Annotated in this window: 50 protein-coding genes and 1 other RNA gene (1 of these 51 running past the window's edge); 23 read left to right on the top strand and 28 right to left on the bottom strand. The window is 63.3% G+C overall.

From position 1 onward, the window contains the following. Positions 1–190, top strand: a 190-nt coding sequence (locus NCS58_RS10695) for a hypothetical protein (protein ID WP_250538401.1), incomplete at its 5' end; no start/stop codon positions are given. Here the strand turns inward: NCS58_RS10695 and cysM are convergent. From cysM to gyrA, 16 genes are all read right to left on the bottom strand, one after another. After that, on the bottom strand, positions 160–1,062 hold the full coding sequence (gene cysM, locus NCS58_RS10700; protein WP_061121175.1) for a cysteine synthase CysM: 903 nt from the start codon (positions 1,060–1,062) through the stop codon (positions 160–162). The genes NCS58_RS10695 and cysM overlap by 31 nt on opposite strands. A 288-nt stretch (positions 1,063–1,350) precedes the next feature. Then, on the bottom strand, positions 1,351–1,740 hold the full coding sequence (locus NCS58_RS10705) for a helix-hairpin-helix domain-containing protein (protein WP_250476926.1): 390 nt from the start codon (positions 1,738–1,740) through the stop codon (positions 1,351–1,353). Between the two features lie 75 nt (positions 1,741–1,815). After that, positions 1,816–2,808 (bottom strand): ADP-glyceromanno-heptose 6-epimerase, encoded by a 993-nt coding sequence (rfaD, locus tag NCS58_RS10710; protein ID WP_061121173.1) that lies wholly within the window; start codon positions 2,806–2,808, stop codon positions 1,816–1,818. 19 nt (positions 2,809–2,827) lie between these two features. Further along, complete coding sequence (rfaE1, locus tag NCS58_RS10715) at positions 2,828–3,799, bottom strand: D-glycero-beta-D-manno-heptose-7-phosphate kinase (protein ID WP_250490134.1); 972 nt, start codon at positions 3,797–3,799, stop codon at positions 2,828–2,830. Continuing rightward, the gene (locus tag NCS58_RS10720; protein ID WP_061121171.1) at positions 3,768–5,168 is read right to left on the bottom strand and encodes a UDP-glucose/GDP-mannose dehydrogenase family protein; all 1,401 of its coding nucleotides are present in this window, start codon (positions 5,166–5,168) and stop codon (positions 3,768–3,770) included. Before NCS58_RS10720 ends, rfaE1 begins: the two co-directional genes overlap by 32 nt. A gap of 82 nt (positions 5,169–5,250) precedes the next feature. Beyond that, positions 5,251–6,426 carry a lipopolysaccharide assembly protein LapB gene (gene lapB, locus NCS58_RS10725; RefSeq protein ID WP_061121170.1) on the bottom strand — a complete coding sequence of 392 codons (1,176 nt, stop codon included), beginning with the start codon at positions 6,424–6,426 and terminating at the stop codon, positions 5,251–5,253. A 42-nt stretch (positions 6,427–6,468) separates the two neighbouring features. Beyond that, positions 6,469–6,762 (bottom strand): lipopolysaccharide assembly LapA domain-containing protein, encoded by a 294-nt coding sequence (locus NCS58_RS10730; RefSeq protein ID WP_250476929.1) that lies wholly within the window; start codon positions 6,760–6,762, stop codon positions 6,469–6,471. Positions 6,763–7,055: 293 nt separating this feature from the next. Beyond that, positions 7,056–7,385, bottom strand: a complete 330-nt coding sequence (locus tag NCS58_RS10735; RefSeq protein ID WP_008342376.1) for an integration host factor subunit beta — start codon at positions 7,383–7,385, stop codon at positions 7,056–7,058. A gap of 23 nt (positions 7,386–7,408) precedes the next feature. Beyond that, positions 7,409–9,139 (bottom strand): 30S ribosomal protein S1, encoded by a 1,731-nt coding sequence (gene rpsA, locus NCS58_RS10740; RefSeq protein ID WP_250476930.1) that lies wholly within the window; start codon positions 9,137–9,139, stop codon positions 7,409–7,411. Positions 9,140–9,253: 114 nt separating this feature from the next. Continuing rightward, positions 9,254–9,934, bottom strand: a complete 681-nt coding sequence (cmk, locus tag NCS58_RS10745) for a (d)CMP kinase (protein ID WP_250490136.1) — start codon at positions 9,932–9,934, stop codon at positions 9,254–9,256. A gap of 75 nt (positions 9,935–10,009) precedes the next feature. Then, positions 10,010–11,314 (bottom strand): 3-phosphoshikimate 1-carboxyvinyltransferase, encoded by a 1,305-nt coding sequence (gene aroA / locus NCS58_RS10750; RefSeq protein ID WP_250538402.1) that lies wholly within the window; start codon positions 11,312–11,314, stop codon positions 10,010–10,012. A gap of 21 nt (positions 11,315–11,335) precedes the next feature. Next, positions 11,336–12,262 (bottom strand): prephenate dehydrogenase, encoded by a 927-nt coding sequence (locus NCS58_RS10755; protein ID WP_250490138.1) that lies wholly within the window; start codon positions 12,260–12,262, stop codon positions 11,336–11,338. A gap of 77 nt (positions 12,263–12,339) precedes the next feature. Next, positions 12,340–13,422, bottom strand: a complete 1,083-nt coding sequence (gene pheA, locus NCS58_RS10760) for a prephenate dehydratase (RefSeq protein WP_250538403.1) — start codon at positions 13,420–13,422, stop codon at positions 12,340–12,342. A gap of 41 nt (positions 13,423–13,463) precedes the next feature. Further along, complete coding sequence (gene serC / locus NCS58_RS10765; RefSeq protein ID WP_250538404.1) at positions 13,464–14,546, bottom strand: 3-phosphoserine/phosphohydroxythreonine transaminase; 1,083 nt, start codon at positions 14,544–14,546, stop codon at positions 13,464–13,466. A gap of 195 nt (positions 14,547–14,741) precedes the next feature. Further along, a complete protein-coding gene (locus tag NCS58_RS10770) occupies positions 14,742–15,356 on the bottom strand; it encodes a DUF2059 domain-containing protein (RefSeq protein ID WP_035503315.1) in 615 nt (204 codons plus the stop codon). 161 nt (positions 15,357–15,517) lie between these two features. Beyond that, a complete protein-coding gene (gene gyrA, locus NCS58_RS10775) occupies positions 15,518–18,163 on the bottom strand; it encodes a DNA gyrase subunit A (RefSeq protein ID WP_086961540.1) in 2,646 nt (881 codons plus the stop codon). Between the two features lie 692 nt (positions 18,164–18,855). Here gyrA and ompA point away from each other — a divergent pair. The 4 genes from ompA to ssrA all read left to right on the top strand — a co-directional run bounded on the left by ompA (position 18,856) and on the right by ssrA (position 21,613). Beyond that, a complete protein-coding gene (gene ompA / locus NCS58_RS10780; protein WP_061121162.1) occupies positions 18,856–19,518 on the top strand; it encodes an outer membrane protein OmpA in 663 nt (220 codons plus the stop codon). 193 nt (positions 19,519–19,711) lie between these two features. After that, positions 19,712–20,410, top strand: a complete 699-nt coding sequence (gene ubiG, locus NCS58_RS10785; RefSeq protein WP_061121161.1) for a bifunctional 2-polyprenyl-6-hydroxyphenol methylase/3-demethylubiquinol 3-O-methyltransferase UbiG — start codon at positions 19,712–19,714, stop codon at positions 20,408–20,410. Positions 20,411–20,414: 4 nt separating this feature from the next. Next, positions 20,415–21,179 (top strand): phosphoglycolate phosphatase, encoded by a 765-nt coding sequence (gene gph, locus NCS58_RS10790; RefSeq protein ID WP_061121160.1) that lies wholly within the window; start codon positions 20,415–20,417, stop codon positions 21,177–21,179. A gap of 76 nt (positions 21,180–21,255) precedes the next feature. Then, positions 21,256–21,613: a transfer-messenger RNA gene (ssrA, locus tag NCS58_RS10795) on the top strand. Between the two features lie 305 nt (positions 21,614–21,918). Here ssrA and NCS58_RS10800 read toward each other — a convergent pair. Then, on the bottom strand, positions 21,919–22,188 hold the full coding sequence (locus NCS58_RS10800) for a hypothetical protein (RefSeq protein ID WP_250490139.1): 270 nt from the start codon (positions 22,186–22,188) through the stop codon (positions 21,919–21,921). 144 nt (positions 22,189–22,332) lie between these two features. After that, positions 22,333–23,403 (bottom strand): substrate-binding domain-containing protein, encoded by a 1,071-nt coding sequence (locus tag NCS58_RS10805; RefSeq protein ID WP_061121158.1) that lies wholly within the window; start codon positions 23,401–23,403, stop codon positions 22,333–22,335. Between the two features lie 128 nt (positions 23,404–23,531). On the opposite strand from NCS58_RS10805, the gene NCS58_RS10810 reads away from it, so the two are divergent. Genes NCS58_RS10810 through NCS58_RS10825 form a run of 4 tightly spaced genes read left to right on the top strand, consistent with a single transcriptional unit; the run spans position 23,532 to position 28,762 of the window. Beyond that, positions 23,532–24,020: an NAD(P)H-dependent oxidoreductase subunit E gene (locus tag NCS58_RS10810; RefSeq protein ID WP_250538405.1), complete on the top strand. Its 489-nt coding sequence runs from the start codon at positions 23,532–23,534 to the stop codon at positions 24,018–24,020. Further along, the gene (locus NCS58_RS10815) at positions 24,017–25,573 is read left to right on the top strand and encodes an NADH-quinone oxidoreductase subunit NuoF (RefSeq protein WP_250538406.1); all 1,557 of its coding nucleotides are present in this window, start codon (positions 24,017–24,019) and stop codon (positions 25,571–25,573) included. Before NCS58_RS10810 ends, NCS58_RS10815 begins: the two co-directional genes overlap by 4 nt. 15 nt (positions 25,574–25,588) lie before the next feature. Continuing rightward, on the top strand, positions 25,589–28,513 hold the full coding sequence (gene fdhF, locus NCS58_RS10820; RefSeq protein ID WP_250476936.1) for a formate dehydrogenase subunit alpha: 2,925 nt from the start codon (positions 25,589–25,591) through the stop codon (positions 28,511–28,513). A 3-nt stretch (positions 28,514–28,516) separates the two neighbouring features. Continuing rightward, positions 28,517–28,762 (top strand): formate dehydrogenase subunit delta, encoded by a 246-nt coding sequence (locus NCS58_RS10825; protein ID WP_061121154.1) that lies wholly within the window; start codon positions 28,517–28,519, stop codon positions 28,760–28,762. Positions 28,763–28,817: 55 nt separating this feature from the next. Here NCS58_RS10825 and NCS58_RS10830 read toward each other — a convergent pair whose 3' ends face one another. From NCS58_RS10830 to NCS58_RS10840, 3 genes are all read right to left on the bottom strand, one after another. Continuing rightward, entirely contained in the window at positions 28,818–30,554 is a 1,737-nt protein-coding gene (locus NCS58_RS10830; protein WP_250538407.1) for an FAD-dependent monooxygenase, read from the bottom strand. 80 nt (positions 30,555–30,634) lie between these two features. Next, positions 30,635–31,618, bottom strand: a complete 984-nt coding sequence (locus NCS58_RS10835; protein ID WP_250538408.1) for a cation diffusion facilitator family transporter — start codon at positions 31,616–31,618, stop codon at positions 30,635–30,637. A gap of 26 nt (positions 31,619–31,644) precedes the next feature. Next, a complete protein-coding gene (locus NCS58_RS10840) occupies positions 31,645–32,004 on the bottom strand; it encodes a metalloregulator ArsR/SmtB family transcription factor (protein WP_061121151.1) in 360 nt (119 codons plus the stop codon). Between the two features lie 122 nt (positions 32,005–32,126). Here NCS58_RS10840 and NCS58_RS10845 point away from each other — a divergent pair, with 122 nt between their 5' ends. Next, on the top strand, positions 32,127–33,986 hold the full coding sequence (locus NCS58_RS10845) for a tetratricopeptide repeat protein (protein WP_250538409.1): 1,860 nt from the start codon (positions 32,127–32,129) through the stop codon (positions 33,984–33,986). A 45-nt stretch (positions 33,987–34,031) separates the two neighbouring features. Here NCS58_RS10845 and NCS58_RS10850 read toward each other — a convergent pair whose 3' ends face one another. Next, positions 34,032–35,327, bottom strand: coding sequence for an MFS transporter (locus NCS58_RS10850; RefSeq protein WP_250538410.1), 1,296 nt, complete (start codon positions 35,325–35,327; stop codon positions 34,032–34,034). A 241-nt stretch (positions 35,328–35,568) separates the two neighbouring features. On the opposite strand from NCS58_RS10850, the gene NCS58_RS10855 reads away from it, so the two are divergent. From NCS58_RS10855 to NCS58_RS10865, 3 genes are all read left to right on the top strand, one after another. Continuing rightward, positions 35,569–36,081: a GNAT family N-acetyltransferase gene (locus NCS58_RS10855; protein ID WP_061121148.1), complete on the top strand. Its 513-nt coding sequence runs from the start codon at positions 35,569–35,571 to the stop codon at positions 36,079–36,081. A 211-nt stretch (positions 36,082–36,292) separates the two neighbouring features. Further along, positions 36,293–37,291 carry a hypothetical protein gene (locus tag NCS58_RS10860; protein ID WP_250538411.1) on the top strand — a complete coding sequence of 333 codons (999 nt, stop codon included), beginning with the start codon at positions 36,293–36,295 and terminating at the stop codon, positions 37,289–37,291. Positions 37,292–37,343: 52 nt separating this feature from the next. After that, positions 37,344–38,078, top strand: a complete 735-nt coding sequence (locus NCS58_RS10865) for a DUF2968 domain-containing protein (RefSeq protein WP_061121146.1) — start codon at positions 37,344–37,346, stop codon at positions 38,076–38,078. A 102-nt stretch (positions 38,079–38,180) separates the two neighbouring features. Here NCS58_RS10865 and NCS58_RS10870 read toward each other — a convergent pair whose 3' ends face one another. The 5 genes from NCS58_RS10870 to NCS58_RS10890 form a co-directional block, all read right to left on the bottom strand. Then, entirely contained in the window at positions 38,181–39,587 is a 1,407-nt protein-coding gene (locus tag NCS58_RS10870; RefSeq protein WP_250538412.1) for a gamma-glutamyl-gamma-aminobutyrate hydrolase family protein, read from the bottom strand. 160 nt (positions 39,588–39,747) lie between these two features. Beyond that, a complete protein-coding gene (locus tag NCS58_RS10875; protein WP_061121144.1) occupies positions 39,748–41,505 on the bottom strand; it encodes a cation:proton antiporter in 1,758 nt (585 codons plus the stop codon). A gap of 206 nt (positions 41,506–41,711) precedes the next feature. Continuing rightward, entirely contained in the window at positions 41,712–42,050 is a 339-nt protein-coding gene (gene glnK, locus NCS58_RS10880) for a P-II family nitrogen regulator (protein ID WP_008342452.1), read from the bottom strand. A 151-nt stretch (positions 42,051–42,201) separates the two neighbouring features. Next, complete coding sequence (locus NCS58_RS10885) at positions 42,202–44,256, bottom strand: NAD(+) synthase (RefSeq protein WP_250538451.1); 2,055 nt, start codon at positions 44,254–44,256, stop codon at positions 42,202–42,204. Between the two features lie 52 nt (positions 44,257–44,308). Further along, on the bottom strand, positions 44,309–45,451 hold the full coding sequence (locus tag NCS58_RS10890; protein WP_250538413.1) for a GNAT family N-acetyltransferase: 1,143 nt from the start codon (positions 45,449–45,451) through the stop codon (positions 44,309–44,311). A gap of 171 nt (positions 45,452–45,622) precedes the next feature. On the opposite strand from NCS58_RS10890, the gene NCS58_RS10895 reads away from it, so the two are divergent. Then, positions 45,623–45,916: a GIY-YIG nuclease family protein gene (locus NCS58_RS10895; RefSeq protein WP_061121178.1), complete on the top strand. Its 294-nt coding sequence runs from the start codon at positions 45,623–45,625 to the stop codon at positions 45,914–45,916. A gap of 51 nt (positions 45,917–45,967) precedes the next feature. Here NCS58_RS10895 and ppa read toward each other — a convergent pair whose 3' ends face one another. Next, positions 45,968–46,495, bottom strand: coding sequence for an inorganic diphosphatase (ppa, locus tag NCS58_RS10900; RefSeq protein ID WP_061121142.1), 528 nt, complete (start codon positions 46,493–46,495; stop codon positions 45,968–45,970). Between the two features lie 218 nt (positions 46,496–46,713). On the opposite strand from ppa, the gene NCS58_RS10905 reads away from it, so the two are divergent. From NCS58_RS10905 to NCS58_RS10945, 9 genes are all read left to right on the top strand, one after another. After that, complete coding sequence (locus NCS58_RS10905) at positions 46,714–48,153, top strand: aldehyde dehydrogenase family protein (protein WP_061121141.1); 1,440 nt, start codon at positions 46,714–46,716, stop codon at positions 48,151–48,153. Between the two features lie 15 nt (positions 48,154–48,168). Continuing rightward, the gene (locus NCS58_RS10910; protein WP_250538414.1) at positions 48,169–48,945 is read left to right on the top strand and encodes an SDR family oxidoreductase; all 777 of its coding nucleotides are present in this window, start codon (positions 48,169–48,171) and stop codon (positions 48,943–48,945) included. A gap of 175 nt (positions 48,946–49,120) precedes the next feature. After that, positions 49,121–50,437, top strand: coding sequence for an MFS transporter (locus NCS58_RS10915; protein WP_250538415.1), 1,317 nt, complete (start codon positions 49,121–49,123; stop codon positions 50,435–50,437). Positions 50,438–51,583: 1,146 nt separating this feature from the next. Then, positions 51,584–52,891, top strand: coding sequence for an urea ABC transporter substrate-binding protein (urtA, locus tag NCS58_RS10920; protein WP_250476941.1), 1,308 nt, complete (start codon positions 51,584–51,586; stop codon positions 52,889–52,891). A gap of 81 nt (positions 52,892–52,972) precedes the next feature. Continuing rightward, on the top strand, positions 52,973–54,577 hold the full coding sequence (urtB, locus tag NCS58_RS10925) for an urea ABC transporter permease subunit UrtB (RefSeq protein WP_250538416.1): 1,605 nt from the start codon (positions 52,973–52,975) through the stop codon (positions 54,575–54,577). A 3-nt stretch (positions 54,578–54,580) separates the two neighbouring features. After that, the gene (urtC, locus tag NCS58_RS10930) at positions 54,581–55,774 is read left to right on the top strand and encodes an urea ABC transporter permease subunit UrtC (RefSeq protein WP_250476943.1); all 1,194 of its coding nucleotides are present in this window, start codon (positions 54,581–54,583) and stop codon (positions 55,772–55,774) included. Continuing rightward, positions 55,771–56,655: an urea ABC transporter ATP-binding protein UrtD gene (urtD, locus tag NCS58_RS10935; RefSeq protein WP_250476944.1), complete on the top strand. Its 885-nt coding sequence runs from the start codon at positions 55,771–55,773 to the stop codon at positions 56,653–56,655. Before urtC ends, urtD begins: the two co-directional genes overlap by 4 nt. Before the next feature lie 90 nt (positions 56,656–56,745). Then, positions 56,746–57,438 (top strand): urea ABC transporter ATP-binding subunit UrtE, encoded by a 693-nt coding sequence (gene urtE / locus NCS58_RS10940; protein ID WP_061121135.1) that lies wholly within the window; start codon positions 56,746–56,748, stop codon positions 57,436–57,438. 39 nt (positions 57,439–57,477) lie between these two features. After that, positions 57,478–57,671, top strand: partial view of an urease accessory protein UreD gene (locus NCS58_RS10945; protein ID WP_250538417.1) — the beginning only. It continues 667 nt past the right edge of the window; 194 of the gene's 861 nt are visible here — the first part of the coding sequence; its start codon is at positions 57,478–57,480; its stop codon lies beyond the right edge, outside the window.

Here is a 57,671-nt window from a genome sequence, read left to right on the forward strand (position 1 = left end):
GTGCTTCGATCAGATAAGTGAGGTGGTCGGCAAGCATCGCACCGGAAAGTTAACAGCCCGGCGCTCCGTTTACAACCCCTTCTCACCCCATAAACAAAAATGCCGTTCAGCGCTAACTGAACGGCATTACCGGCAAGCCGGGGTTTTCTATTTACGGCATCAAGCCGGAAAAACGCCCGTCGACAAATAACGATCGCCGCGATCGCAAACGATGAACACGATCGTCGCGTTCTCCACCTGGCGCGCGATGCGCAGCGCAACCTCGCACGCGCCACCGGACGAAATGCCCGCGAAGATGCCTTCGACCGATGCGAGGCGTCGCGCCATCGCTTCGGACGCTGCCTGACTTACGTTCTCCACGCGATCGACACGGCTGCGATCGAAGATCTTCGGCAAATACGCTTCCGGCCACTTGCGGATGCCCGGAATGCGCGAGCCTTCTTCCGGCTGCGCGCCGATGATCTCGATCTTCTGACTCTGCTCCTTCAGATACTTCGACACGCCCATGATCGTGCCGGTCGTTCCCATCGACGAAACGAAGTGCGTGAGACGGCCTTCGGTCTGACGCCACAGTTCAGGGCCGGTGCCTTCGTAATGCGCGAGCGGGTTGTCGGGATTCGCGAACTGATCGAGGATGATGCCCTTGCCGTCGCGCTGCATCTGATCGGCGAGATCGCGCGCGTATTCCATGCCGCCCGTCACCGGCGTGAGCACGATCTCCGCGCCGTACGCGGCCATGCTCTGACGGCGCTCGATCGACAAATCTTCGGGCATGAGCAGGACCATCTTGTAGCCGCGCATCGCGGCGGCCATCGCGAGCGCGATGCCGGTGTTGCCGCTCGTCGCTTCGATCAGCGTGTCGCCCGGCTTGATGCGGCCGCGCTCTTCGGCTTTCCTGATCATCGACAGAGCCGGGCGATCCTTCACCGAGCCCGCCGGATTGTTGCCTTCGAGCTTGCCCAGCACGACGTTGTTGCGGCTGCGGATTTCATCGTCCACGACGCGGACGAGCTGCACGAGCGGTGTGTTGCCGATCGTGTCTTCGATAGTCATGTAAGCCATATGCGAAAGCGGTCGATCCCCGCGCACGACTGCTCTGCCGCGGAGATTTTGATATAGGGATTCGTCGATTGTAGCCCACCGGTTCTGTCGATGCCGTCGCACCCCTGACGCGCGGATGGATTGCCGCGCGAAGTCGAAAGCCGGATGCCAGTACACCGGCCTCGCGTGCGCGCGGTCCGCACACGCAAAAAGCCCCGCGGGGAGGCCGTCCGCGGGGAGCCCAAAAAATCGGAAGGCTGAAGGAGATCGGAGGCGCCCCGTGCACCGGGCGCGCCGTTGTGTCTTCCGCTATTTCTTCACGACGACCGGCTTGGCCGACGTGGACGCCGAAACCGGCGTCGCGACCGCCGAGTTCGCCGCGCCCGGCGGTGCGGCGTTACCCGGTGTTGCGAGCGCGGCCGTCTTCGGCGCGGCGCCGACGGTCAGCCCCTCCGCTTCGAGACGTTGAACCGTCTTGCCGCCCATGCCCTTCACGCGCGTGCTGAGATCGTTGGCGTCCTTGAATGGGCCGTGCGCCTGACGTTCATCGAGAATGGCTTTCGCCTTCGCCGGACCGATGCCCTTGACGCCGCGCAGCGCGTCGGCGTTCGCGGTGTTGACATCGACGGCCGCCCACGCGCTTCCGATGGAAAAGATGAGGGCGAGCGCGGCGATCGACGAGAGTGCTTGCTTGAACATGACTGAGTCTCCGTGAAGGACCGGCCGGCACCAGCGCCGACCGTGAGACCCAGTGTAGAGAGACTCGAAACGCGTTTATAGCTGGCCGAATAGCCAACGCACGTAGCGATCGACGCCTTCCTGAACGGTCAGAAACGACGCGTCGTAACCCGCCGCGCGCAGCCGCGACTGGTCCGCCTGGGTGAAGCATTGATACTTGCCGCGCAGTGCGTCGGGGAACGGAACGTACTCGATGAGCCCGCGCTGCACCAGTTCCGCGAGCGACAGCGACGCTTCGCCGTTGAGTGCGCGCAACGCGTTCACGACCGTCGACGCGATATCGTTGAAAGGCTGCGCGCGTCCGGTGCCGAGATTGAAGATGCCCGACTTCTCCGGATGATCGAAGAAAAACAGGTTCACCTTCACGACGTCTTCGACCGAGATGAAGTCGCGCGTCTGCTCGCCGGCCGCATAGCCGTTGTATTCGCCGAAGAGCTTGACCTTGCCTTCCGAGCGGAACTGGTTGAAGTTGTGGAACGCGACCGAGGCCATGCGGCCCTTGTGCGTCTCGCGCGGGCCGTACACGTTGAAGTAGCGGAAGCCGACGATCTGACTCTGCGCCTTCGGCAACGTCTGACGCACGATCTGATCGAAGAGAAACTTCGAGTAACCGTAGACATTGAGCGGCTTCTCGACTTCGCGCTCCTCGACGAAGCGGCTCGACCCGCCATAAGTCGCCGCCGACGACGCATACAGGAACTGCGCGCCTTGCGCGAGGCACGCGTCCATGACGTCGCGGCTGTAGCGGAAGTTGTTGTCCATCATGTAGCGGCCGTCGGTTTCCATCGTGTCCGAACAGGCGCCTTCATGGAACACCGCGCGCACGCGGCCGAAATCGCCACGCCTGAAGCGCTCGACGAACTCGGTTTTGTCGAGGTAATCGTCGATCTCGCAATCGACCAGATTCTTGAACTTGTCGGCACGCGTGAGGTTGTCGACCGCGATCACGCGGTTCTCGCCGCGCTCGTTCAGCGCCTTGACGATATTGCTGCCGATGAATCCGGCAGCACCGGTAACGATGATGGTCATGGCGAAGTATGAGATAGGGTCAGGCGAAGAGTTCGTTGTAGTCGACGGTCGCCGTACCGAGCTTTCCTACGACGATGCCCGCCGCGCGGTTCGCATAGACGATCGAGTCGACGAGCGGCACGCCCGCGCCCAGCATGGTCGCGACCGTTGCGATGACGGTGTCGCCCGCACCCGAGACATCATACACTTCGCGTGCTTCGGCCGAGGTGTGCAGCACCTGGTTCTCGGTGAAGAGCGTCATGCCTTCCTCGGAGCGCGTGAGCAGAAGCGCGGAGAGGTCGAGTTCGGTGCGCAGCTTCGTCACGCGCTCCAGCAGGTCTTCTTCGGACTTCCATTGGCCGATCACTTCGCGCAGTTCCGCGCGGTTCGGCGTGATGAGCGTGGCGCCGCGATAGCGGTCCCAGTCATCGCCCTTCGGATCGACGAGCACCGGCTTACCCGCGCGCTTCGCGTCGGCGATCATCTGCGTGACGTGCGTGAGCCCGCCCTTCGCGTAATCCGACATGAGGATCACGTCGTGCTGCGGAAGAAGTTCCGCAAAGCGCGCGAGGCACGCGCGCAGCACTTCGTGATTCGGCGTGTTCTCGAAATCGACGCGCAACAGTTGCTGCTGCCGCGACAGCACGCGCAGCTTGATCGTCGTGAGCAGTTCGGGGTCGCGCTCGAGGTGCCCCGCGACCTTGCTTTCACCGAGCAGTTCGACGACGCGCTCCCCCGGCTCGTCATGACCGACCACGCAGAGCAAACCCGCCTGCGCGCCGAGCGCCGCCGCATTTCGGGCGACGTTCGCCGCGCCCCCGAGCCGGTCTTCCTTCCTCTGCACGTGCACGACGGGAACCGGCGCTTCGGGCGAGATGCGGTTGACGTCGCCGAACCAGTAACGGTCGAGCATCACGTCGCCGACCACCAGCACGCGCGCCGCTGAGATGCGCGCAAGCGGCACGACCGGAATGTCGGGGTTAGTTGCTGTCGCTGCGGTCGAGTTCGGCATGGGGACGTCCTATTGCAAAGTAGTCGATGCCCATTTCGGCCATCGCTTCCGGTTCATACAGATTGCGGCCGTCGAAGATCACCGGCGTCTTCAAGGCGCTCTTCAAGTGCCAGAAATCCGGGCTCTTGAATTCCTTCCATTCGGTCACGATGACGAGCGCGTCCGCGCCCGTCAGCGCATCCTGCTGTGTATTCACGAACTGCAGGCGCTTCAGGTCTTCGGGCCGATCCGCGAGATCGAGCGCGAACACGCGCCCTGCCTCCTCGCGGGCAACGGGATCATAGCCGCGCACGGTGGCCCCGCGTTGCAGCAGCGCCTCGATGATGCGCCGGCTCGACGCCTCGCGCATGTCGTCGGTATTGGGCTTGAATGCGAGGCCCCACACGGCGAACGTGCGCCCGCGCAGGTCTTCGCCCATGCGCTTCACGATCTTGTTGACGAGCACTTCCTTCTGGTCGTGATTCACCGCTTCGACCGCCTCGAGAATGCGCAGCGTGTGGCCGTTTTCGCGGGCCGTCTGCACGAGCGCCTGCACGTCCTTCGGGAAGCACGAGCCGCCATAACCGCAGCCCGCATACAGGAAGTGATAGCCGATGCGCGGGTCCGAGCCGATGCCGCGCCGCACCGATTCGATATCGGCGCCGACGGTGTCCGCGAGATTCGACAGATCGTTCATGAACGAGATGCGCGTCGCGAGCATCGCGTTGGCGGCGTATTTCGTGAACTCCGCCGAGCGCACGTCCATGTACAGCGTGCGCTCGTGATTGCGGTTGAACGGCGCGTAGAGGCGCTTCATTTTCTCGCGTGCGAGATTGCCCGCGTAGTCGTCGTCGATGCCGATCACGATGCGATCGGGACGCATGAAATCGTCGACCGCCGCGCCTTCCTTCAGGAACTCGGGATTCGACACGACCGAGAAGCGATGCTTGTCCGAGCCTTCGAGCCCGCGCGTCTTCAGCTCTTCGTCGACGACTTTCTTCACCTGCAGCGCCGTGCCGACCGGCACCGTCGATTTATCGACGATCACCTTGAAGCCGTTCGAATATTTGCCGATGTTGCGCGCCGCCGCGAGCACGTACTGCAGGTCGGCGGAGCCGTCTTCATCGGGCGGCGTGCCCACGGCAATGTACTGGATATCGCCGTGCTCGACGCTGGCTTTCACGTCGGTGGAAAACTGGATGCGGCCGGCCGCGCGCGTGCGCCTCAGCATTTCCTGAAGGCCCGGCTCGTGGATCGGCACGCCGCCATTGTTGAGAATGTCGATCTTGCGCGGATCGACGTCCACGCAAAACACGTCGTTGCCGATTTCGGCAAGACACGCGCCGGTCACAAGACCGACGTAACCCGTGCCGACGATGGTTACTTTCATACGCTTTCCGGTGGTTTTTGAAATGCCGGTGGCGGAAGCGGCGCACTCACGCGCCGCCTGCTGTCATGCGTGCAGCGCGCGTTCAGGCCGAGCTCGTGATCGGCTCGACGCGGCGCGGCGCGTACGTCTCCCAGCCGCTGCAGCCGGGGCATTGCCAATAGAATAGTCGCGCGCGGAAACCGCAAGTTTGACACGTATAACGCGGCAGGTTCTTGGTGCGCTGTTTCACGAGATTACGCATCAACTCGAGCTCGCCGCGCCGCGGCTCGTCGGCCGTCGCTTCCTGTGCTTCGAGCAGGCGCGTCATGCCCGCGAGATTCGGCGCGCTTTGCATCTGCTTGCGCGCGAGCGCGTGCGCGGCTTCGAGGCCACGCAGCTCCTGAACGTGCTTGTAGGCGACATCGAGCAAATCGTTCGACGGATAGCGGGTCGTGTAGTCGATCAGCAGGTCGACGCCCTCTTCCCTGCGCCCGAGCGCGCTGTAGGCCTTCATCAGCTTCTCGGCGACGAGCGGCAGATACGCTTCGTTCTGTTCCTCGACACGCTTCCAGTGCGCTATCGCGGCTTCGACGTTGCCTGCGGCCGCTTCGACATCGCCCGCCAGGATCGTCGCGCGCACGTTGTCCGGGTTGGATGCCAGCGCGAGCTTCAGTTCGGCGCGTGCGCCGTCGGGATTCTTGCGCTGCAAGGCTTCCTGCGCGAGTTCGCAATGAAAATGCGCGATCTCCATATGCAGCGACGGCGCACCCATCTTCTCGATCTGCTCGGCCGTCGTGATCGACTTGGGCCAGTCCTTTTCGATCTCGTAGATGGTCAAGAGCGCGCGCTGCGCGCCGAGGGAGTACTCGCCCGCGTTCAGCGACCGGAATGTTTCCTCCGCGCGATCGAGCAGGCCCGCCTTCAAAAAGTCCTGTCCGAGTTCATAAAGCGCGTGATCTCGTTCGGCCGCGGGCAGATCGGCGCGGCTCAGAAGGTTCTGGTGCACGCGGATTGCCCGGTCGGTTTCACCACGGCGACGGAACAGATTGCCGAGCGCGAAGTGCAGTTCGATCGTTTCGGGATCGAGCTTGGCGACCTCGATGAATGCGTCGATCGCCTTGTCGTGCTGTTCGTTCAGCAGAAAATTGAGGCCGCGAAAATACGAGCGCGGCAAATTCGCATTCTCGGACAACAGCGTTTTCAAATCATAGCGGGACGCCATCCACCCCAGCGCGAATGCGACGGGAATGACGAGCAGCCACCAGAAGTCTAGATCCATGCGATTAGTCGTTGAATGTGAGGTGTCTGCTTTCGCGTCGCATCAGATGAGCGGCGGCATCGGCGGCTCTTCCTTGACCACCGGCGTTTCACGCGCGACGCGCAGTTCGCGCTTCAAGCGGCCGTTTTCCATGCGCAGACGCACCATCGCCGGCACCGCCGACACGAGCCCTGCCAACAATCCCACGACGAAAAACGCGAGGCCGATCAGAATCAGCGGTGCAGTCCAGGCGTAGCCTGCGAGGAAGTTCAGCGTCACGGACTGGGTATTGGCGAGCGCCAGCACCAGCAACAGCACGAATACCAGAACGCGGATCAGCCAGACGATGAATTTCATGTACGGTCTCGCAAGAGCGGTTGCACCAGTCGACTCGGCCTTTCCGGCCGGGCCTGCGGTCGAACACCCAGGTCAAAGTGACCGGTATTGTAATTGATGCGTCCGGGCGCCGGCGGTTGCCCGCTCGCCGTGCGGAGTTTAAGCAAACAATGCACCCGTTGCGTCACATCTGCGATAAAAATACGCCGCGCATAAAAAAAGCACCCCGAAGGGTGCTTTCCTGGTCGATTGCCTCGTGGCCGGACGCCGCGAACCGAAAATCCAGACGGATCATCAGTCAAGATGCGCGCCGATCAGAGATCGTCCGCATCGTCGTCATTCGACGCCTTCAGAGGCTCGCCTGCGCGGCCGTCCACGCGTTCGCGCAATTCCTTGCCCGGCTTGAAGTGAGGCACGAATTTCTCCGGTACCAGCACCTTCTCGCCCGATTTTGGATTTCGCCCGACACGAGACGGACGACGATTGAGCCCGAAGCTGCCGAAGCCGCGAATCTCGATGCGGTGACCGTTGGCCAGAGCCTCCGACATCGCATCGAGCATCGTCTTCACCGCGAAATCCGCATCCTTGAGGACAAGTTGCGGAAATCGCGACGCCAACTGGGCGACCAATTCCGATTTGGTCATACTGCAGCTGTGCCGTTAAGGGCTTAGCTGTTCTGGCCGTCGAGCTTGGCCTTGAGCAGCGCGCCGAGGTTGGTCGTACCGGTCGCGGCGGCGTTCGAGTCGCCCTGCAGGCTGCGCATGGCTTCCTGCTGTTCGGCCGAATCCTTCGCCTTGATCGACAGGTTGATGCCACGCGACTTGCGATCGATGTTGATGATCATCGCGTTGACCTTGTCGCCTTCCTTCAGCACGTTGCGCGCATCTTCCACGCGGTCTTGCGCGATTTCAGAAGCACGCAGGTAGCCTTCGACTTCGCCGGACAGCGTAATGACCGCACCCTTCGGATCGACCGACTTCACGATGCCGTCGACGATTGCGCCCTTGTCGTTGATCGCGACAAAGTTGCTGAACGGGTCGCCTTCGAGCTGCTTGATGCCGAGCGAAATGCGTTCCTTCTCGACGTCGATGCCCAGAACCACGGCCTCGACTTCGTCGCCCTTCTTGTACTTGCGGACGGCTTCTTCGCCGGTTTCCGACCACGACAGATCCGACAGGTGAACCAGACCGTCGATGCCGCCAGGCAGACCGATGAACACGCCGAAGTCGGTGATCGACTTGATGGCGCCGCTGATCTTGTCGCCCTTCTTGAAGTTGCGGCTGAAGTCATCCCACGGATTCGGCTTGCACTGCTTCATGCCGAGCGAGATACGGCGGCGGTCTTCGTCGATTTCGAGAACCATGACTTCGACTTCGTCGCCCAGCTGGACAACCTTCGACGGCGCAACGTTCTTGTTGGTCCAGTCCATTTCCGACACGTGGACGAGGCCTTCGATGCCCGATTCCACTTCGACGAACGCGCCGTAGTCGGTGATGTTCGTGACCTTGCCGAACAGGCGCGTGCCCGACGGGTAACGGCGCGAGATGCCTTCCCACGGATCGTCGCCGAGCTGCTTGATGCCGAGCGAAACGCGGTTCTTCTCTTGGTCGAACTTGAGGATCTTGGCGGTGACTTCCTGGCCAACCGACAGAACTTCCGACGGATGACGCACGCGACGCCATGCGATGTCGGTGATGTGCAGCAGGCCGTCGATGCCGCCGAGGTCCACGAACGCGCCGTAGTCGGTGATGTTCTTGACCACGCCTTCGACGATCGCGCCTTCCTTCAGCGTCTCGAGCAGCTTCGCGCGCTCTTCGCCCTGCGTCGCTTCGATGACGGCGCGGCGCGACAGCACCACGTTGTTACGCTTGCGATCGAGCTTGATGACGCGGAATTCGAGCGTCTTGCCTTCGTACGGCGTCGTGTCCTTGACCGGACGCGTGTCGACGAGCGAACCCGGCAGGAACGCGCGGATGCCGTTGACCATCACGGTCATGCCGCCCTTGACCTTGCCGGTGATCGTGCCGGTCACGAGTTCGTTGTTGTCCAGCGCCTTTTCCAGCGACAGCCACGAAGCGAGACGCTTCGCCTTGTCGCGCGACAGGATGGTGTCGCCATAGCCGTTTTCCAGCGCGTCGATCGCGACGGAAACGAAGTCGCCCGCCTGCACTTCCACTTCACCCGCGTCGTTCAGGAATTCTTCGAGCGGAATATAGGCTTCGGACTTAAGACCAGCGTTCACGACCACGAAGTTGTGGTCGACACGCACGACTTCGGCGGAGATCACTTCGCCGGCGCGCATGTCCTGCTTGGTCAGCGACTCTTCGAACAGAGCCGCAAAGGATTCGGTATTCGGGGTGGAGGTTTGCAGGTCGGACATAAAAATCTGTATTTGCACAGCCTTTGCGCGATGGTCCCCAATGGACCGGTAAGACGCAACGCCGCACGGGGTTAAAGGGTTTAACACACGCTCCGTTTTCGAGGGAGCACCTTGCTTCACTACACAAACGCGTTACACGCGAACTTCGCTATACCAGCCGATGATCTGTTCGACCGCTTGATCGATCGACAAACCGGAGGTGTCCAGCGTCTTCGCATCCGCCGCCGGCTTGAGCGGCGCGGCGCTCCGGTTCATGTCCCGGTCGTCGCGTGCGCGCAAATCACGCAGCAAGTCATCCATATTAGCAGAAAAACCTTTTTGCATCAATTGCTTATAGCGCCGGGCCGCACGCGCCTCGGCGCTCGCGGTCAAAAATACCTTCAGCGTGGCGTCGGGAAAGATCACAGTGCCCATGTCGCGGCCGTCGGCGACGAGGCCGGGGCGCTTTCGAAAGGCGCGCTGACGCGCCACCAGCGCCTGACGCACTTCGGAATGAACGGCGATCGCGGAGGCGCGGTTGCCGACTTCTTCCTGCCGGATTTCGCTCGAGACGTCCACGCCGTCGAGTTGCGCGCAACCTTCGCGGAAGGTGATGTGGAGCGCTTCGATCAGCTTTGCAAGGCCGGGTGCGTCGTCTTTGGCAACCTCGTAGCGGATGCTCGCGAGCGCCGCGAGCCGGTAGAGCGCGCCGCTGTCGAGCAGGTGAAAGCCGAGCGTCGCCGCGACGATCGCCGCGACCGTGCCCTTGCCCGAAGCGGTCGGCCCGTCGATGGTGATCACTGGAGTGGGGTCGAATGGACGGGTCGGTTTCATCGAGTCTGGCCGGTCTGGCCCGTTATTACGGTCATTGAAGTCGAAGTCATCGCGTTTCACGGTACAGCGCTCCGGTTACGCTTTCACGAGCGTCGAAAAACGCTCGAAGTAGTCCGGAAAGGTCTTGTTCACGCATTTCGGATCGTTGATGCGCACCGGCACGCTGCCGAGACTGACGAGCGAGAAGCACATCGCCATGCGGTGATCGTCGTAGGTGTCGATCGCCGCGTTCGGCGTGAGCGTCGCCGGCGGCGCGACGACGAGAAAATCCGCGCCCTCTTCCACCGTCGCGCCGACCTTGCGCAGTTCGGCCGCCATCGCGGCGATGCGGTCGGTTTCCTTCACGCGCCAGCTCGCGATATTGCGCAGCGTCGTCGTGCCGCTCGCGAAGAGCGCGGCCACGGCGATGGTCATCGCGGCGTCCGGAATCAGATTGAAATCCATGTCGATGGGCGCGAGCTTGCCATCATCCGATTCGACGCCGCGCACTTCGATCCAGTCTTCGCCCATCATCACGTTCGCGCCCATGCGATTGAGCGCGTCCGCGAAACCGACATCGCCCTGGATGCTCGAACGCCCGACGCCTTCCACGCGCACCGGCCCGTGGCCGATCGCGCCCGCGGCCAGGAAATACGACGCGGACGACGCGTCGCCTTCCACCATGATCGCGCCCGGAGACTTGTAGCCCGCGCCCGCGGGGATCGTGAAGCGCGACCAGCCCTCGCGCTCGACGGTCACGCCGAAGCGCTCCATCAAACGGATCGTGATGTCGATGTACGGCTTCGAGATAAGTTCGCCCTCGATCTCGACCACAACGGGGCCGCTACGGCCGCCGACAACCGGCAGGCTCATCAAGAGCGCGGTGAGGAACTGGCTCGACACGTCGCCGCGCACGCGGATCGGTTTGTCGATCGCGATCTTCGCAGCGTGGATTCGCAGCGGCGGAAAGCCGTCGTTCAGTTCGTAATCGATCGCAGCGCCGATCTGACGCAGCCCGTCGACGAGATCGCCGATCGGCCGCTCGTGCATGCGCGGCACGCCGTGCACGCGATATTCGCCGCCGTTCACTGCGAGCGCCGCGGTCAGCGGCCGCACCGCCGTGCCCGCGTTGCCGAGAAAGAGCTCCGCCGACTTCGACGGAAACGCGCCGCCCGTCCCGCCGACGATCACGCGCTCGCCATCCTCACGCACAGCGACGCCGAGCGTGTTGAGCGCGGCGAGCATGACGCGCGTGTCGTCGGAATCGAGCAGATTCGTGATGGACGTTTCGCCGCTCGCGAGCGCCGCGAGCAGCAGCACGCGGTTCGAAATGCTCTTCGAGCCGGGCAGCCGCACGGTGCCGGACGCGCGGGAGAAAGGTCCGAGATCGAGATGTTCCATAGCGTTTCCTTGGGTCGCAGCTTATTTCGCGGCGATGTCGTTCGATGGCTTGATGCCGCCGCGTTCCTGCCATTCCTTGCGCGCCACGCGCGAGCGCGCGAACGCGGCTTCGAGCGCCGCGCCATCCGATGCGTCGATCGCCGCGCGAAACCGTGCGAGCACGGCCGTGTAATCGTCGAGTTCCGCCAGCAGCGCGGCGCGGTTCGCGAGACAGATGTCGCGCCACATTTCCGGGCTCGAAGCCGCAATGCGCGTGAAATCGCGGAAACCGCCCGCGGCGAACGAGAATTTCAGATCGGCGTCGGGCGTATCGAGAATCTGATCGACGAGGGCGAACGACAGCACATGCGGCAGATGACTCACCGACGCGAACACGCGATCGTGCTGCGCCTCGCTCATCTGACGCACGCACGCGCCGGTCGCGCGCCACATCGACGCGATGCGCTCGACATCGTCCGCCGCGTTGTCGGGCAACGGGCACAGCACGACATTGCGATCGACGTACAGGTCCGGCAACGCGGCATCGACGCCGCTCGACTCGCGCCCGGCGATCGGATGCCCCGGCACGAACTGCGCGAGGCGCTCACCCAAGGCGCGGCGCGCCGAAGCGACGACATCCGTCTTCGTGCTCCCTGCATCGGTGACGATGGTCCGCGCGTCGAGAAAAGGCGCAATGCGCGCGAGCAGCGGCTCGGTCTGCGCGACAGGCGCGGCCAGCAGCACGACGTCGGCGCCCTGTAGCGCGCAGGCGAGCGCGGCGTCGTCCTCGAGCGCGGCGGCTTCGTCGATTACGCCGAGTTCGAGCGCCCGCCCGACCGATGCAGCCGAACGCCCGACGCCGACGATACGACCCGCGAGCCCCGCGCGTTCACGCAACGCGCGCGCAAGCGATCCGCCGATCAGGCCGACGCCGAAGATAACCAGTTTGTTGAAAGAGAACGCAGCCACGGGACATCGATAAGAGCGCGTCGTCCGACGCAAGGTGAAACGAACCGCCGCGACCGATCGCAGCGGCGATGAGCCAATCAGCGCGCCCGCGGATACGAGCCGAGAATTTTCAGGAACGCAGACTTGCGCCCCAGCTCCGCCAGCGCGGCGGCCACTGCGGCATCGTCGCGATGGCCTTCGATGTCGATATAAAAGTAGTACTCCCACGCGCCGGAGCGCGCCGGGCGCGACTCGAAGCGCGTCATCGAGACACCGTGCTTTGCGAGCGGCTCCAGCAGCTTGAACATGGCGCCGGACTCGTTCTCCACCGTGACGATGAGCGACGTCTGATCGTGGCCGCTCGAATCCGTCGGCTGCTTGCCGATGATCACGAAACGCGTGCGGTTATGCGGGTCGTCCTGAATCATCGAGAACACGACGCCGAGACCGTAGTGCGTCGCGGCGCGATCGCCGGCGATGGCCGCGACCGTCGGATCCTCGACCGCCATGCGCGCAGCTTCCGCATTGCTCGACACGGCCTGCCGCTCCAGCTGCGGCACGTTTGCGCTCAACCAGCGCTGACACTGCGCGAGCGCCTGCGGATGCGCGCACACGCGCTTCCCGCCATCGAGCGTGCCGGACGCCGTCAACAAATTGTGATGGATCGGTAACGCGAGCTCGCCACTGATCAGGAGCGACGTCTGCAGCAGCAGATCCAGCGTGCGCGACACCGCGCCTTCCGCTGAATTCTCGACTGGCACGACGCCGTACTGCGCCGCGCCCGCTTCGACGGCGCGAAACACCTCGTCGATCGATGGGCATGGCACGCCGTGAATCGAATGCCCGAAGTATTCGAACATCGCCTGTTCGCTGTACGTGCCGACGGGCCCGAGAAACGCGGCGCTGATGGTTTGTTCGAGCGCGCGGCTCGCGGCCATGATCTCGCGCCAGATCGACGCGATGTGTTCATCGGCGAGCGGGCCGTCGCTCATTTCCTGCAGTCGCGCGATGACCTGCGTCTCGCGCTCCGGGCGAAACACGGGCGCATTGAAATGCTTTTTCACCTCGCCGACTTCCAGCGCGACGGATGCGCGCTGGTTCAACAGCGCGATGAGCTGCGCGTCGAGCACATCGATGCGCTCGCGCAGCGGTTTGAGTCTTGAATTGAGATCGTCGTCCATGCGGTGCTTGAGCTTGTGCGGTTGAGTGAGCGTCGTCGCTATTAAGCGCCCGTGCGCTCGAATTCCTTCATGTAATCGACGAGAGCGTTGACTCCCTCGATCGGCACCGCGTTGTAGATCGATGCCCGCATGCCGCCGACGGACTTGTGGCCCTTCAGTTGCAACAGCCCGCGCGCCTTCGCGCCGGCCAGGAAATCGGTATTGCGCGATTCGTCGGCGAGGAAGAACGGCACGTTCATGCGCGAACGGTTCTGGCGCTCGACCTTGTTGACGTAGAAATCGCTGGAATCGATGGTGTCGTACAGCAGCTTCGCCTTTTCGACGTTGCGGGCCTCGATCGCTTGCAGGCCGCCCTGCTTCTTCAGCCACTTGAAGACGAGACCCGCGATGTAGATCGCGTAGGTCGGCGGCGTGTTGTACATCGAGTTGTTTTCCGCGACGATCTTCCACTCGAAAGCCGACGGACAGATGGGCAGCGCGCGATCGAGCAAATCCTCGCGCACGATCACGACGGTTACGCCCGCCATGCCGATGTTCTTCTGCGCGCCGCCGAAGAGCACGCCGTACTTCGCGATGTCCATCGGGCGCGACAGGATATGGGAGGAGGCATCGGCGACGAGGGGAATGTCGCCGAGATCGGGAATCTCGAAGGCTTCGACGCCGTCGATGGTTTCGTTCGAGCACAGATGCACGTACGCCGGATCGTCCGACAGCTTCCATTCGGCGAAGGCCGGAACGCGCGTGAAGCCTTGTTCCGTCTTGCCGCTGGCCGCCAGATGCGGCGTGCCGTATTTCTGCGCTTCCTTGAAGGATTTCGTCGACCAGGATCCGGTCACGACGAAGTCGGCGGTCTGCTTTCTGCCGAGCAGGTTCATCGGCACGATCGCGTTTTCGCCGATGCCGCCGCCCTGCAGAAAAAGGATCCGATGCGACGCAGGCACCTTCAGCAGATCGCGCAGGTCGGTGAGCGCAGCTTCGTGGATCGACATGAATTCCGCGCCGCGGTGGCTCATTTCCATCACGCTCATGCCGCTGCCTTGCCAGTCGAGCATTTCATCGGCTGCTTGCCTCAGAACTTCTTCTGGCATGGCGGCGGGGCCGGCGGAGAAATTGAACACGCGCATCTGGAGATCCCGGAATTCCGATTTGACAGACGCGAATGAAGGCGGATCGAACGACGACCGCGTCATCACGTCCAAAAAAGAAATGGCTGCTTGCGCTTCTTGCGCAAACAGCCATTATCGCACTGTCCTGAAAACCCGCCAATGAAGAGGACGGCAAGCGCCGTCCAGCGGATTTCCGTCAGGCCGGCGCCGGGCTTACTTGGCGCTCGGCTTGACGCTTGCCACTTCCTGATCGGCTTGCGTGCGCGTTGCCTTGATGGCTTGCGGCATGTACTTCTGCATCAGGCCGTTCACGACGTCGCGGCCAACCTGGTCCTGAACCTGGATGAATTTGCGGCCGGTCGGGCTCTTGTAGAAGTTGGTCAGATCCTTGATCTCGTCGGTCGAGTAGTACTTCGCGTATGCGTCGTACTGAGCCTGCATCGCGTCCTTGCGGAATGCGTCGGTTGCGAAGACCTGGCCAGCGGAATCGACCAGCTTCGGCACTGCATTCTTTTGGAGCGACGGAACGGCGGCTTGCTTCTGCTTGTCGTTCAGCGTCTTGTTCTCCGACAGCGCGTCCGAGAGGATCGCCGGCACGAGTTGCTTCGATTGCATCTGCGCGCTGTTACCGATCGCACCGACCAGCTTCTGCGCATCGATCGCGTCGAGCAGGTCCTTGATCGCGGCTTGCTTGGCCGGATCAACCGGTGCTGCTGCGGCCGCCGGTGCGGCCGACTGTGCGGGCGCCTGGTTCTGAAGCGACTGAGCCATCGCGAAAGTCGGCACGAAAGCGGCCAGCAACATCCACTGCTTGAAACGTCCTTGCATTATTACTCCCTGTAAAAAATATCCAGTTCAGCACTGGCGACGAGCTTTTGCCCGTTTTCCGACGCCGGCCTCGCCTGACGCCGGCAACGAACTCACGTCGCGCAGCTTAACTAATCCGAGCTTTCAAAAGCGATAACGAGAGGCCCGCGACACAAAAAATATCAGGCGCTTTCTCCGCCTTCACCATTCTCTGGGTCACCGGGCTTGGCCGCCGTGTCATCCGAACCGGCGTCTGCTTCGAGTTCAGCCTCGGCTTCCGCCTCGGCGATATGCTGCAGTCCCGACAACTTGGTTCCCTCGTCAAGGCTGATGAGTGTAACACCTTGAGTTGCACGCCCCATTTCGCGGATTTCGGAGACACGCGTGCGAATGAGCACGCCCGAGGTCGTGATCAGCATGATCTCGCTCTCCGGTTCGACGAGCGTCGCCGCGACGACCCGGCCGTTGCGCTCCGACGTCTGGATCGCGATCATACCCTTCGTGCCGCGACCGTGACGCGTGTACTCATTGATCGGCGTGCGCTTGCCGTAACCGTTCTCGGTCGCCGTGAGCACCGATTGGTTTTCGCCGCCCGCGACCAGCATCGCGATAACCTGCTGCCCGTCTTCCAGTTGCATGCCGCGCACGCCGCGCGCCTCGCGACCCATCGCGCGGACGTCGTTTTCGTCGAAACGCACGGCCTTGCCCGCGTCCGAGAACAGCATCACGTCATGCTCGCCGTCGGTGATCGCAGCGCCGATGAGATAGTCGCCATCGTCCAGACCGACCGCGATGATGCCCTTCTTCATCGGACGGCTGAATGCTTCGAGCGGTGTCTTCTTGACGGTGCCGAGCGCGGTCGTCATGAACACATACTTGTCCGCGGAGAACTCCTTGATCGGCAGCACGACGTTGATCTTCTCGCCGTCCTGCAGCGGGAACATGTTGACGATCGGGCGGCCGCGCGAGTTGCGCGAGCCCTGCGGCACTTCGTACACCTTGATCCAGTACACGCGGCCGCGGTTCGAGAAGCACAGCATGTGGTCGTGCGTGTTCGCGATGAAGAGCGTGTCGATCCAGTCGTCTTCCTTCATCTGCGTCGCCTGCTTGCCGCGCCCGCCGCGCTTCTGCGCGCGGTATTCGGAAAGCGGCTGCGACTTCACGTAGCCCGAGTGCGACATGGTCACAACCATGTCCGTCGGCGTGATCAGGTCTTCGGTGTTGAGCTCCGTCGCGTTCAGTTCGATGCGTGAACGGCGCTCGTCGCCGAACTCGGCGCGCACCTGGCCCAGTTCATCGACGATGATCTGACGGATACGCTCAGGCCGCGCGAGGATGTCGAGCAGGTCGGCGATCTGCGCCATCACGTCGCGATACTCGCCGACGATCTTGTCCTGCTCGAGCCCGGTCAGGCGCTGCAGGCGCATCTGCAGAATTTCCTGCGCCTGGACGTCCGACAATCTATATAGACCGTCTTCCTGGAGACCGTACGCCGGATTCAGCCCTTCGGGACGATAGGCCACGCGGCCGCCCGTAGCCTCGGTCTCGGTGCGCGTCAGCATTTCGCGCACGAGCGACGAATCCCACGGACGCGCCATCAGTTCCTGTTTCGCGATCGGCGGCGTCGGTGCGGCCTTGATGATCGCGATGAATTCGTCGATGTTCGCGAGCGCGACGGCGAGACCTTCGAGCACGTGCCCGCGATCGCGCGCCTTGCGCAGTTCGTATACAGTGCGCCGCGTCAGCACTTCCCGTCGATGCGACAGGAAGCATTCGAGCATTTCCTTCAGATTCAGCAGCTTGGGCTGGCCGTCGACGAGCGCGACCAGATTCATGCCGAAGGTGTCCTGAAGCTGCGTCTGCTTGTACAGGTTGTTCAGAATGACTTCCGGCACTTCCCCGCGCTTCAGTTCGATCACGACGCGCATGCCGCTCTTGTCGGATTCGTCGCGGATGTCGGAAATACCTTCCAGCTTCTTCTCGTTGACGAGTTCGGCGATGCGCTCGAGCAGCGTGCGCTTGTTCACCTGATATGGAATCTCGTCGACTATGATCGCCATGCGCTGGCCGCGGTCGATCTCTTCGAAGTGCGTGGCCGCGCGCATCACGACGCGTCCGCGCCCCGTGCGGTACCCGTCACGCACACCCGCTACGCCGTAGATGATGCCGGCCGTCGGGAAATCCGGTGCCGGCACGATCTCGATCAGCTCGTCGACGGTGGCTTCGGGCGTGTTCAGCAAATGCAGACAGGCGTCGACGATTTCACGCAGGTTGTGCGGCGGAATGTTCGTCGCCATGCCCACGGCGATGCCGGCCGAGCCATTGATCAGCAGATTGGGGATGCGGGCCGGAAGAACGAGCGGCTCGTTCTCGCTGCCGTCGTAGTTCGGACCGAAGTCGACGGTTTCCTTGTCGATGTCGGCCAGCAGTTCGTGGCCGATCTTCGCCATGCGAATTTCGGTGTAGCGCATCGCCGCGGCATTGTCGCCGTCGACCGAACCGAAGTTGCCCTGGCCGTCGACCAGCATGTAGCGCAGCGAAAACGGCTGCGCCATCCGAACGATCGTCTCGTAGACGGACGCGTCGCCGTGAGGATGGTATTTACCGATGACGTCGCCGACAATACGCGCCGATTTCTTATACGCGCGGTTCCAGTCGTTGTTCAGCTCGTGCATCGAGTAGAGCGCCCGACGATGCACCGGCTTCAAGCCATCGCGGACATCGGGAAGCGCGCGCCCGACGATCACGCTCATCGCGTAATCGAGATACGAACGGCGCATTTCCTCCTCGAGGGAGATTGGCAGAGTCTCTTTGGCGAATTGATCCATTATCCGTGTCTTGAACTTTGCAGCGGCGACACGGCAGCGCGCGCGGTGATCTCGCGGACTCGCCCGCCGGCCGCGCGACATGCGCCGGCGTAGCGCGTAGCCGACGTACGCTGCGCGCTGCGTATGCAGCGCATGCCTTTGTATGCGTGCGAACGCAGCGCATCAGGAGATTCTACCATGCGCGACATTTGCCCCCGGACGCCTGCTGTATACATACAGTGTGTATCGGGTCCGAAACTGGCATGCGTGGACACTTCGCAATGCGCAATGCTGTACCAATTACTTACAAAAACTGGGGAACGAATTCCGTCTGTTCGTCACGCAGGCGGGCTATCATGCCGCCTCGCCGTTCTGCCAGACGCATAAACACGCACGATAAAAATCCGCAGGAAAACGCTCTCGGGCACGCGATATGCGCACGTTTCGCGCTTTCTCCGACCCCGACCGCCTCCTGTCCCCTTCTTGTTGCGCATGCACCACATAAGGTTGCGAGCGTAGCGCGTGCGGGGATATTTTTATCGTTGCAAGGGAACGATATGGCAAAATGCCAACGCACAAACTTAGACATTGCTCGAAGTCTATACAACGCGTTTTGTTCCGTGGGGAATGTTATACTTCGAGCAACGTATGACTTGTCTTCGTCTACAGGCTCGCAGTAAACCTGCGGTAATCTCAATTTCGAGAGGAGAAATATGAATAAACTTTCAAAGCTCGCGTTCATTGCAGCTACCGCAGTTATGGCTGCATCGGCCTCGGCACAGTCGGTGCCGGCCTCGCGACAAGCCGTGAACGACAACTGGGTGAACGGTACGGGCGAGTATGTGTGGATGAACGGCACGAACGAACTGTGCTGGCGCGACGCATTCTGGACCCCGGCTACGGCAAACGCAAAGTGCGATGGCGCACTGGTCGCACAAGCACCGACGCCGCCGGCACCGGTCGCTCCGCCGCCCCCGGTCATCCAGAGCCAAAAGGTTACCTATCAGGCTGACGCTCTGTTCGACTTCGACAAGGCAGTCCTGAAGCCGGCCGGTAAGGAAAAGCTGGACGATCTCGCATCGAAGATCGGCGCGCTGAACCTCGAAGTCGTGGTTGCAACGGGTTACACCGACCGTATTGGTTCGGACAAGTACAACGATCGTCTGTCGCTGCGCCGTGCGCAAGCTGTGAAGGCTTACCTGGTCAGCAAGGGCATCGAAGCCAACCGCATCTACACGGAAGGCAAGGGCAAGCGCGACCCGGTCACGAAGGGTAGCTGCCAACAGAAGAACCGCAAGCAACTCATCGCCTGCCTCGCACCGGATCGTCGCGTGGAAGTCGAAGTTGTCGGCACGACGCGTCAGCCGCAGCAGTAATCGCGAGCCGGATTGCCGCAGATCGAACCCCCGCCTCGGCGGGGGTTTTTTTATGCCCGAAGCTTTTTGGGCATTGGCTTAATCAGCCGCGCAATTCAGGTAGGCTTCATCCATCCAGCTTTTTGCCCGCCCATTGCGGCGCCTATATACTCGGTCCTAATCGATTCACGACTCAATCAAGGCCCTTCCGAACATGACCAATGTCGATCCCCACGAACTTCAGAAATTCAGCGAGCTCGCGCATCGCTGGTGGGACCCGAACGCCGAGTTCAAGCCGCTGCATGAACTGAACCCGGTACGGCTCGACTGGATCGATGCGCATGCGCATCTGATGGGCAAGCGTGTGCTCGATATCGGCTGCGGCGGCGGCATTCTGTCCGAGTCGATGGCCACGCGCGGCGCAACTGTGAAAGGCATCGATTTGTCGGCGAGCGCACTTGGCGTCGCCGATCTGCATAGCCTCGAAAGCGGTGTCGAAGTCGCGTACGAAGAGATCTCGGCGGAAGCCCTCGCCGCGCGCGAGCCCGGTTCATACGATGTCGTGACTTGCATGGAGATGCTCGAGCACGTGCCGAATCCCGCGGGCACCGTCGCCGCTTGCGCTGCGCTCGTGAAGCCGGGTGGCTGGGTGTTCTTCTCCACGCTGAATCGCAACGCGAAGGCTTATTTGTTCGCCGTAATCGGTGCGGAATACATCGCGCGCATGCTGCCGCGCGGCACACACGATTACGCGCGCTTCATCAAGCCGTCCGAGCTGGCCACGTTCGCGCGTGCGGCCTCGCTTTTGACGGTCGACATCAAGGGCATCACGTATCGGCCGATCTCCAAGCATTTCGGTCTGTCAAACGACACGAGCATCAACTATATGATGGCTTGCCGCCGCGAAGCCTGACGCCATGATCAACGACGATCCCTTGTCCACGGGCACCATCGATACCAAGCCCCTGCCGGAAGACACGACTCCCCTGCCTCAGCGCCTCACCGAGGGCGACGGTCTCGCGTTGTGCCAGGCCGTGCTGTTCGACCTCGACGGCACCATCGCCGACACCGCGCCTGATCTGGTCGCCGCGGTGAACAAGATGCGGCACGACCGCGGCCTCGAGATGCGGCCGCTCGAAATGCTGCGGCCCTATGCGTCGGCGGGCGCGCGCGGACTGCTCGGCGGCGCGTTCGAGATCGGCCCGGAACATCACGAATTTGCCGCGATGCGCGAGGAATTCCTCGCGAACTACGAGGCCGATCTGTGCATCGAAACGACGCTCTTTCCGGGCATCGCGGAGATACTCGATCAACTGGATGCACGCGGCGTGCGCTGGGGCATCGTCACGAACAAGGTGACGCGGCTCGCCGCGCCGCTCATCGGCCTGCTGGGACTCGACACGCGAGCCGGCTGCCTCGTCTGCGGCGACACCACGCCGCATTCGAAGCCGCACCCCGCGCCGCTCCTGCACGCCGCGGAATTGCTGGATGTCGCGCCGGAGCGCATCGTCTATGTCGGAGACGATCTGCGCGACGTGCAGGCCGGGTTTGCCGCAGGCATGATCACCGTGGCGGCCGCATACGGCTATTGCGGCGACGACATTCCGCCGCACCGCTGGCACGCCAATCACGTGGTCGATTCGCCGGAAGAACTTCAGCACTTGTTGCGCGACATCGCGTGAGTTGCGAGGCGAACGGCTTGAAAATCGCGCCGTTCGCCTCATTTGGCTTTTCGTGGGATAATCTTCCCTACGCTTTGGGGGCGACCTGGTTTCGACAGGGGTTGTGAAGCGGTCAGGGCATACCGAGGACCCGTCACCTCGTTAATCAATGGGAAAATCGTAACTGCAAACGACGATACGTTCGCACTGGCAGCCTAAGGGCCGCCGTCCTCTCACTAATTCACTGACGGGTTAGGGTAGCAATACCACGAGAGGTCATATACGTCAGATAAGCCTTTGCGGCGTCACGACGCCAAGGTCGAAAACTTAGTGAATCGCTGTAACGAAGCGTGTTCGTCCGCGTCGTTCCGGTTAAATCAAAAGACAGAACTAAGTATGTAGAACTGTTCGTAGAGCGCTTCTGGACGCGGGTTCGATTCCCGCCGCCTCCACCAGAACACCCGGTAAAAACCCGCGACTGCGCAAGCATCGCGGGTTTTTTCTTTGGCCCACCTTTGGCCCACGACAGGCAAAAAAAACCCCGCACGAGGCGGGGCAAACATCCTTGAGAGACGTAGCAAGGACAGAGACAACCTTCGCTACGCCAGAGAGAATAAACCGCGACACGCATCGACCAAATCAGACCGGTCCGAATACTGTTGCCTTGTGTCAATTATCAACCGATCCCTCACGTGTTCTACGGCGACTCCACCGCGATGCAGCAGGCCGACGCCCCTAGACCCCGCTTTCAGAAGAGCAGTTAGTTCGAGCCGTCTTTCGGACACTTCAGATTGCAGCCGTTGGGATCGCCCTCGTCGCCCCGGCGGCGCATCGCCGATTTCCCCTTTTGATACTTATCCGAAGGCTCTGAGGCCGCGAACTGCATCTGCGGATGCTCATTGAAGCGGAACTGGTCTTGCAGGACGCCGCCCGGCAGGCCCGGCGAATTCTGGGCAAAGGCGACAGGAACCAGATACGCCGCGCCAGCGATCAGCGCGGCGGAGGAACAGGCGAGCAACGAAAGTTTCATGGCGGTATATCGCGCGAAGAGATTACGCGCAGAGCAGAGAAGTCGACAGCAAAGCGTTAGGTTATCCCAATTCGCCCCCGACGGCAGTTTTACGCCCGCCCCGCTCTCTTACCGCGCGTTTCCGAAATTCCTCACGCGCTCACTTCAGCCGCGCAAGCCGTCGTCGATATCGACGAGCAAGCCGCAGTGCGCCGGATCGTACCCTTCCAGATGAGCGACGCTGTCCGTGAAGCCCGCGCTGCGCAAGATGCGCAACACAGAAGCAAGCCGCGCCTCGTCGAGCCGCGCGCGTTCGCACGCGAAGAAGTAGTCCTCGTCGATGATCGGTATGAAATCGAGTGCGAAATGCTGCGCCGCGGGCTGCACGCCGAAGCCCAGGTCGGCCATGCCACTGGCGACGAATGCGGCGATCGCCGAATGCGTGAGTTCAGTCGTCGCGTATCCATTGATCTGGTCCGGATCGACACCCACGCGACGCAACGACAAATCGAGCAGCATGCGCGTGCCCGAGCCTGGCTGACGATTGACGAAGCGCACGTCGCTGCGCGCGAGATCACGCAAGCCGCAAATACCCTTCGGATTGCCTTTGGGCAGAAAAAGGCCCTGCGTGCGACGCGTGAGCCGGATCAACTGATGCTTGTTGCGGTCCAGAAACGGCCGGTAAATCTCCGCGCAAGTCGAGCGAAACTCGCCGATCGGCAAGTGAAACCCCGCCAGTTCGCACTCGCCGCGTGCGAGCGCGCTCACCGCTTCGGCGCTCTCCCGATACTTGATGTCGACCGGCACGCGCTGATCGCCGAGCGCGCGCACGAGCGTCGCGACTGCATAACCGTGCGACGCGTGGATCCGCACCTGCGTGATGCCGCCCGCGAGACGCCGGTTCAGTTCCACGGCGACATCGTTCGCCACCGCCTGCAGAGGCGCTTCGAGCCGTTCGCCGCACACACGTTGCGCGCGCAGAACCGATTCGCCCAGTTCGGAAAGCACCGAGCCCCGCCCGCGCGATTTCGTGATCAGCGCGCCGCCAAGACGTGCTTCGATTTCGCGCAACAAACCCCACGCGTGCCGATAGGACAAACCCTTAGCGCTCGCGGCGTTCGCGATACTGCCCGTCTGCGCGACGAGTTGTAAAAGCGGCACAACCGCGCTGAGACTGGTTTCCCGGCCATCGGCGTCCCGCAGGACCAGTTCGGCGCGGCATTCGACGTCCACCATATGCAATCCTCCATCCTATTGCCAAGATATATCACGGCGCCTATTGTTCTTATTCAGGCTCGGCACCCGTAATTATATCGACGCAAATATGTACCGACAAAACATATGCCGAGTGTTGGAGGAGCCCCATGACACATCCGCAGCTATCCGCCGCTGCATCCGCTGAACTCGTGCGTCGCCACGCGGTACGAGACGCGACGTTGATGACCATTCTTCACGCCATCCAGGACGAGGTCGGCTATGTGCCTGAGACGGCCATCGCGCCGCTCGCGCAGGCGCTTTCGCTGTCGCGTGCGGAAGTGCACGGTGTGATCACCTACTACCATCACTTCCGATCGGCCCCGCCGGCGCGCGTGAGCGTGCAGCTTTGCCGCGCGGAAGCGTGCCGCAGCATGGGCACGGAAGCGTTGAAGGACCATATCGAAGGGCACACGGGTTGCCGCTTCGACAGCGGTCATGCCGAAGACACCGAGCTGGAATCCGTGTTTTGTCTCGGTCAATGCGCGCTCTCTCCGTCGATGATGATCAACGGCGAATTGCACGCGCGCGTGACCCCGGCGAAGTTCGACCGCCTGTACGCCGCGGCGCAAACGAAGGTGGCGGAGGTGACGGCATGACGCGCATTTACGTTCCCATCGATTCCGCTGCGCTCGCGCTGGGCGCGGACGCCGTCGCTCGGGCCATCGAAGGCGAAGCACAGAAACGCGGCGTGGACGTGCAACTCGTGCGCAACGGTTCGCGCGGGCTCTTCTATCTCGAACCGCTCGTCGAAGTCGAGACGGCGGATGGGCGCATCGGCTATTCGAATGTCGAAGCCGACGATGTCGCCGCGCTCTTCGATGCCGGTTTTCACGAGGGCAAGGCGCACGACAAGAACGTCGGCATCGTGGATGAGATTCCTTATCTCAAGAACCAGCAGCGCCTGACGTTCGCGCGCATCGGCATCACGGACCCGCTGTCGATCGACGATTACACCGCGCTCGGCGGCCTTCAGGGATTACGCCAGGTGCTCGACATGAACGGCGACGCAGTCTGTGAAGCGCTGCTCGATTCCGGCCTGCGTGGACGCGGCGGCGCGGCATTCCCCGCGGGCATCAAGTGGAAGACGGTGCGCGCGGCGCACGCCGATCAGAAGTACATCGTCTGCAATGCGGACGAAGGCGATTCCGGCACCTTCTCCGACCGTCTCGTCATGGAAAGCGATCCGTACATGCTGATCGAAGGCATGATCATCGCGGGCGTGGCGGTGGGCGCGACCAAGGGCTACATCTACGTGCGCAGCGAGTATCCGCATTCGATCGCGACGCTGAACCGCGCGATCGACAAGGCACGCGATGCCGGCTGGCTCGGCGCGAGCGTGCTCGGCACGTCGCATGCGTTCGAGTTGTATGTGGCGAAGGGCGCGGGCGCGTATGTGTGCGGCGAGGAAACCGCGCTGCTCGAATCGCTCGAAGGCAAGCGCGGCATCGTGCGCGCGAAACCGCCTGTGCCGGCGCTCACCGGACTGTACGGGAAACCCACGGTCATCAACAACGTCATCACGCTCGCGACCGTACCGATCATCTTCGCGAAGGGCGCGGCCTTCTATCGCGACTTCGGCATGGGCCGCTCACGCGGCACGCTGCCGTTCCAGATCGCGGGCAATGTGAACCAAGGCGGACTCGTCGAACTGGCGTTCGGCGTGACGCTGCGCGAACTGCTCTACACCTACGGCGGCGGCACCGCGAGCGGCCGTCCGGCGCGCGCGGTGCAAGTGGGCGGGCCGCTCGGCACTTATCTGCCGGAAAGCCAGTGGGACATTCCGCTCGACTACGAGGAATACGCGAAGGTCGGCGCGGTGGTCGGTCACGGCGGGCTCGTGGTTCACGACGACACCTCGAACCTCGCCGAACTCGCGCAATACGCGATGCACTTCTGCGCGCTCGAATCGTGCGGCAAGTGCACGCCCTGCCGCATCGGCTCGACGCGCGGCGAGGAAGTCATCGCGAAGATCCGTGAAGGCGATACATCGGTGAAGCAGATCACGCTGTTGCGCGAGTTGTGCGACACCATGGTGTCGGGCTCGCTCTGCGCGATGGGCGGCATGACGCCGTTCCCGGTGATGTCCGCGCTCGATCACTTCCCCGAGGACTTCGGGCTGCCCCGCACGCCCGCACAGAAAGCGGCATAGAACAAGGAGACGACAATGTCCAACACCATCAACGGCTGCGGCTCCGGCAACTGCGCGTGCAAGAGCGCGGCGTCCGTGCAGCGCCGCGATCCGCTCGATGAAACCGACTACGGCACGCCGCTGCGTCACGCCGATATCGACGTGACGCTCGAAATCGACGGTGAATCCGTCACCGTGCCCGCGGGCACGTCTGTCATGCGCGCCGCCATCGAAGCCGGCGTCAACGTGCCGAAACTCTGCGCGACGGATTCGCTCGAGCCGTGGGGTTCGTGCCGCTTGTGCCTCGTCGAGATCGAGGGCAAGCGCGGCTATCCGGCGTCGTGCACGACGCCCGTCGAAGCGGGCATGAAAGTGCGCACGCAAACCGACAAGCTGCAATCGCTGCGCCGCAACGTGATGGAGCTGTATATATCCGATCACCCGCTCGACTGCCTCACCTGCCCGGCCAACGGCGACTGCGAATTGCAGGACATGGCGGGCGTCGTCGGCTTGCGTGAAGTGCGCTACGGCTATGAAGGCGCGAACCATCTGAAGGACAAGAAGGACGAGTCGAATCCGTACTTCACTTACGATCCGTCGAAGTGCATCGTCTGCAATCGATGCGTGCGCGCATGCGAGGAAACGCAGGGCACGTTCGCGCTGACCATCGCCGGACGCGGCTTCGAATCGCGCGTCGCGGCGAGCGAGAACGTGCCGTTCATGGAATCGGAATGCGTGTCGTGTGGCGCATGCGTCGCCGCGTGCCCGACCGCGACGCTGCAGGAAAAGACCGTCATCATGCTCGGCCAGGCCGAGCATTCGGCCATCACGACGTGCGCGTACTGCGGCGTCGGCTGCTCGCTGAAGGCGGAGATGAAGGGCAACACAGTCGTGCGCATGACGCCGAACAAGAACGGCCAGGCGAACGAAGGCCACGCGTGCGTGAAGGGCCGCTTCGCGTGGGGTTACGCGACGCACAAGGATCGCATCAAGAAGCCGATGATCCGCGCGAAGATCACCGATCCGTGGCGCGAAGTGTCGTGGGACGAAGCGATCGACTACGCGGCGAGCGAGTTCCGCCGCATCCAGGACAAGTACGGCCGCGACTCGATCGGCGGCATCACGTCGTCGCGCTGCACGAACGAAGAGACGTATCTCGTGCAGAAACTCGTGCGCGCGGCGTTCGGCAACAACAACGTCGATACCTGCGCGCGCGTCTGCCACTCGCCGACTGGCTACGGTCTCAAGACGACCCTCGGCGAATCGGCGGGCACGCAGACCTTCGCATCGGTCGAGCAATCGGATGTGATCATCGTGATGGGCGCGAATCCGACCGACGGCCATCCGGTCTTCGGCTCGCGTTTGAAGCGCCGCGTGCGTGAAGGCGCGAAGCTGATCGTGATCGATCCGCGCCGCATCGATATCGTCGATACGCCGCACGTGAAGGCGCAGTATCACCTGCAATTGCGCCCCGGCACGAATGTGGCGATGGTCAATTCGCTCGCGCACGTCATCGTCACCGAAGGCTTGCTGAAGGAAGATTTCATCGCTGAACGCTGCGAGGCGCGCGCCTTCGGGCAATGGCGCGATTTCGTCGCGAAGGAAGAAAACTCGCCCGAAGCCATGGAAGCCATCACCGGCGTGCCAGCGCAACAGGTCCGCGAAGCCGCGCGCGTCTACGCGCTGGGCGGCAACGGCGCGATCTATTACGGCCTCGGCGTGACCGAGCATGCGCAAGGCTCGACCGCCGTCATGGGCATCGCGAATCTCGCGATGGCGACAGGCAACGTCGGCCGCGAAGGCGTCGGCGTGAATCCGCTGCGCGGCCAGAACAACGTGCAGGGCTCGTGCGACATGGGCTCGTTCCCGCACGAGTTGCCGGGCTATCGCCATATCGGCGATGCGGCCGTGCGCTCGCTCTTCGAGGAAGCATGGGACGTGAAGCTCCAGCCGGAGCCGGGCCTGCGCATCCCGAACATGTTCGATGCCGCGATGCACGGCACGTTCATGGGCCTCTACTGCCAGGGCGAGGACATCGTCCAGTCGGACCCGAACACGCAGCACGTGGCGGACGCGTTGTCGTCGATGGAATGCATCGTCGTGCAGGACATCTTCCTGAATGAAACGGCGAAGTACGCGCACGTCCTCTTGCCCGGCTCGACCTTCCTCGAAAAGGACGGCACCTTCACCAACGCCGAGCGCCGCATCTCGCGCGTGCGCAAGGTGATGCCGCCGCTCGCGGGCTACTCCGACTGGGAAGTGACGATCAAGCTCTCGCGCGCGCTCGGCTATGAGATGAACTACGCGAACCCGTCCGAAATCATGGACGAGATCGCGCGCCTCACGCCGACTTTCCACGGCGTCTCGTACGACCGGCTCGACGAGCTCGGCAGCATTCAGTGGCCTTGCAACGAGAAGGCGCCGGACGGCACGCCGACCATGCACATCGACGAATTCGTGCGCGGCAAGGGACGTTTCGTCATCACGAAGTTCATCGCAACGCCGGAGAAGGTCACGCGCAAGTATCCGCTGCTGCTCACGACCGGGCGCATTCTGTCGCAATACAACGTCGGCGCGCAGACGCGCCGCACCGAGAACTCGCAATGGCACGACGAGGATCGTCTGGAAATTCATCCGGTCGATGCGCAAGATCGCGGCATCAAGATGGACGACTGGGTCGGCATCGAGTCGCGCGCAGGACAGACGGTGTTGCGCGCGAAGATCTCCGAGCGCATGCAGCCGGGCGTCGTGTATACGACGTTCCACTTCCCGGAATCGGGCGCGAACGTCATCACGACGGACTCATCCGACTGGGCGACCAACTGTCCGGAGTACAAGGTGACGGCGGTGCAGGTGATGCCGGTGGAGCAGCCGTCGCAATGGCAGAAGGACTACTCGCGCTTCAACACGCAGCAGCTCGAGCTACTCAACCTCGCCACGACCACTTCTTCAGGAAAATAACGAATGGATGTCGATAACCTGATCGAGATGGCGAACCGCATCGGACAGTTTTTCGATTCGATGCCCGACCGCGCCGAAGCCGTCGACAGCGTCGCGGATCATATCCGCCGCTTCTGGGAGCCGCGCATGCGGCTCGCGATTCTCGCCGCGCTCGACAATCCGGAAGCGAGCGCGTCGATGGAGCCGATCGTGCGCGAGGCGCTCAGTCTGCACAAGGCCGATTTGCAGCCGAAGACGGCGCCCGCCTGACGTCGTTCACGACTCAAGCGCGGATCACACCAGGCCCTGCAATGCAGGGCTTTTTTCAATCTTCGCGGTATTCGCGTTCCGCCTGTCGCTCGGCGTTCGCGTCCTGTGCGCCGAACCAGATTTCGCAGTGACGCAGGAGCGCATGCACATCCGACGGCGCGCGACCGCGCGCGGCGATATAGCCATCGGGACGCACGAGATAGAACGCGGGACGCGTGCGGCCGTAGTTGTCGGTGAGCGAATTCGCGCCCTCGCCGCGCGTATCGGTGATGCGCCAGACGCGCACCGCGTTCGGCATGATGTTGTCGAGCGCTTTCACGAAGCCGTCGAGGTCCGGATCGCGCATCGCGTGCGCGATGGTGATCGTCGCGGGCGCAAGCGCGATGTCGTCCTCGCCGGACGGGTTCAGGAGCAGGAAAAGCGAGAAGCAGCCGGGATCGTGCAAATCGTAAAGACAGCCGACGCCGGGAAGCCGCCCGAGCGGCCCGTCGACGACATGCACGCGCGCATCGGGCGCGCGCTCGCCCGCGCGCGGGCCGCCGTCGAGCAGACGCTCAAGCGTGAGCGGGCTCTTGCGATAGTTGATCGACAGTTCGCTCACCGTGCGCCGCATCGCGTCGCGCAGCGGGCCGATCGCGGCGAGCGCGGGCATTACGTGATCGCGCATCAGTTTCATCGGGCCGTGCTCGGCGCCTGCCATCTGCGTAAGCATGCTCGTCTGGCGCAGCACGTCGCGTTCGATCGGATGCCGCTCCGTGTGATAGCTGTCGAGCAGCCGCTCGGGCGCGCCGCCCGCGAGCATCCGCGCGATCTTCCAGCCGAGATTGAACGCCTCCTGAATGCCCGTGTTCATGCCCTGCGCGCCGGCCGGACTATGCACGTGCGCCGAATCGCCCGCGAGGAACACGCGCTCGACACGCAGCCTGTCGACCATGCGGCTGTTCAGGTGAAAGTACGACGACCACGTCAGGTTCGACAGCGCGATCTTGTGATGCACGCGACGCTCGATGAGCGCACGGCATTCATCGAGCGTCGGGCCGGTTTTCGCTTCGGCCGCGTTGACGGCACTCGCCACCGGCGCCGGCAGATCCGCGATCAGGCGCGCGCGGTCGCCGCCCATCGGGAAAAGCGCGGCGAGGCCCTCGCCCGACGCGAAGATGTGGAATTCGTCATCGGGCCAGTCGGAGTCCGCCTGGAGATCGGCGAGCAGATACGTTTGATCGAAAGTCTTGCCATCGAAACCGATGCCGAGCCGATGCCGCACGAAACTATGCGCGCCGTCCGCCGCGATCAGATACGAAGGCCGTAACAGTTCATCACGTCCGTTCGGATGGCGCAGCGTCGCCTGCAAGCCTGCCGAACCCTGCGAGAAATCGACCACTTCGACGCCGCGCTCGACATCGACGTGATAGCCCTTCAGATGCTGCGCGAGCAGGCGTTCGGTCTGCGATTGCTCGAGAAAGAGCAGATACGGATAACGCGTCTGCAGCGGATCGAAGTCGAGGCGAGCGAGGCGCTGCCCGTTCGAATAGAGATTCGCGACGCGCGCGCGATGGCCGAGTTCGAGAAACGGCTTGACCACGCGATGCTGCTCGAAGAGTTCCAGCGTGCGCGCCTGAATGCCGATCGCGCGTGAATGCGGCGACGGCTCGCGCGCCTTGTCGACGAGCCTGACCGGGACGTGCGCGCGCGCGAGGCTCATCGCGGCGGCGAGGCCCGTTGGACCGGCGCCTACGATCAGAACGGGCACCACATCCAGCTTGTCGTTCGGATTCAGCTTTGGCGCGAACATGCAGTCCTCTCCCAAACGTCACGGCGTCTAGTGTACGCCCGTACCCTCCGCTTTTAGCACGTGCGCCGGCCGCATCGGACTCAGTGCGCGTGCCCGCGCTCGCTCAGCACGCACGCGTGGCAGGCCTCGCCGAACTCCACCTGCACGGTCGCATGATGCATCGAATATTCGCGGCGCAGCGTCGTGACGACGCCCTGCACGAAGTCATCGCCGGGGTGGCCCTGAGGCATCACGAGATGGACCGTGAGCGCGTTTTCGGTCGTCGAGAGCGCCCACACGTGCAGGTCGTGCACGTCGCGCACGCCGGGAAGCTGCTTCAGATATTGCTCGACGCGCGGCATGTCGACCGAGGACGGGACCGCGGCCATCGCGAGGCGCATCGCGTCGCGCCCGAGTCCCCACGTGCCGTAGACGATGACCGAGACGACGATCAGGCTCATCAGCGGATCGAGCCAGCTCGCGCCCGTGAACAGGATGACGAGACCGCTGACCGCGACGGCGGCGGAGATGGCGGCATCGGCGGCCATGTGCAGGAAGGCGCCGCGCACGTTGAGGTCCTCCTTGCTGCCGCGCATGAAGAGCCACGCGGAGAAACCGTTCACGATCATGCCGAGCGTCGCGACGATGAACACGTCGAGCCCCGCGACGGGCGCCGGATTGAGCAGACGCTGAATCGCTTCGAGCACGATCGCGCCGCATGCGAAGAGCAGCAGCGCCGCATTGGCGAGCGAAGCAAGAATCGACGAGCTGCCGAGGCCGAAGGTATAGCGCGAACTCGGCTGGCGCTTGCCGAGCCACACGGCGCCCCATGCGAGCAGGAGGCCGAGCACGTCGGAGAGATTGTGGCCGGCATCGGCGAGCAGCGCGGTCGAATGGGCGAGAAAGCCATAGACGGCCTGCACGATCACGATCAGCACGTTCAGGCCGACCGCGAGCGCGAACGTTCGGCCCTGCCCTTCCTGCGGCGCGCCGTGATGGTGATGGCCATGCCCGCCGTGCCCGTGCGAATGCCCATGCTCGTGGCCGTCGTGGTGTTCGTGTTCTTCGTGCTGATGCGTGCTCATGGGAGGTACTCGTGTTCCGGTAGCTGTCATTCGATGTCGGTGGCGTCGGCCTGCGGCTCCGCGATGTGCTCCAGCAACTCGCCCAGCATCGCGCTGATGTGGCGATCCGCCGCCACGTAGAACACCTGCTTGCCCTGGCGCTCGGCCCGCACGATCCGCGCCGCGCGCAAGAGCCGCAAGTGATGGCTCACGAGCGACGCCGACAGCCCGAGCAACTCGGCGATCGCCCCGACCGCGCGCCGCTGTTCGACACACGCGAGCACGATGCGCAGGCGCGTCGGGTCGCCGAGCAGGCGAAACAGATCGGCGAGCGGGACGACGCGGTCGTCGGACGTGCTCGTGCTGGCAGTGGTGGACGGATCGGAAGCCACAGTCATCGCTAACATATGAATAGGTGTTCACATGTTAAGTGCCATCGCCGCAACATGTCAACGCGCTTCTCCGGAAGCGCGGCGACGGTGTGGGAAAATGCGGGGTTTGCTTTTCCCGGCCAGAAGTCTTCCCCGTCATGGACACCGTATTCGCCCGCGGTTTCGCGGCCCATCGCGATGGCCGCCTGACCGACGCGGAGCGCGACTACCAGGCCGCGCTCGCCGCCGAACCCCGACACGTCGACGCACTGCATTACCTCGGCGTGCTGCGCCATCAACAGGGCCAGCACGCGGAGGCGGCCGAGCTCGTGCGCCGCGCCGTCGAGCTGCGCCCGACCGACGCCGGCCTGCAGCTCAACCTCGGCAACGCGCTGAAAGCGCTCGGCCGCCTCGACGACGCGATCGAACGCTTTCGCAACGCACTGACGCTCGCGCCGGGTTTTCCGCTCGCGCAGTACAACCTCGGCAACGCCTACACGGCAGCCGGTCGCCACGAAGACGCCGCCGATGCCTTCGAAAAGGCCTTGCGCCTGCAGCCCGACGATCCGGCCGCATGGAACAACTTCGGCAATGCGCTCTCCGCGCTGCGCCGTTTCAAGGACGCCGCGCACGCGTTCAAGCGCACGCTCGCGCTGCGCCCGCGCCATGCCGGCGCGCACAACAATCTCGGCATGGCGCTGAACGCGCTCGGCGATACGCTCGGCGCGATCGCGCATTTTCGCGCCGCGCTCGATGCCGAGCCGAATTACGTCGCCGCGCATTTCAATCTCGGCAATCTGCTCGACACGAACGGCCACCCCGAAGATGCGCTGCCGGTGCTGCGAAAGGCCGTCGCGTTGCAGCCGCACTTCGCACCAGGGTATTTCGGGCTGGGACACGCGCTCGCGAAGCTCGGGCGCCACGAAGAAGCCGTGCCGCATTTCGAGCGGGCGATAGGTCTCGATCCGAAATATGGCGTCGCATGGCTCTGCCTCGGCAACGCGCATCTCGCGCTCGGCGCACATCGCGCGGCGCTGCGCGCGTTCGACGAAGCATTGCGCATCGATCCCTCGATGCCCGCCGCGCATCTGAACCGCGCGCTCGCCCTGCTCACGACCGGCGATTACGCGCGCGGACTGCCCGCCTACGAATGGCGTTTGCAGACGCCCGGCAGCGAACCCTCGCCGCGCTTGCCACGCTGGAATGGCGAGCCGATGCCGGGCCGCACGCTGCTCGTGCGCGCCGAGCAGGGCTTCGGCGACACCTTGCAGTTCGCGCGCTTCGTGCCTTTTGCGGCGAAGCTCGTCGGCAAGCTGGTGCTGGAAGTGCAGCCCGCGCTCGTGCCACTGCTCGCGCCGGCCGCGCATGCCGCGCGCGTCGAATTGAAGAGCAAGTCGGATGGCGCCCCGGCGCACGCGGACGCTTTCTGCCCGCTGCTCAGCCTGCCGCTCGCGCTCGGCATGACCTCGCCCGATGCGATTCCGGCCCGCGCGCCCTATCTCGTCGTGCCCGCCGATTACCGGCGCAAGTGGCGCGGCTCGATCGGCGGCCAGGCGCGGCGCAAGATCGGCATTGCGTGGTCCGGGCGGATGCAGCCAGGCGAGACGCGCGCGGTGCCGGTCGGCGAGCTCGCGCCGCTCTTTGCGCTCGAGGGCATCGACTGGGTCGTGCTCCAACCGTTCGTGACAGGCCGCGAGCATGACGTGCTGAACGCGCATCCGAACGCGAAGTCGATTCACACGCTCGAAGGCCGTCTCGAGAACTTCGCCGACACGGGCGCGATCGTCGATCGGCTGGACGGCGTCGTATCCGTGGATACGTCCGTCGCGCACCTCGCGGGCGCGCTCGGCAAGCCGCTCTGGGTGATGCTGCCTTTCGCCGCCGACTGGCGCTGGGGTATCGGCGCCGCCGACAACCCGTGGTATCCGGAGGCGCATCTCGTGCGCCAGCACGCGCCGGGCCGATGGCGCGAAGTGATCGAGGCGACGACGGCCGCGCTGGCGTTGCTGCCTGCATAAGAAGACCCCGCCGAAGCGGGGATCTTTTCGACGTTCGCGAATGCGTCAGGCCGTCTTGTACTGATTGCGCGCCTCGGACGAGCGATACAGCACGAGCGTCGCGATCAGCCCGCAAATGGCGGCAAGGCCCATCCACAGTCCGGGCGCGGCCTTGTTTCCGGTGACATGGATCAGATACGTCGAGATCGCCGGCGTGAATCCGCCGATGGTCGTCGCGAGGCTATAGGCCATCGAGAATCCGGTCGTGCGCACATCGACGGGCATCACTTCGGTCAGCGCGACCACCATCGCCCCGTTGTAGCTGCCGTACAGGAACGACAGCCACAGTTCGCACATGAGCAGGCGCGCGAACGACGGCTCCGCGACGAGCCATTGCACCACCGGATACGACGTCAGAATGGTCAGGATCGTGAACACGAGCAACACCGGACGGCGCCCCACCCGATCCGACACCGCGCCCATCACCGGCAGCCAGACCAGGTTGGAGATGCCGACGCACACCGTGACCACGAGCGCATCGATGGCGGAGAGCTTCAGCACTTCCTTGCCGAAGGTCGGCGTATAGGCGGTGATCATGTAGAACGACACGGTCGTCATGATGACCATGCCCATCCCGGCAAGCACGATGCCCCAGTTCTGCGCGATCGACCGCGCGATCTCGCTCATGCTCGGGCGATGCTTCCTCGCCAGGAACTCGTCGGTTTCACGCAGCGAGCGGCGGATGATGAAGAGGAACGGCACGATCAGGCAGCCGATCAGGAACGGCACGCGCCAGCCCCAGGCGGTCATCTGCTCAGGCGGCAAGAGGCGGTTCATGATCACGCCGATCAGCGCCGCGAACACGACGGCGACTTGCTGGCTGCCGGACTGCCATGAACAATAAAAGCCCTTGTTGCCCCGCGTCGCGATCTCGGACAGATACACCGACACGCCACCCAGTTCCACGCCGGCCGAGAAGCCCTGCAGCAGCCGCCCGCCCAGCACGATGATCGGCGCGAGCGCACCGATGGTCGCGTAGCCCGGCACCAGCGCGACGCACGCGGTGCCGACCGCCATCAGCCCGAGCGTGAGGATAAGGCCCTTGCGCCGCCCGTGGTGGTCGATGTACGCGCCGAGCACGATGGCGCCGACCGGCCGCATCAGGAAGCCCGCGCCGAATACGGACAGCGCGAGCATCAGCGAGGCGAACTCGTCGCCGCTCGGAAAATAGGTCTTGGCGATCGCCGAAGCGTAATAGCCGTAGACCATGAAGTCGTACATTTCCAGGAAGTTTCCGCTGACGACGCGAAATACCGTCTTGAATTTGGATTCGTTGGCAGGTGCTATATGGGTCGTGGACATGACTTTCTCGGGAGCTGTGGGCCGCACTTCGGTTCTGCGCGATCGCAAAACCGTACACGGCCGTCCGGACGTGACCGGCCGCAAGACTGAGGCGGATTCTGTTTCGGTTCTTGTAAATGCGAACGCCCTCGATCTTAACGCCGCGCCACCGATGACTGCACGCAACTTCGCTCAATTTCACGCAAACAATATTAAAATACGGTTACGTACGCCTAACTTAAACATTACAAGCAGCCCATTCATGAATACGGAAATCTCGCTACGCGTCGCTACGACGAACGACACGGCGCTCATCGCCTCGATGCACGCCCGCAGTTGGGCGTCGGCATATCGCGGCATCCTGCCGGACACGTATCTCGATCGCGATCTTCAGGCCGAGCGCGTCGCGCACTGGGACGCGCGCATGAAGGATGTCGCGGCCGGCACGGCGAGCGTGTTCATCGCGGAGCATGCAGGCGAACCGGTCGGCTTCATCTGTCTCGTCGAGCCGGACGAGACAGGCAGCGTGCTCGTCGACAATCTGCACGCGCTGCCCGGGCATCGCGGCCTCGGCACAGGCACCGTGATGCTCGACGAAGCGGCGCGCTGGGCTCGCTCGCGAGGCGCACGGCAACTGTATCTCTCCGTGCTGGAGCAGAACGCTGCGGCAATCGGCTTCTATGAATCGCGCGGCTGGACATTCGCCGAACGCGAAGCGGATCACATGGCAGGCATCGACGTCTTCTCACTGCGCTATGTGTTTGCGCTCGACTGAGCATAAGGAAATCACACCTGTCAATAAGCATTCCTGTCAAAAACAGACAATAGGAATCTTCTGGTCGTCGGGCACGTAACCGTTTCGTATGATCGCGGGTCAAATTTCGGCCATCCTCGCGCCGAACCCGCGGTGCTATCTCCTTGCGCCCCGAAGGTCCGGGCGGACCGTCTCGTTTGCCCGCGCCCGGGCGCATGCATGTGGAAACTTCATGTCCGAACCCTTGATCGTAGTGGAAGGCAATCTGCGTCTGCCGACGACGCGCTCGCCGACGGATCCGTCCTTGAGCTTCGGTTTCGAATGGTCACCTATGCGCTCGCGCCCGGTTCAGTCGCAGTCCGAAACTGCGCTTTTCGCGGCACGCTTCGTCACCGCCTATGTGCCGGCCCTCAGTCTGTCCGACATCCACTCGCCTTACCGCGCCACGAGCCTCTGGGGCGTCTTCTCCAAGGAAGAGATTCCGCGCGCGATGCTGCACCTGACCGAAGGCTCGGACACTCCAGACCAGGCCGGCGAAACCCGCGCCGCTCCCGTTCATCTCGCGGTCAACGCGCCGTCGGACGCCGGCAAGCATGGCTTCAGCAAGCCGATCGTCGCTACTATCGCCGCGGCTTGCGGCGTGCTCATCGTATGGTTGCTGTTCAGTCACGCACCGGTCTCGCGAAGCACTATGCGCACCGCGCCGGCCGAAGAAGTCAGGATTCGCACGCAGCCGGGCCAGCCCGCAGCCGCTACGGCAGCGCTCACGCCCACTGCGGCACCCACGCGCGGCCAGATCGCGCAACCATCGGAAGCGCTGGCTTCATCGGCAGTCGCCGCGCCGGTGAGCGCAGACAGCCGCACCATCGCAGCCGTCGACCCGGCCGCGACTGACACGAAAGCTGCGCCTGCCGCGACGACGCCGGAAAAGACACGCGTGCGTTTCATCGCGCCAGCGGAAGACCGCAAGCACAACGTTCGCGTGAGAGCCGTGCTGACGCCGCACACGAAGCGCGCGGCATTGCGTGCTCACACGGTTGGCGAGCGCGTCGTGAAGCAAGAGGCGCCGCGGCGCGCGCACGCGACATCGGTCGAAAGAGTCGCAAGCCAGCCGACGAAGGTTGCCGTGTCGATGGACCCGACCACGCTCTATTCGATGCTCCAGCATTCACCGACCCTCGACAGCAACGCGGCCTCCTACGGCCGCGGCGCTGCGAACGGCGCGCGTTAGCCGCGCTACATGTACCGCCAGCCCGATCAACCATTCCGGCCCCGACGCCAAGATGATGCAACTACGTTATCTCCGTTACGCGACGCTCACGCTCGCCTTATCCCTCTGTGGCCTCCTCGCGCCGTTCACGAGCACGTTCGCGGCACCCGCGACGGCAAAAGCCGCCGCGACGACGGCTCAAGTTGCGGCTCCCGCAAACGAGCCCGCACAGTCCGCACTCATGGATCTGTCCGATCTGAACGCCGATTCGAACGCGCCCCGCGTCGAAGGCAACATCGCTGAATTGCAGAATCTCGCGCAGGCGGGCAGCCTCACGGAACTGCGCGCGACGCACAACGGCAGCTACGGCGCGAAGCTCTTCTTCCTCGCGCAAGAGATGCTCTACTACGTCGCGCTCTCGCAGGACGCGCGCTGGTGGCGCGTCGTCAAGACACAGGACGCTGCCCGCGCCGAATCGATCTATGCGCAGTTCTCGCGCAAGAGCTTCGAACTAGCCGATGGCGAAATCCGCCGCACGCAATTGCAGGCGCAGAAGGCGTTGCTCGAGCGCGTGATCGCGAAATCGGCTGACCGTGCGAACCGGCTCACCGCCGACCTCCAACTCGCGCAGCAGCAGGATTCGCAAGTGTCGCAGCGTCAGCAGCAATTGCAGGCCGAATCCGCCGTGCTGCAGACGGACAAGCTGGAAGCCGAACGCAAGCTGCGCGCGCTGCAATTGCAGGTCGAACAGCTTCAGAAGCAGACGGAAGCGGGACTCGCACCGGTGAGCGTGACGCCATCGCGGTGAGATCGGCTGCACGCATCTGAAAACGAAGAAGGCCCGCTCGAATCGAGCGGGCCTTCTCGTTTTGCGACATGCCGAAACGCGAATTCGGCTCAGAAATTCGGCTCAAAAGCGCGTTTCGCGGGCGACGCGCAGGAACGTATCGAGCAGCGGCGTGCAATCGAGCAGTTCCGCGCCGCCCGCCCGATGAAACTCCGGATGCCATTGCACGCCGACGACGAACGGCGCCTTCCGATAACGCACCGCCTCGATGATCCCGTCCGCCGCCGACACCGCCTCGATGTTCAGATCGCGCCCGATCGACTTCACCGCCTGATGGTGGATCGAGTTGACGATCGCCTCGCGCTGGTTCGGGAACATGTTGGCGAGCGTGGAACCATCGGGGAAGCGAATCGAATGGCGATGCTGGTCGTAGTGTTCGTTGACGTGGATGCCGGCCGTCGGCACATCGGTGGCGATGTCGCCGTAGAGCGTGCCGCCGAACGCCACGTTGATCAGCTGACAGCCACGGCACACGCCGAGCACGGGCTTGCCCGACTCAACGAACTCATGCAGCAGTTCCAGCTCGTACATGTCGCGCACGCGGTCGCCCGGCCATTCGGGACGCGTCGTCGCTTCCTCGTAGGACTGCGGAGAAACGTCGGCGCCGCCCTGGAGCAGCAGGCCGTCGAGATGCTTCGCATAGTCACGCAGACGGATGTTGCTCGGATGCAGCATCCCTTGATGGCCGACCGTCGGAATCATGAACACGAGCACGTCGCGCGACATGACCCAGTGCGCGATCGACTCCTCGAGATATTGCAGCGTCTTGCCGCGCAGCCCTTTCGCCCCCGGCTCGGGATGAAAGATGCGCGCCGATACGCCGATACGCAACGTACGTTGCGTGATGCGCTGGCCCGCGCGGTCGAAAATCTGACGCGCACGCGCGGCGATGATCCGGCCGAACACGGACCACGCCGAATCCGAGTGCTTGAGATATGCGGGCTGTGCCGGCGCTGCCGCCTCTTCGGACAACGGCAGCGGCGGCGGATTGAGCTTGCTGAAATCCGGCGCCTCCGCCAATTCGGGCGGCAGGACGGTCGCGCGGCCGGTCGGCGAATCGGACGCCGCGGAGTGCGCACTGGCCGTGCTCGCGGCTTCCGCTTCGGTCGCGGCTTCGAAATTCTCGGCGAGACTCGCCTTGGGCTTGCCGGATGCGCGCGGTGTTTCGCGCACCGCGGCTTCCTGCGCCGCAGCCGCGCTCGCCGCCGATGCGCGCGCGTCGCGGGCGGCCTGCTGCGCTTCGTCGCGGCGGGCCTGCGCCGTGTCGACCGGTTCGACGTTCGATGCGCTGGAAGGCGCATCCGTCGCTGCCCGCTCGGTCGCGCTCGCCTTCGGGCCGGGCGCCGAGGCCGCTGCCGCCGCTTCGGGCGGCGCCGTGGGATTCGCGCTGTGCGGAGCGGCTTGAGAGTCGGCGGCGCTTGCGCGCGCGGCGGTGCTGCTTGCGTCGTTGGACGTTTTGTTATCGCTCATTCCGGATTCAGGCGCTCGAACGCCATAAGGAGAATGCACAGACTCCGATTATCCGCCTCAGACCGGCACGGGGCAAACCAGCAAACATTTGGTCACATCGGCTCACATTATCGCGGGGAACCCTTCAGCCGCTGTAAGGGCAATCCCGTGAAGAAAGCCGTCAATGGTCGCGCGGTTCCTCGAAAGTCTCGCGCAAGGCGATCTGCATCGTCGCGTGGATTTTCACGCACCAGCGCCACAACACCGTCAGCAGGAGCGCCGCGCACAGCAGCACGCCGACCATCAGGCCGAACGGCGGCAGGATGCCGCCCGACAGCGCCGCGACGAGCAGAAAGACGCCGAACATCGCGACGATCGGAATGAGCCCGGAGATCGCCGAGCGGATCGCGCGCGTGAAGCGCCCCGCTTTCGCGGGCTGCACGCTCACTTCGGCGAGCAGCAGCGCGAGCGATTCGAGCTTGCGATACACCGCGACCAGAAACGGCAGCGCGATCACGAGCGCCGCGCTCCACAGCACGACGCGCCGCGCGTTGTCGGTGTCGAGCCAGCGGGCCAGATAGCCCGACGCGAAAGGCGCCGAATACGACGCGCCGAGGAAAATCGCCGCGACGAGCGCGAGATTCACCGCGATCTGCAGGACGATGCGCCGCGTCATCGAGAAGAGCGTCGGGCCGCCGGAGACGGGCGTGAGGCTCGCGAGCCACTGCGAATAGAGTCCGAAGGTATGCGCGAGCGGCGCGGGCATCGCACGGGCGAGGCGCATCGTGAGCGGATCGGCGGCGCGGATCAGATACGGCGTGAAGAGCGTCGTGAGCGCGGACACGGCCACCGCGATCGGATAGAGAAAGCTGCTCGTGACCTTGAGCGACAGCCCGAGCGAGGCGATGATGAAAGAGAACTCGCCGATCTGCGAGACGCTCATGCCGACACGCATCGACGTGCGCCCGTCCTTGCCCGCGAGGAACGTGCCGAGCCCGCACGAGACGATCTTGCCGAGCACCACGGCGAAGGTGATGACTGCGATTGGCCACGCGTAATCGACGAGCACGGACGGATTCAGCAGCAGGCCGATGGTCACGAAGAAGATCGCCGAAAACATGTCGCGCACGGGCGCGATCAGATGCTCGATGCGCGCGAGATGCTTCGATTCCGCCATGATCGCGCCGATCAGGAACGCGCCGAGCGCAATCGAATAGTCGAGCTTCACGACGAGCAGGCAGAAGCCGAAGCAGAAGCCGAGCACGGTGACGAGCAGCATCTCGTCGCTCTTCGCGCGCGCCACGTAATTGAGCGCGCGCGGCACCGTCAGAATGCCCACGACGAGCGAAACCGTCATGAAGAGCAACAGCTTGCCGAGCGTGACGACGGCGACGCCCGCGCTCACCGAGCCCGTCTGCGCGATCCCGGAGAGCAGCACGAGCATCGCGATAGCGAGGATATCCTCGACGATCAGAATGCCGAACACGATCTGCGCGAAGTGCTCGCCCTTCATGCCGAGTTCGGAGAGCGCCTTTACGATGATCGTCGTCGACGAGATCGCGAGCATCGCGCCGAGAAAGAGCGAGTCCATCGCGGTCCAGCCGAACCATCGCCCGATCTCGTAGCCGACCCAGATCATCAGCACGATCTCCGAGAGCGCCGCGACGAACGCCGTCGCGCCGACCTTGAAGAGCTTGCGCAGGCTGAATTCGAGCCCGAGCGAGAACATCAGGAACACGACACCGAGTTCGCCGAGCGTCTGGATCGTCGCTTCGTCGTGAATGAGATTGAACGGCGGGGTGTACGGCCCGATGATCACGCCCGCGGCGATATAGCCCAGGACGACCGGCTGCCGCAGACGGTGGAACAGCACTGTCACGACGCCCGCGATAGCCATGATCACCGCGAGATCCTGAATGAAGCCTATCGCGTGATGCATCAAACAATTCCTTACAAAAATATAACCAGGAATTCGATGTTACAGCACGGATGGGACAATCCTGCGCCCAGGCAATAATGCCGGCTCAAAAAAGTCCACAGCGACGAGGCGCATCGCGCTGGTGCATGCACGAAGCGAAAGAAGAAAAAGAAGCCCGCGCGAACGGCGGGCCGGGATGGCGCGATCGACGTGACGAAACGCGGCGCTCAGACCGCCGCTTCGTTTTCCTCGCCGGTGCGGATACGGATCACGCGCTCGACATCGGCGACGAAGATCTTGCCGTCGCCGATCTTGCCGGTGCGCGCAGCGCCGATGATTGCGTCGATGACCTGATCTGTTTGATCGTTTGCGACGACGACTTCGATCTTCACCTTCGGCAGAAAATCGACGACATACTCTGCACCACGATAAAGCTCGGTGTGCCCTTTCTGGCGGCCAAAGCCCTTCACTTCCGTGACCGTGAGGCCCGTGAGACCCACTTCGGCGAGCGCTTCGCGGACTTCGTCGAGCTTGAACGGTTTGATGATGGCGGTGATGCGTTTCATGGCGTGCCTCGCGTAAAGATCGATTCAAGGGGTTCGAAAAAAACGTCGTGCCCCGCGTGGGGCAGATGGTTTCGATTCTAGCCGCGTTTCATCGAGCAAGCCGTCCGGAAAATCGCGAGGTGGCCATGTAATGACGGAATTTCGCGCGCCATCACTCTTTCGCAGGAACGCGTTCGAGGTCCTTGAGCCATACCGTTGCCTGTGCGTCGCTCGGCGCACGCCAGTCGCCGCGCGGAGAAAGCGAGCCGCCCGAGCCGACCTTCGGCGCGTTCGGTATGCATGACCGCTTGAACTGGCTCGTGCGGAAGAACCGCTCGAGAAATATCCGCAGATTCTTGCGGATCTCGCCGAGGTCGTACTGATTCCGCGCGACTGTCGGACCTTCCGGCCACGCGCCCGCATCGCGGTTGCGCCATGCATGCAGCGCGAGGAACGCGACCTTCGTTGGTGCAAATCCGAAGCGCAACGTGTAGTAGAGGTTGAAGTCCTGCAGTTCGTACGGACCGATGACGCTCTCCGTCTTCTGCTCGACCACGCCGCTCGTCTTGCCGGGAATGAGTTCCGGACTGATGTCGGTGCTCAGGATGTTTTCGAGCACATCGGTTCCGGCGCCGCCGATCTGCCCCGACTCCGCGACCCAGCGCACCAGATGCGTGATCAAGGTCTTCGGCACGCTCGCGTTGACGTTGTAGTGGGACATGTGATCGCCCACGCCGTAGGTGCACCAGCCGAGTGCGAGCTCGCTCAGGTCGCCCGTGCCGATGACGATCGCGTTGTTCAGATTCGCGAGCCTGAACAGATGGCTCGTGCGCTCGCCGGCCTGAACGTTTTCATACGTGATGTCGTACTGCTCTGCGCCCGAACTGTGCGGATGGCCGATGTCCGAGAGCATCTGCACGCAACTCGGCCGGATGTCGATCTCGCTTGCCGTGCAGCCGACGACTTCCATCAGCTCGCGCGCCTGCCGCAGCGTGCGATCGCTCGTTGCGAAGCCCGGCATCGTGTAGGCGAGGATATTGGCGCGCGGCAAGCCGAGACGGTCCATCGCCTTCGCGCACACGAGCAGTGCATGCGTCGAGTCGAGCCCGCCCGAAATGCCGATGACGACCTTCGACATGCCCGACGACTGAAGCCGCTGCAACAGCGCCTGCACCTGAATGTTGTACACCTCGTTGCATCGCTCGTCGCGGCGCGCGGCGTCGGCGGGTACGTAGGGAAAGCGCGCGACGCGACGTTCGAGCGGCAGCTTCTCGTCGGCCGGCACCGCCAGCGGAAATTCGACGACATCGAACTGTTCGACTTCGTGTGCGTGCCGGTGCGTCGAGCGACCGAACGTGGTTTGTCTCATGCGTTCGCGCGAAAGCCGTTCGAGATCGACATCCGCGAAGATCAGATGTGACTGATCCGAGAAGCGCTCGGACTCCGCGAGCAGTTCGCCGTTCTCGTAGATGAGGCCCTGCCCGTCCCAGGCCAGATCGGTGGACGATTCGCCATTGCCCGCCGAGGTGTACAGATACGCCGCGACGCAACGCGCGGACTGCTGCCCGACGAGCTGATGCCGATACGCCGACTTGCCCACGACGATATTCGACGCCGACAGATTCACGAGCACGGTGGCGCCGGCGAGCGCCGCGAACGACGACGGCGGAATCGGCACCCACACGTCCTCGCAAATCTCGACGTGAAATCTGAAGAGCGGAAGATCCTTGATCTGAAACAGCAGCGATGCGCCGAACGGCACGTCCTGACCGCAGAGCGTGAGCGTGTTCGTCGCCGCGGCATCGGCGGGGCTGAACTGACGCGCCTCGTAAAACTCGCCGTAGTTCGGCAGATAACTCTTCGGCACGACGCCGCGAATGAATCCGTCGGCGATGACGATCGCGCAATTGAAGAGCTTGTGCTCCGCCTTGATCGGCGCGCCGACGATCATCGCGATATTCAGTCCCTTCGACGCGTCCAGAATGCTTTGCAGTGCGTCTTCGCAGGCATCGAGCAACGCGCGCTGATGGAAGAGATCGTCGCACGTGTAGGCGGAAATGCCGAGCTCGGGAAACGCGACGAGCACCGCGCCGCGCGCGGCGGCCTCTCTCGCCAGCTCGATCGTCTGCGCCGCATTGAACGCCGGATCGGCCACTTTGCAGGCCGGAACGCCGACCGCGACGCGCGCGAAGTCGTGGCTGTACAGGTTGAAGAAGTTTCTGTTCATGGTCGACATGGATGTGCGCGTATTGCAACGAAAGGTCTCGTCGATTATCGCATCACGTCTTCTTCCTGAACGGCGTATGCGCTTCGAGTTCCTCGATATGCTGATCCATTGCCTGCGTCTCGGCATCGAGAAACTCGGCGATCGCGTGCGCGAAACGCTGGTCGGCGATCCAGTGAGCGGACCATGTCGGCGTCGGCAGGAGACCGCGCGACATCTTGTGCACGCCCTGCGCGCCGCCCTCGAAGCGCGCGAGCCCGTGCTCGATGCAATACGCGATGCCCTGCATGTAGCACGTCTCGAAGTGCAGCCCCGAGATGAATTCGCGGGTGCCCCAGTAACGGCCGTACATCGTGTCGCCGCCGATCATGTTGAGCGCGCACGCGAGCCGCTCGCCGTCTGCTTCGGCGATCACGAGCAGCATGCTGTCGGGCGCGCTGGCGTGAATCTGGCCGAAGAATTCGCGCGACAGATAAGGCGCGTTCCAGTGCTCGCGATACGTGTTGTCGTAGCAATCGTAGAAGAAGTCGAGCGCGCTTTCGTCGATCTGCGCGCCGCGCAGCCACGTGTACGTCACGCCCGCTTGCGTCACGCGCCGGCGGTCCTGCTTCACTTTCTTGCGCTTGTCGTGGCTCATCGTCGCGAGAAAGGCGTCGAAGTTCGCGAAGCCGTCGCCGGGCAGGTTTTCCCAGTGAAACTGCACGCCTTCGCGCAGCATGTAGCCCGCGTCGGTCAGCGCCTCGACGTCCTGCGCGTGCGGAAACAGCACATGCAGCGACGACAGTTCGAGACGCCGCGTCAATTCGATGGCGCCACGCGCGAGCAACACGCGATCCTCGTGATGCGCGGCGATGAGGCGCGGCCCCGTCACCGGCGAAAACGGCACGGCGGACAGCGCCTTCGGGTAATAGCGCAAGCCGTGGCGCTCGAAGGCGTCGGCCCAGGCGTGATCGAACACATACTCGCCGCGCGAATGCGATTTCAGATAGAGCGGCATTGCGCCGGCGAATTCGCCGCCGCGTTTCAATATCAGATGATGCGCGCGCCAGCCGGTGCGCTTGACGGCGCAGCCCGTTTCCTGCAACGCCGAGAGAAACGCGTGACGCACGAACGGGTTATCGCCGGCGAGCCGGTTCCAGTCGTCGGCCGGAATTTCGTCCAGCGCATCGACTACATGAATTTCGACCTCGCGATTCAACAGGCTACCTCGCTGAAATATCGATGAGCGCGAGCCGTGCAAAAGCGGCGCCCGAAAGCGGCTATTCTCGCGCAAGTCGAAGCAGCACGCCGAAGCGGACAAAAGCGCCCCGGCGCGGTGCTTTCGGCGATAATGCGCGGCAAATCATTCATCGAGCGCCGGCCCAACGCAATGCCGTGGTTCCTCTATCTGATCGAATGCGCCGACGGCAGCCTCTATACGGGGATCGCGACGGACGTCGAAGCGCGCTTCTGCGCGCATGCGAGCGGCAAGGGCGCGCGCTATACGCGTGCAAGGAAACCTCTCCGTGTGCTGGCGTCGTTCGAATTGGCAGGGAGATCGGAGGCGTTGCGCGCCGAATATCGTGTGAAGCGTCTGAGCGTGCAGCAGAAGCGCGCGTTGATCGCGGGAGAGCGGACGCTCGAATCGTTGCTGCCCCAGACCGAAGCAAGCGAAGAAGAATAAGAAACGCCGCCGCGTTTCGGCAACGCGGCGGCGTTTCGTCAAAAAGCGCGCTTACTTCTTGAAGTTCGCGACGCCTTCAGAGATTTCCTTGTGCGCGGCGTCGATGCCCGCCCAGCCTTCGACCTTCACCCACTTGCCCTTTTCGAGCGCCTTGTAGTTCTCGAAGAAGTGCTTGATCTGGTCCTTCAGGTATTCGGGCACGTCGTCGATCGACTTGATGTTCGCCGTCATCGGGCAGATCTTGTCGTGCGGCACCGCGACGAGCTTCGCATCCACGCCGGATTCATCGGTCATCTGCAGCATGCCGAGCGCACGCGCGCGCACGACCGAACCTGCGAGCAGCGGAAACGGCGTGATGACGAGCACGTCGACCGGGTCGCCGTCACCGGAGAGCGTTTGCGGAATGAAGCCATAGTTGGCCGGATAGCGCATGCCGGTGCCGATGAAGCGGTCGACGACGAGCAGGCCCATGTCCTTGTCCGCTTCGTATTTGACCGGATCGCTTTGCGCGGGAATCTCGATGATGACGTTGAAATCCTGGGGGAGATCACGGCCGGGAGGTACGTTGTTGAAGCTCATGAGCACTCTCTGGAGAAGTTGAGGTCGGAGATGGAATCGCACGGGCGGACGGTCCTTGGACGAACCGCGCAACCCTCGCGCGTGTGGATGCTTGATTGCGTCATTATAGCCAATCGGTTTGCGCGTCCTTTGCACGCACGGCGCGCGCCGGGCGTTGGCGCGATAATCGGATTCAGCATCGAATTCCAGCAGCAGAAACCCGATTTCAGGAGACGTGCATGGAAGACGCGAAGCATTTCATCAACAACCGATGGGTCGCGCCATCGGGCAGGGAGACGATCCCCGTCGTCGATCCGTCGGACGGGCAGATCTTCGCGCAGATCGCGCGCGGCTCGGCGGCCGACATCGACCTCGCCGTCGCCGCCGCCCGCGCCGCGTTCGAAGGCGACTGGGGCGCGATGAGCGCCGCCGAGCGCGGACGCATCCTCGCGCGCCTGTCGATGCTGATTGGCGCGTGCCACGAGGAAATCGCGCAGATCGAGGCGCGCGACACCGGCAAGCCGCTCAGACAGGCGCGCGCCGACGCCACCGGCATCGCGCGCTACTTCGAGTTCTACGCGGGCGCCGCCGACAAGCTGCACGGCGAAACCCTGCCCTATCAATCCGGCTATACCGTGCTCACGATCCGCGAGCCGCACGGCGTGACGGGCCATATCGTGCCGTGGAACTATCCGCTGCAGATTTTCGGGCGCAGCGTCGGCGCCGCGCTCGCAACCGGCAATGCGTGTGTCGCGAAGCCGGCCGAAGACGCGTGCCTGTCGCTGTTGCGCATCGCCGAACTGGCGGCGGAAGCGGGCCTGCCCGACGGCGCGCTCAATATCGTCACCGGCTACGGGCACGAAGCGGGAGCGGCGCTCGCGCGGCATCCGGGCATCGACCACATCTCGTTTACGGGTTCGCCCGCAACGGGCGCGGCCGTCACCAAGATGGCCGCCGATAACCACGTCCCCGTGACACTCGAACTGGGCGGCAAGTCGCCGCAGATCGTGTTCGCCGATGCCGATTTCGACGCCGCGCTGCCCGTGCTCGTCGCCGCGATCGTGCAGAACGCGGGGCAGACATGCTCGGCGGGCAGCCGCGTGCTGATCGAACGCGCGGCCTACGAGCCGCTGCTCGAGCGGCTGTCGCAGGCGTTCGCGGCGCTGAAGGTCGGTCCGAGCAAGCTCGATCTCGACTGCGGCCCGCTCATCAGCGCGAAGCAGCAGCAGCGCGTGTGGGACTTTCTATCCGATGCGCAGCACGACGGCATCCCGATGGCCGCGCACGGCGAAGTCGTCGGCGATGCGCCCGAAGCGGGCTTCTATCAGGCGCCCACGTTGCTGCGCGACGTCCCGCCGACGCACCGTCTCGCGCGCGAGGAAGTGTTCGGCCCGGTGCTCGCCGCGATGCCCTTCGACGACGAAGCCGATGCGCTGAAACTCGCCAATGGCACCGACTACGGCCTCGTAGCCGGAATCTGGACACGCGACGGCGCGCGGCAGATGCGCCTCGCGCGCCGCGTGCGCTCGGGGCAGGTGTTCATCAACAACTACGGCGCGGGCGGCGGCATCGAATTGCCGTTCGGCGGCGTGAAGCATTCCGGGCATGGACGCGAGAAAGGTTTCGAAGCGCTGTACGGCTTCACGACGCTGAAGACCATCGCCATCAAACATGGGTAAATAACGGAGACAGGCATGCGACTGCAAGGCAAAACCGTGATCGTGACGGGCGGCGGCTCGGGCTTCGGCGAAGGCATCGCGAAGACCTTCGCGCGCGAGGGGGCGAACGTCGTCGTCAACGATCTCAACGGCCCGGCGGCCGAACGTGTGGCGAGCGAAATCGCGCTCGGGTCGTCGCCGGAAGTGAAGCACGGCCGCGCGATCGCCGTGGCGGGCGACGTCACCCGGCGCGGCGACTGGCAAACGCTCTTCGACGCGGCCATCCAGGACTTCGGCAGCGTGCAGGTCGTCGTCAACAACGCGGGCACGACGCATCGCAACAAGCCCGTACTCGACGTGACCGAAGCCGAATTCGACCGCGTCTATGCGGTGAACGTGAAGAGCATCTACTGGAGCGTCGAGCAGTTCGTGCCGTACTTCCGCGAGCAGGGCGGCGGCGCGTTCATCAATATCGCGTCGACGGCGGGCGTGCGGCCGCGCCCGGGACTCGTCTGGTACAACGGCAGCAAGGCGGCGGTGATCATCGCGAGCAAGGCGCTCGCGGTGGAGCTGGGCCCGGATCGCATCCGCGTGAACTGCATCAATCCGGTGATGGGCGAAACCGCCCTGCTCTCCGAGTTCATGGGCATGGAAGACACGCCCGAGAACCGCCGCAAGTTCCTCGCGACGATCCCGCTCGGCCGCTTCTCGACGCCGCAGGACATCGCCAACGCGGCGCTCTACCTCGCCTCCGACGACGCCGAGTTCATCACGGGCGTCGCCCTCGAAGTGGACGGCGGCCGCTGCGTCTGAGCGATGCGCGCACGCCGCGCGACGATGCGGCGTGCGCCCGGACATCCGTGCTTTCCCTAGCAATAACAAGCGTTTGGCGTGAATGTCGACGGGCTAGAATCCTTACGCGTCTGTAATCGCGAGCGGGCCCATCCGCTCGACGTCGAACGCTAAAAAACTAGAGGAGACGAGCAACATGGCCAGCACCGCCAACCCCATGCCCCGCCCCGGCGCGGGTGCGCCATCGGCCTTCGAGGAGGCCACGTATCGCAAGGTCGCGTGGCGGCTCTCGCCGCTTTTGCTGATCTGCTACGTGGTCGCGTATCTGGACCGCGTGAATGTCGGCTTCGCGAAACTGCAGATGGCCGCAGACCTGCAGCTCTCGGACGCCGTGTACGGCTTCGGCGCCGGCATCTTCTTCTTCGGCTACTTCATCTTCGAGATACCGAGCAACGTGATCCTGCATCGCGTGGGTGCGCGGGTGTGGATCGCGCGGATCATGATTTCGTGGGGCATCATTTCCGCGCTCACGATGTTCATCACGACGCCGATGATGTTCTACGTGATGCGCTTCCTGCTCGGCGCGGCGGAAGCGGGCTTCTTCCCCGGCATCATTCTTTATCTGACGTACTGGTTTCCGGCGCGCAGGCGCGGGCGCATGACGACGCTTTTCATGACGGCCATCGCGTTGTCCGGTCTGATCGGCGGTCCGATCAGCGGCTGGATCATGAAGAGTTTCGACGGCGTGCATGGCTGGCACGGCTGGCAATGGCTGCTCTTGCTCGAAGGCATCCCGTCGGTCGTGGTCGGTTTCGTCGTGCTCGCGATGCTCGACGACCGCATCGCGAAAGCGAAGTGGCTCACGCAGGAAGAACGCGAACTGCTCGAGCGCAATATCGCGGCGGATAACGTCGAGAAGGAAGATCTGCCGCTCGGCAAGATCCTGTCGAGCCCGAAAGTCTGGCTGATGAGCCTCATCTACTTCTCGTTCGTGATGGGTCTTTACGGCGTGAGCTTCTGGCTGCCGACGATCATCAAGTCGATGGGCGTCTCCGATGCATTGCAGGTCGGCCTGCTGTCCGCGATTCCGTATGGCGCGGCGGTGATCGGCATGCTGTACGCGGCGCGCAGCGCGGACCGGACCGGCGAGCGCCGCTGGCATATCGCGATTCCGGCGTTCATCGGCGCGATCGGGCTGGTGCTGTCGGTGGTGTGGGCGTCGAACACGACGCTCGCGATGATCGGCCTCACGCTTGCGACGATGGGCATTCTCACTACGTTGCCTTTGTTCTGGAGTCTGCCGACGGCGTTTCTCGCTGGGACGGGCGCGGCGGCGGGGATTGCGATGATCAATTCTTTGGGTAACCTGGCCGGGTTTTTGAGTCCCTATCTCGTCGGGTGGCTCAAGCAGGTGACCGCTTCTACTGCGAGCGGCATGTATATGCTTGCGGGGTTTCTCGTGCTTGGCGCGGTGCTCGCGTTGAGCGTGCCGGCGCGAATGGTTAATCGGTAGGGTTTTTTTGATTGGGGCTTTGTGCTATTAGCTTTCGTGGAATCCTGATTTCGCGTCGGTCTATTAGCACTGCCCCTGTGCGGGGCTGCAGTCACTTTCTTTGCTGCTGCAAAGAAAGCAGCTCGTTTAGGCCCGCGGCCACACGCAGTTTGACCATGCTTGCCAACCGCGAGTGGCACCCGCCTAAGTATCGCCCTTGTAGGCCCAACCAAGCTTGGCTCGCGCACGGTCTGCCACCTCGCGCCGCTTGCTTCACTGGTTCAGCGCCAAATGGCTCCGGCCCGCTTCGCGGCCGACGGGTCAATCGGTCGGCGTGCAGCCCCCTCAGTTGTACACATCCCAGCTTCCGAATAACTCACTAGCACGGCTTGGTGACGCGCTGCCATTCGAGTATCAGCCGGATTCATTGGTTGACAATGCGACCGAATTGGCCGCGCGTGGAGTCAGCGAGGCAGAAGAGGCTGTGGAAGAATGCCAAGTCGCCCGAGTGACGTTTCAAGATTCACGCACTTACCTACTATGTAAGCAACGAGCTTTTGAAAACTTCGAGCGATGCCGAGGGTATTGAGATGAAAGACCGCCGCCGAGCCTGTTCATCGAGACGCCGTGCAATCAGCCATTGCAGAGCGAGCGGCCGCAGGATTCGTTTTCAACGTGCCTCCTGATCGCGCCGATCAATGCGGCGAACCAGTGACGAACGAACACGCACGACTTATCGGATGTATGGCAATTCTTAGTCAGGCGCAAGCGCATCCAGAACTTCGCTCTCGTTTGCAAATCACTACTGCAAACTCGATGAATTGGGAACCGATCGAACGTCCCGATCAATAGCAGGGAGACATGGTTGGCACATGTGCGAAGAAAGCGACAGCCGCCCCGGGGGAGGCAGTGCCAATAGACCGACACGATAACGGGTTCGCGCAATAAGCAAAAACAAAGCGCACCCGCACCGCAACGATGCACGCAACCTCCGACGTGCACCAAAACCCCGCCCCACAACATGACCACGCAGCAGTAAAACCTTCCACGAACCACCCGCAAACCCAAGCGATCCGGGCATTCCACCCTCATTGGCATAACCCTTGCAGAACGATGCGAGCAATCGTCATTGCTCAAACAAACACATCGGCAAGGGGAACATTCATCATGAAACGACGCAGTCTGCTGAAGTTCGGCTCCATGTCGGGGGCGCTCGCCCTCGCGGGTCAGCTTCCGTTCACGAAGGCCCAGGCCGCCGATACGGGTCCGATCAAGGTCGGCGTCCTGCATTCGCTGTCGGGCACGATGGCGATCTCCGAGACGTCGCTGAAGGACACGGCGCTCATGACCATCGCCGATATCAACAAGAGCGGCGGCGTCATGGGCCGACAGCTCGAACCCGTCGTCGTCGATCCGGCTTCGAACTGGCCGCTCTTCGCCGAGAAAGCGCGTCAGCTTCTCACGCAGGACAAGTGCGCCGTCGTGTTCGGCTGCTGGACGTCCGTCTCGCGCAAGTCCGTGCTGCCGGTCTTCGAGGAACTCAACGGCCTGCTGTTCTACCCCGTGCAGTACGAAGGCGAAGAGATGTCGCGCAACGTGTTCTATACGGGCGCGGCGCCGAATCAGCAGGCAATCCCCGCCGTCGAATATCTGATGGGTCCGGAAGGCGGCAGCGCCAAGCGCTTCTTCCTGCTCGGCACCGACTACGTGTATCCGCGCACGACCAACAAGATCCTGCGCGCGTTCCTACATTCCAAGGGCGTCAAGGATGCGGACATACAAGAGGTCTACACACCATTCGGACATAGCGACTATCAAACCATCGTCGCGAACATCAAGACCTTTGCCCAAGGGGGAAAGACAACTGTCATCTCTACGATCAACGGCGATTCCAACGTACCGTTCTACAAGGAGCTCGGCAACCAGGGCCTGAAAGCGACCGACGTGCCCGTCGTCGCATTCTCGGTCGGTGAAGAAGAATTGCGCGGCATCGATACGAAGCCGCTCGTCGGCCATCTCGCCGCATGGAACTACTTCATGTCGGTAAAGAACACGAACAACTCGAAGTTCGAGAAGCAATTCTTCGAGTACGTGAAAGCGCAAAACCTGCCGGGCGGCGACAAGCGCGTGACGAACGACCCGATGGAAGCGACCTTTGTCGGCATCCACATGTGGAAGCAGGCCGTCGAAAAAGCCAAGAGCGCCGACGTCGACAAGGTGCGCACCGCGATGATCGGCCAGACCTTCGCCGCACCCTCGGGATTCACGCTGTCGATGGACGGCAATCACCATCTGCACAAGCCGGTGATGATCGGCGAAATTCGCGGCGACGGGCAGTTCAACGTCGTGTGGAAGACGAAGACGGCGGTGCGCGCGCAGCCGTGGAGTCCGTATATCGCTGGCAATCAGGGCAAGCCGGATATCGTCAGCTCCATTCCCGCGTTCCTGCGCCGTCAGCGCGTGCGTGTCGCGTGATGCCGTGATGGTTTGAAGCAGTGAGGCCGCGCGCGCCTTCCTGATTCGCGCGGCCGTCCATGTCTCATCAGAAAGGCCATCATGACCGGTTCCTTCATGCGCGTATTGCTCGCGCTCTTCATCGCGATCGCGCCGTTCAGCGCCCGCGCACTCACCAGCGACGACCTCGCCCCGCTCGCCGGCGACGACTTCGAAGCCAGATCCGCCGCCATCGACAAGCTCATCGCCAACGCCGATTCGCCATCGGTCGCCGTGCTGACCGCGCTGTCCGATGGCTCGCTCGTCGCGACCGACAACGGCCACGTCTACATTCAGACCGACGACGGCACGAAGGACCCGATCACCGGCAAGACCGTCGAAGCACCCGATGCGCAGCAGATCACGTTGAGCAACATCCTGCGCACGAAGGTCGCCGGCGCGTTATCGGGCCTGCAGCTCGCCTCCGCCGATACCGCCAAACGCCGCGAAGCGATCGCAGCGCTCCTCAAGAACCCCGACGCCTCGATGAAGCCGTTGATCGACCGCGCGCGCGCCATCGAGAAAGATCCCGAACTGAAGAAGCGCCTCGACACGCTCTGGGCGATGACCGCCCTTCACGATCCCGACGTCGGCAAGCGCCTTGAAGCGGCGCAACTCGTCGCGGCGCGGCACGATCTGGACATGTACGAGCTGCTGCGGCCCATCGTCGCGAAGAAAGCCGACGGCTCCTTCGACGAACCCGATGAACGCGTGCGCAACGCGGCGCAGGAAGGCCTCTACGCGCTCGATTCGATTCAGCGCCGCAGCGAGATCTTCGGCACGATCTTCGCGGGCCTCTCGCTCGGCAGCGTGCTGTTGCTCGCGGCGCTCGGCCTCGCGATCACGTATGGCCTGATCGGCGTCATCAACATGGCGCACGGCGAGTTCCTGATGATCGGCGCGTACGCGACATATGTCGTGCAGAACCTCGTGCAGCATTACGCGCCCGCCGCGTTCAACTGGTATCCGCTGTTCGCGGTGCCCGCATCGTTCATCGCGGCGGCGCTGGTCGGCATCGTGCTGGAAAGGCTCGTGCTCAAACATCTTTATGGACGTCCGCTCGAAACACTGCTGACGACCTTCGGCATCAGCCTGATCCTGATTCAGGCGACGCGCACGCTCTTCGGCGCGCAGAACGTGCAGGTGACGAATCCTTCGTGGATGAGCGGCGGCGTCACGGTGATGCAGAACCTCATCCTGCCGTACAACCGTCTGACGATCCTCGCGTTCTCGCTCGCGGTGGTCGCGATCGCGTGGGGCGTGCTCACGAAGACGCGTCTTGGCCTCTTCGTGCGCGCGGTGACGCAGAACCGCCGCATGGCCGCGTGCGTCGGCGTGAAGACCGCGCGCGTCGATTCGTATGCGTTTGCGTTCGGTGCGGGCATCGCAGGACTCGGCGGCTGCGCGCTCTCGCAGATCGGCAACGTCGGGCCGGATCTCGGCCAGAGCTACATCATCGATTCGTTCATGGCGGTGGTGCTCGGCGGCGTCGGCCAGCTTGCGGGCACGGTGATCGGCGGCTTCGGGCTCGGGCTCGTGAGCAAGGCCGTCGAGCCGTTCTGGGGCGCGGTGCTCGCGAAGATCGCGGTGCTCGTGCTCATCGTGTTGTTCATTCAGAAGCGTCCGCAGGGCATGTTCGCCCTGAAGGGCCGCAGCGCGGAGGCCTGAGCCATGACCGCCTCGACCAACATCGGCGCGAATCTCGACGTCGCGCCGCAACCCGATGCGGGCGCCGCGCGCGCGGGGTTCGCGCTCGGCCTGCCGCCGCGCGCCGCGCTCCTGCCGCGTAACGGATGGCTCGCGCTGATCGCGCTCATCATCGCGATGTGCATCTTCGTGCCGGTCAGCGCGCTCGTGCTGCCCGAGACGAGCACGTTCCATCTGTCCGCCTATGCGATGACGCTCATCGGCAAGCTCATGTGCTATGCGATCGGCGCGCTCGCGCTCGATCTCGTGTGGGGTTACTGCGGCATCCTGAGCCTCGGCCATGCGCTCTTTTTCGCGCTCGGCGGCTACGCGATGGGCATGTACCTGATGCGCTCGATCGGCCGCGAAGGCACGTATCAGAGCGACCTGCCCGACTTCATGGTGTTCCTCGACTGGCACAAGCTGCCGTGGTACTGGGAAGGCACGGAGCATCTCTGGTACGCGTTGCTGCTCGTCGTGCTCGTGCCCGGCGTGCTCGCGTGGCTGTTCGGTTTCTTCACGTTCCGCTCGCGCGTGAAAGGCGTCTATCTGTCGATCATCACGCAGGCCATGACCTTCGCCGCGATGCTGCTCTTCTATCGCAATGAAACGGGCTTCGGCGGCAACAACGGCTTCACGGATTTCAAGCGCATCGCGGGCTTCTCCGTCACGCATCCGGGTACGCGCACGGCGTTGTTTCTCATCACGTTCGCCGTGCTCGTGCTCGCGTTTCTCGCGGCGCGCTGGATCGTCACGTCGAAGCTCGGGCGCGTCGTCACCGGCGTGCGCGACGGCGAAGCGCGTCTGATGTTTCTCGGCTACAGCCCGCTCGCGTACAAGCTCTTCATCTGGACCGTGTCGGCCGTGCTGTGCGGCATCGCGGGGGCGTTGTACGTGCCGCAGGTCGGCATCATCAATCCGAGCGAGATGTCGCCGGCAAATTCGATAGAAATGGCCATCTGGGTAGCGGTCGGCGGACGCGGCACGTTGATCGGCCCGATCATCGGCGCGTTTGCGGTGAACGGCGCGAAGAGCTTTTTCACCGCATACTTCGCGGAGTACTGGCTGTTCTTCCTCGGCCTCATCTTCACGCTCGTGCCCTTGCTTTTGCCGAACGGCATCATGGGTCTCATCGATCTCGCGCGCCGCAAGAAGACCGCTGGAGATTGCGCAGAATGACCGCACACCATGCTTTGATCGTCGACCTTCCGCCGATTCCGCCCGCGCCGGATTCGCCCGAATCGAATCACAAGAACATCAACGTCATCTCGGGGCTGGGCCATGTGCTCGCGCCCGGTGAGATCGACGTATCGCACGGCACGATTCTCTATCTCGAAGACGTCACCGTGAGCTTCGATGGCTTTCGCGCATTGAACAAGCTGGCGTTGTCCATCGACGTGGGCGAGTTGCGCTGCGTGATCGGCCCGAACGGCGCGGGCAAGACGACGATGATGGACGTCATTACCGGCAAGACCCGCCCCGATGACGGCAAGGTCTTTCTCGGCCAGACGCTCGATCTCACGCGCATGTCGGAGCCGGTGATCGCGCGCACGGGCATCGGCCGCAAATTCCAGAAGCCGACTGTGTTCGAGAACCATCCCGTGTGGGAAAACCTCGAACTCGCGATGAAGACCGACAAGCGCTGGTTTGCATCTCTGCGCGCGCGGCTGGATCGGCAGGCACAGGCGCGCATCGAGGAAACACTGGAGCTGATTCGATTGCAGCATCAGGCGACGCGGCTCGCGGGGGAGCTTTCGCATGGACAGAAGCAGCGGCTCGAAATCGGCATGTTGCTGATGCAGCAGCCTGCTCTTTTGCTCCTCGATGAGCCTGCCGCAGGCATGACCGATCACGAGACGATGGAACTCGCCGAGCTTCTGAACAAGCTGCGGGGATCGTGTTCGATGATGGTCGTCGAGCATGATATGGAGTTCGTTGCTGCGCTTGCTGGCGACAGTGGCAAGGTCACTGTGATGGCTGAAGGACGGGTTCTCGCTGAAGGAACATTGGATGATGTCAAGCGGGACGAGGCCGTTATTGAGTCTTATCTCGGGCGGTGATTTGTTTGTTGCCGCGGGCTTTCGTTTCGCGCAAGCCCGGCACGCTAACGGGATCCAGCGAAACGAAACCCGAACACAAAGCAGGCCAAAATGCTAGAAGTCGAAAACCTGAACCAGTACTACGGCGGCAGCCACATCCTCCGCGATGTGAAGATGACCGTGCCCGACGGCGAGCTCACGGTGCTGCTCGGCCGCAACGGCGTCGGCAAGACGACACTGCTGCGCTGTCTGATGGGCGTCGTGCCGACCAAAAGCGGCACCATCAACTGGCGCGGCAACAAGATCTCGTCCATGCCAACTCACGCGCGTGTCGCGAACGGCCTCGCCTACGTGCCGCAGGGACGCGACATCTTCGGGCGTCTCACCGTGGAAGAAAACCTGCTGGTCGGCGCAGCGAGCCGAAAAGCGCCATCGAAGATTCCTGATCGCATCTACGATCTCTTCCCCGTCCTCAGAGACATGAAAAACCGCAGAGGCGGCGATCTCTCGGGCGGTCAGCAACAACAGCTCGCAATCGGCCGCGCGCTGATGAGCGAGCCGCAACTGCTCATCCTCGATGAACCGACCGAGGGCATCCAGCCGTCTATCATCCGCGACATCGGCCGCACGCTGCGACAGCTCGTCGATGAAATGGGCATGACCGTGCTGCTCGTCGAGCAGTATTACGACTTCGCACGCGAGCTCGCCGATCGCTACTGGGTGATGAGTCGCGGCGAAATCGTCGCGGGCGGCGCGGGCTCCGAGATGGACGAGCATGGAGTGCGCGAGCTGATCGCCGTATGATGACGATTCCCTCTCCATCGCGCATATCGCTTCTTTTTCATGCTTCATGAATCGCACGCGACGCTCGTCGATCCGAACACATGGCGCGGCTCGCTCGAACTCGGCTACGCGCATCAGCATGGCCGCACCGTTTGCGTTCATCGCAAGCACGAAGGACCGTTGAGGCTGCAACGGCCGCTCTATCCCGAAGGCGATATCTGTCACTCGGTGATCGTGCATCCGCCGGGCGGCGT

The organism is Caballeronia sp. INML3B, from assembly GCF_023631305.1.
GTDB classification, from domain to species: domain Bacteria; phylum Pseudomonadota; class Gammaproteobacteria; order Burkholderiales; family Burkholderiaceae; genus Caballeronia; species Caballeronia turbans.

What these genes read in the sequence shown, in the direction of transcription:
- cysM (WP_061121175.1), bottom strand. Translation starts at nt 1,062, where the DNA reads ATGGCTTACATGACTATCGAAGACACGATCGGCAACACACCGCTCGTG.
- NCS58_RS10705 (WP_250476926.1), bottom strand. Translation starts at nt 1,740, where the DNA reads ATGTTCAAGCAAGCACTCTCGTCGATCGCCGCGCTCGCCCTCATCTTT.
- rfaD (WP_061121173.1), bottom strand. Translation starts at nt 2,808, where the DNA reads ATGACCATCATCGTTACCGGTGCTGCCGGATTCATCGGCAGCAATATC.
- rfaE1 (WP_250490134.1), bottom strand. Translation starts at nt 3,799, where the DNA reads ATGCCGAACTCGACCGCAGCGACAGCAACTAACCCCGACATTCCGGTC.
- NCS58_RS10720 (WP_061121171.1), bottom strand. Translation starts at nt 5,168, where the DNA reads ATGAAAGTAACCATCGTCGGCACGGGTTACGTCGGTCTTGTGACCGGC.
- lapB (WP_061121170.1), bottom strand. Translation starts at nt 6,426, where the DNA reads ATGGATCTAGACTTCTGGTGGCTGCTCGTCATTCCCGTCGCATTCGCG.
- NCS58_RS10730 (WP_250476929.1), bottom strand. Translation starts at nt 6,762, where the DNA reads ATGAAATTCATCGTCTGGCTGATCCGCGTTCTGGTATTCGTGCTGTTG.
- NCS58_RS10735 (WP_008342376.1), bottom strand. Translation starts at nt 7,385, where the DNA reads ATGACCAAATCGGAATTGGTCGCCCAGTTGGCGTCGCGATTTCCGCAA.
- cmk (WP_250490136.1), bottom strand. Translation starts at nt 9,934, where the DNA reads ATGAAACCGACCCGTCCATTCGACCCCACTCCAGTGATCACCATCGAC.
- aroA (WP_250538402.1), bottom strand. Translation starts at nt 11,314, where the DNA reads ATGGAACATCTCGATCTCGGACCTTTCTCCCGCGCGTCCGGCACCGTG.
- pheA (WP_250538403.1), bottom strand. Translation starts at nt 13,422, where the DNA reads ATGGACGACGATCTCAATTCAAGACTCAAACCGCTGCGCGAGCGCATC.
- serC (WP_250538404.1), bottom strand. Translation starts at nt 14,546, where the DNA reads ATGCGCGTGTTCAATTTCTCCGCCGGCCCCGCCGCCATGCCAGAAGAA.
- NCS58_RS10770 (WP_035503315.1), bottom strand. Translation starts at nt 15,356, where the DNA reads ATGCAAGGACGTTTCAAGCAGTGGATGTTGCTGGCCGCTTTCGTGCCG.
- gyrA (WP_086961540.1), bottom strand. Translation starts at nt 18,163, where the DNA reads ATGGATCAATTCGCCAAAGAGACTCTGCCAATCTCCCTCGAGGAGGAA.
- ompA (WP_061121162.1), top strand. Translation starts at nt 18,856, where the DNA reads ATGAATAAACTTTCAAAGCTCGCGTTCATTGCAGCTACCGCAGTTATG.
- ubiG (WP_061121161.1), top strand. Translation starts at nt 19,712, where the DNA reads ATGACCAATGTCGATCCCCACGAACTTCAGAAATTCAGCGAGCTCGCG.
- gph (WP_061121160.1), top strand. Translation starts at nt 20,415, where the DNA reads ATGATCAACGACGATCCCTTGTCCACGGGCACCATCGATACCAAGCCC.
- NCS58_RS10800 (WP_250490139.1), bottom strand. Translation starts at nt 22,188, where the DNA reads ATGAAACTTTCGTTGCTCGCCTGTTCCTCCGCCGCGCTGATCGCTGGC.
- NCS58_RS10805 (WP_061121158.1), bottom strand. Translation starts at nt 23,403, where the DNA reads ATGGTGGACGTCGAATGCCGCGCCGAACTGGTCCTGCGGGACGCCGAT.
- NCS58_RS10810 (WP_250538405.1), top strand. Translation starts at nt 23,532, where the DNA reads ATGACACATCCGCAGCTATCCGCCGCTGCATCCGCTGAACTCGTGCGT.
- NCS58_RS10815 (WP_250538406.1), top strand. Translation starts at nt 24,017, where the DNA reads ATGACGCGCATTTACGTTCCCATCGATTCCGCTGCGCTCGCGCTGGGC.
- fdhF (WP_250476936.1), top strand. Translation starts at nt 25,589, where the DNA reads ATGTCCAACACCATCAACGGCTGCGGCTCCGGCAACTGCGCGTGCAAG.
- NCS58_RS10825 (WP_061121154.1), top strand. Translation starts at nt 28,517, where the DNA reads ATGGATGTCGATAACCTGATCGAGATGGCGAACCGCATCGGACAGTTT.
- NCS58_RS10830 (WP_250538407.1), bottom strand. Translation starts at nt 30,554, where the DNA reads ATGTTCGCGCCAAAGCTGAATCCGAACGACAAGCTGGATGTGGTGCCC.
- NCS58_RS10835 (WP_250538408.1), bottom strand. Translation starts at nt 31,618, where the DNA reads ATGAGCACGCATCAGCACGAAGAACACGAACACCACGACGGCCACGAG.
- NCS58_RS10840 (WP_061121151.1), bottom strand. Translation starts at nt 32,004, where the DNA reads ATGTTAGCGATGACTGTGGCTTCCGATCCGTCCACCACTGCCAGCACG.
- NCS58_RS10845 (WP_250538409.1), top strand. Translation starts at nt 32,127, where the DNA reads ATGGACACCGTATTCGCCCGCGGTTTCGCGGCCCATCGCGATGGCCGC.
- NCS58_RS10850 (WP_250538410.1), bottom strand. Translation starts at nt 35,327, where the DNA reads ATGTCCACGACCCATATAGCACCTGCCAACGAATCCAAATTCAAGACG.
- NCS58_RS10855 (WP_061121148.1), top strand. Translation starts at nt 35,569, where the DNA reads ATGAATACGGAAATCTCGCTACGCGTCGCTACGACGAACGACACGGCG.
- NCS58_RS10860 (WP_250538411.1), top strand. Translation starts at nt 36,293, where the DNA reads ATGTCCGAACCCTTGATCGTAGTGGAAGGCAATCTGCGTCTGCCGACG.
- NCS58_RS10865 (WP_061121146.1), top strand. Translation starts at nt 37,344, where the DNA reads ATGATGCAACTACGTTATCTCCGTTACGCGACGCTCACGCTCGCCTTA.
- NCS58_RS10870 (WP_250538412.1), bottom strand. Translation starts at nt 39,587, where the DNA reads ATGAGCGATAACAAAACGTCCAACGACGCAAGCAGCACCGCCGCGCGC.
- NCS58_RS10875 (WP_061121144.1), bottom strand. Translation starts at nt 41,505, where the DNA reads ATGCATCACGCGATAGGCTTCATTCAGGATCTCGCGGTGATCATGGCT.
- glnK (WP_008342452.1), bottom strand. Translation starts at nt 42,050, where the DNA reads ATGAAACGCATCACCGCCATCATCAAACCGTTCAAGCTCGACGAAGTC.
- NCS58_RS10885 (WP_250538451.1), bottom strand. Translation starts at nt 44,256, where the DNA reads ATGAACAGAAACTTCTTCAACCTGTACAGCCACGACTTCGCGCGCGTC.
- NCS58_RS10895 (WP_061121178.1), top strand. Translation starts at nt 45,623, where the DNA reads ATGCCGTGGTTCCTCTATCTGATCGAATGCGCCGACGGCAGCCTCTAT.
- ppa (WP_061121142.1), bottom strand. Translation starts at nt 46,495, where the DNA reads ATGAGCTTCAACAACGTACCTCCCGGCCGTGATCTCCCCCAGGATTTC.
- NCS58_RS10905 (WP_061121141.1), top strand. Translation starts at nt 46,714, where the DNA reads ATGGAAGACGCGAAGCATTTCATCAACAACCGATGGGTCGCGCCATCG.
- NCS58_RS10910 (WP_250538414.1), top strand. Translation starts at nt 48,169, where the DNA reads ATGCGACTGCAAGGCAAAACCGTGATCGTGACGGGCGGCGGCTCGGGC.
- NCS58_RS10915 (WP_250538415.1), top strand. Translation starts at nt 49,121, where the DNA reads ATGGCCAGCACCGCCAACCCCATGCCCCGCCCCGGCGCGGGTGCGCCA.
- urtA (WP_250476941.1), top strand. Translation starts at nt 51,584, where the DNA reads ATGAAACGACGCAGTCTGCTGAAGTTCGGCTCCATGTCGGGGGCGCTC.
- urtB (WP_250538416.1), top strand. Translation starts at nt 52,973, where the DNA reads ATGACCGGTTCCTTCATGCGCGTATTGCTCGCGCTCTTCATCGCGATC.
- urtC (WP_250476943.1), top strand. Translation starts at nt 54,581, where the DNA reads ATGACCGCCTCGACCAACATCGGCGCGAATCTCGACGTCGCGCCGCAA.
- urtD (WP_250476944.1), top strand. Translation starts at nt 55,771, where the DNA reads ATGACCGCACACCATGCTTTGATCGTCGACCTTCCGCCGATTCCGCCC.
- urtE (WP_061121135.1), top strand. Translation starts at nt 56,746, where the DNA reads ATGCTAGAAGTCGAAAACCTGAACCAGTACTACGGCGGCAGCCACATC.